The 57671-nt window shown below is 46.5% G+C and carries 44 protein-coding genes, 1 tRNA gene and 1 other RNA gene (2 of these 46 running past the window's edge); 26 read left to right on the forward strand and 20 right to left on the reverse strand.

Going from position 1 to position 57671, the window contains the following annotated elements; all coding sequences use genetic code 11:
* From ZMTM_RS05340 to ZMTM_RS05375, 8 genes are all read left to right on the forward strand, one after another.
* Positions 1-647: the end of a formate dehydrogenase beta subunit gene (locus ZMTM_RS05340; protein WP_221765269.1), read on the forward strand. The gene continues 907 nt to the left of window position 1, outside the view; the window shows 647 of its 1554 coding nt (coding positions 908-1554); the start codon falls outside the window, past its left edge; the stop codon is at positions 645-647.
* Positions 648-697: 50 nt separating this feature from the next.
* Complete coding sequence (gene fdhF / locus ZMTM_RS05345) at positions 698-3544, forward strand: formate dehydrogenase subunit alpha (RefSeq protein WP_221765270.1); 2847 nt, start codon at positions 698-700, stop codon at positions 3542-3544.
* Positions 3545-3606: 62 nt separating this feature from the next.
* Positions 3607-4410 (forward strand): formate dehydrogenase accessory sulfurtransferase FdhD, encoded by an 804-nt coding sequence (gene fdhD, locus ZMTM_RS05350; RefSeq protein WP_221765595.1) that lies wholly within the window; start codon positions 3607-3609, stop codon positions 4408-4410.
* 21 nt (positions 4411-4431) lie between these two features.
* Complete coding sequence (locus ZMTM_RS05355) at positions 4432-4656, forward strand: formate dehydrogenase subunit delta (protein WP_221765271.1); 225 nt, start codon at positions 4432-4434, stop codon at positions 4654-4656.
* A 130-nt stretch (positions 4657-4786) separates the two neighbouring features.
* Positions 4787-5581, forward strand: a complete 795-nt coding sequence (locus tag ZMTM_RS05360) for a TIGR01458 family HAD-type hydrolase (RefSeq protein WP_221765272.1) — start codon at positions 4787-4789, stop codon at positions 5579-5581.
* A 36-nt stretch (positions 5582-5617) separates the two neighbouring features.
* Complete coding sequence (gene ispD, locus ZMTM_RS05365; protein WP_221765273.1) at positions 5618-6337, forward strand: 2-C-methyl-D-erythritol 4-phosphate cytidylyltransferase; 720 nt, start codon at positions 5618-5620, stop codon at positions 6335-6337.
* 28 nt (positions 6338-6365) lie between these two features.
* Complete coding sequence (gene ispF / locus ZMTM_RS05370; RefSeq protein ID WP_221765274.1) at positions 6366-6839, forward strand: 2-C-methyl-D-erythritol 2,4-cyclodiphosphate synthase; 474 nt, start codon at positions 6366-6368, stop codon at positions 6837-6839.
* A 42-nt stretch (positions 6840-6881) separates the two neighbouring features.
* Entirely contained in the window at positions 6882-7532 is a 651-nt protein-coding gene (locus tag ZMTM_RS05375) for an MOSC domain-containing protein (protein ID WP_221765275.1), read from the forward strand.
* A gap of 85 nt (positions 7533-7617) precedes the next feature.
* On the opposite strand, the gene ZMTM_RS05380 is transcribed toward ZMTM_RS05375, so the two are convergent.
* From ZMTM_RS05380 to ZMTM_RS05410, 7 genes are all read right to left on the reverse strand, one after another.
* Complete coding sequence (locus ZMTM_RS05380; RefSeq protein WP_221765276.1) at positions 7618-10725, reverse strand: efflux RND transporter permease subunit; 3108 nt, start codon at positions 10723-10725, stop codon at positions 7618-7620.
* Positions 10726-10727: 2 nt separating this feature from the next.
* On the reverse strand, positions 10728-11870 hold the full coding sequence (locus ZMTM_RS05385; protein ID WP_221765277.1) for an efflux RND transporter periplasmic adaptor subunit: 1143 nt from the start codon (positions 11868-11870) through the stop codon (positions 10728-10730).
* On the reverse strand, positions 11867-13210 hold the full coding sequence (locus ZMTM_RS05390; RefSeq protein ID WP_221765278.1) for a TolC family protein: 1344 nt from the start codon (positions 13208-13210) through the stop codon (positions 11867-11869). The genes ZMTM_RS05385 and ZMTM_RS05390 overlap by 4 nt, the downstream gene beginning before the upstream one ends.
* Before the next feature lie 181 nt (positions 13211-13391).
* Positions 13392-13964: a Smr/MutS family protein gene (locus ZMTM_RS05395; RefSeq protein ID WP_221765279.1), complete on the reverse strand. Its 573-nt coding sequence runs from the start codon at positions 13962-13964 to the stop codon at positions 13392-13394.
* A gap of 112 nt (positions 13965-14076) precedes the next feature.
* Positions 14077-15042: a thioredoxin-disulfide reductase gene (gene trxB / locus ZMTM_RS05400; RefSeq protein WP_221765280.1), complete on the reverse strand. Its 966-nt coding sequence runs from the start codon at positions 15040-15042 to the stop codon at positions 14077-14079.
* A gap of 76 nt (positions 15043-15118) precedes the next feature.
* Positions 15119-15583 carry a Dps family protein gene (locus ZMTM_RS05405; RefSeq protein WP_221765281.1) on the reverse strand — a complete coding sequence of 155 codons (465 nt, stop codon included), beginning with the start codon at positions 15581-15583 and terminating at the stop codon, positions 15119-15121.
* Between the two features lie 125 nt (positions 15584-15708).
* A complete protein-coding gene (locus ZMTM_RS05410) occupies positions 15709-16659 on the reverse strand; it encodes a LysR substrate-binding domain-containing protein (protein WP_221765282.1) in 951 nt (316 codons plus the stop codon).
* A gap of 145 nt (positions 16660-16804) precedes the next feature.
* On the opposite strand from ZMTM_RS05410, the gene ZMTM_RS05415 reads away from it, so the two are divergent.
* The 7 genes from ZMTM_RS05415 to serS all read left to right on the forward strand — a co-directional run bounded on the left by ZMTM_RS05415 (position 16805) and on the right by serS (position 27783).
* Positions 16805-19114, forward strand: coding sequence for a DNA translocase FtsK (locus ZMTM_RS05415; RefSeq protein ID WP_221765283.1), 2310 nt, complete (start codon positions 16805-16807; stop codon positions 19112-19114).
* Positions 19115-19138: 24 nt separating this feature from the next.
* Positions 19139-19771, forward strand: coding sequence for an outer membrane lipoprotein chaperone LolA (gene lolA / locus ZMTM_RS05420; RefSeq protein ID WP_221765284.1), 633 nt, complete (start codon positions 19139-19141; stop codon positions 19769-19771).
* Positions 19772-19956: 185 nt separating this feature from the next.
* On the forward strand, positions 19957-21294 hold the full coding sequence (locus ZMTM_RS05425) for a tetratricopeptide repeat protein (RefSeq protein WP_221765285.1): 1338 nt from the start codon (positions 19957-19959) through the stop codon (positions 21292-21294).
* A 65-nt stretch (positions 21295-21359) separates the two neighbouring features.
* On the forward strand, positions 21360-22946 hold the full coding sequence (locus tag ZMTM_RS05430) for a FecR family protein (RefSeq protein ID WP_221765286.1): 1587 nt from the start codon (positions 21360-21362) through the stop codon (positions 22944-22946).
* Positions 22947-23045: 99 nt separating this feature from the next.
* Positions 23046-25133 carry an O-linked N-acetylglucosamine transferase, SPINDLY family protein gene (locus tag ZMTM_RS05435; protein WP_221765287.1) on the forward strand — a complete coding sequence of 696 codons (2088 nt, stop codon included), beginning with the start codon at positions 23046-23048 and terminating at the stop codon, positions 25131-25133.
* A gap of 25 nt (positions 25134-25158) precedes the next feature.
* On the forward strand, positions 25159-26484 hold the full coding sequence (locus tag ZMTM_RS05440; RefSeq protein ID WP_221765288.1) for a replication-associated recombination protein A: 1326 nt from the start codon (positions 25159-25161) through the stop codon (positions 26482-26484).
* A 21-nt stretch (positions 26485-26505) separates the two neighbouring features.
* Positions 26506-27783, forward strand: coding sequence for a serine--tRNA ligase (gene serS, locus ZMTM_RS05445; protein ID WP_221765289.1), 1278 nt, complete (start codon positions 26506-26508; stop codon positions 27781-27783).
* Positions 27784-27795: 12 nt separating this feature from the next.
* Here serS and mltF read toward each other — a convergent pair whose 3' ends face one another.
* Positions 27796-29259: a membrane-bound lytic murein transglycosylase MltF gene (gene mltF / locus ZMTM_RS05450; protein ID WP_221765290.1), complete on the reverse strand. Its 1464-nt coding sequence runs from the start codon at positions 29257-29259 to the stop codon at positions 27796-27798.
* 116 nt (positions 29260-29375) lie between these two features.
* Here mltF and ZMTM_RS05455 point away from each other — a divergent pair.
* From ZMTM_RS05455 to ZMTM_RS05470, 4 genes are all read left to right on the forward strand, one after another.
* A tRNA-Ser gene (locus ZMTM_RS05455) sits at positions 29376-29465 on the forward strand.
* 187 nt (positions 29466-29652) lie between these two features.
* Positions 29653-30273, forward strand: a complete 621-nt coding sequence (locus tag ZMTM_RS05460) for a BON domain-containing protein (RefSeq protein ID WP_221765291.1) — start codon at positions 29653-29655, stop codon at positions 30271-30273.
* Positions 30274-30448: 175 nt separating this feature from the next.
* The gene (locus ZMTM_RS05465; RefSeq protein ID WP_221765292.1) at positions 30449-31912 is read left to right on the forward strand and encodes a phospholipase D-like domain-containing protein; all 1464 of its coding nucleotides are present in this window, start codon (positions 30449-30451) and stop codon (positions 31910-31912) included.
* Between the two features lie 127 nt (positions 31913-32039).
* On the forward strand, positions 32040-33308 hold the full coding sequence (locus ZMTM_RS05470) for an NRAMP family divalent metal transporter (protein ID WP_221765293.1): 1269 nt from the start codon (positions 32040-32042) through the stop codon (positions 33306-33308).
* A 15-nt stretch (positions 33309-33323) separates the two neighbouring features.
* Here the strand turns inward: ZMTM_RS05470 and ZMTM_RS05475 are convergent, their stop codons facing one another.
* The 6 genes from ZMTM_RS05475 to guaB all read right to left on the reverse strand — a co-directional run bounded on the left by ZMTM_RS05475 (position 33324) and on the right by guaB (position 43015).
* A complete protein-coding gene (locus ZMTM_RS05475) occupies positions 33324-36920 on the reverse strand; it encodes an EAL domain-containing protein (RefSeq protein WP_221765294.1) in 3597 nt (1198 codons plus the stop codon).
* A gap of 180 nt (positions 36921-37100) precedes the next feature.
* Positions 37101-38696: an ABC-F family ATPase gene (locus ZMTM_RS05480; protein ID WP_221765295.1), complete on the reverse strand. Its 1596-nt coding sequence runs from the start codon at positions 38694-38696 to the stop codon at positions 37101-37103.
* Between the two features lie 54 nt (positions 38697-38750).
* Positions 38751-39356, reverse strand: a complete 606-nt coding sequence (locus ZMTM_RS05485) for a nitroreductase family protein (protein ID WP_221765296.1) — start codon at positions 39354-39356, stop codon at positions 38751-38753.
* 16 nt (positions 39357-39372) lie between these two features.
* On the reverse strand, positions 39373-39867 hold the full coding sequence (locus ZMTM_RS05490) for a GreA/GreB family elongation factor (protein WP_221765297.1): 495 nt from the start codon (positions 39865-39867) through the stop codon (positions 39373-39375).
* 12 nt (positions 39868-39879) lie between these two features.
* The gene (gene guaA / locus ZMTM_RS05495) at positions 39880-41463 is read right to left on the reverse strand and encodes a glutamine-hydrolyzing GMP synthase (RefSeq protein ID WP_221765298.1); all 1584 of its coding nucleotides are present in this window, start codon (positions 41461-41463) and stop codon (positions 39880-39882) included.
* A 91-nt stretch (positions 41464-41554) separates the two neighbouring features.
* Complete coding sequence (gene guaB, locus ZMTM_RS05500) at positions 41555-43015, reverse strand: IMP dehydrogenase (RefSeq protein ID WP_221765299.1); 1461 nt, start codon at positions 43013-43015, stop codon at positions 41555-41557.
* A 160-nt stretch (positions 43016-43175) separates the two neighbouring features.
* On the opposite strand from guaB, the gene ZMTM_RS05505 reads away from it, so the two are divergent.
* Complete coding sequence (locus ZMTM_RS05505; RefSeq protein WP_221765300.1) at positions 43176-43634, forward strand: DUF4124 domain-containing protein; 459 nt, start codon at positions 43176-43178, stop codon at positions 43632-43634.
* Positions 43635-43647: 13 nt separating this feature from the next.
* Here ZMTM_RS05505 and ZMTM_RS05510 read toward each other — a convergent pair whose 3' ends face one another.
* Positions 43648-43956 (reverse strand): RnfH family protein, encoded by a 309-nt coding sequence (locus tag ZMTM_RS05510; protein ID WP_221765301.1) that lies wholly within the window; start codon positions 43954-43956, stop codon positions 43648-43650.
* A gap of 6 nt (positions 43957-43962) precedes the next feature.
* Entirely contained in the window at positions 43963-44391 is a 429-nt protein-coding gene (locus ZMTM_RS05515; protein ID WP_221765302.1) for a type II toxin-antitoxin system RatA family toxin, read from the reverse strand.
* Between the two features lie 66 nt (positions 44392-44457).
* Between ZMTM_RS05515 and smpB the strand changes: the two genes are divergently transcribed.
* Positions 44458-44907: an SsrA-binding protein SmpB gene (gene smpB, locus ZMTM_RS05520; protein ID WP_221765303.1), complete on the forward strand. Its 450-nt coding sequence runs from the start codon at positions 44458-44460 to the stop codon at positions 44905-44907.
* 62 nt (positions 44908-44969) lie between these two features.
* Positions 44970-45331, forward strand: a transfer-messenger RNA (tmRNA) gene (ssrA, locus tag ZMTM_RS05525).
* 132 nt (positions 45332-45463) lie between these two features.
* Here the strand turns inward: ssrA and ZMTM_RS05530 are convergent.
* A complete protein-coding gene (locus tag ZMTM_RS05530; protein WP_221765304.1) occupies positions 45464-45673 on the reverse strand; it encodes a (2Fe-2S)-binding protein in 210 nt (69 codons plus the stop codon).
* 223 nt (positions 45674-45896) lie between these two features.
* On the opposite strand from ZMTM_RS05530, the gene ZMTM_RS05535 reads away from it, so the two are divergent.
* Positions 45897-46130, forward strand: coding sequence for a hypothetical protein (locus tag ZMTM_RS05535; protein WP_221765305.1), 234 nt, complete (start codon positions 45897-45899; stop codon positions 46128-46130).
* Between the two features lie 12 nt (positions 46131-46142).
* Here ZMTM_RS05535 and ZMTM_RS05540 read toward each other — a convergent pair whose 3' ends face one another.
* From ZMTM_RS05540 to ZMTM_RS05550, 3 genes are read right to left on the reverse strand one after another with little or no spacing between them, the layout of a single operon-like run.
* Positions 46143-47627, reverse strand: coding sequence for a transglycosylase SLT domain-containing protein (locus ZMTM_RS05540; RefSeq protein ID WP_221765306.1), 1485 nt, complete (start codon positions 47625-47627; stop codon positions 46143-46145).
* Positions 47628-48077, reverse strand: a complete 450-nt coding sequence (locus ZMTM_RS05545; protein ID WP_221765307.1) for a Crp/Fnr family transcriptional regulator — start codon at positions 48075-48077, stop codon at positions 47628-47630. It abuts the gene before it with no gap.
* 52 nt (positions 48078-48129) lie between these two features.
* A complete protein-coding gene (locus ZMTM_RS05550; protein WP_221765308.1) occupies positions 48130-48573 on the reverse strand; it encodes a Crp/Fnr family transcriptional regulator in 444 nt (147 codons plus the stop codon).
* A 184-nt stretch (positions 48574-48757) separates the two neighbouring features.
* Here ZMTM_RS05550 and ZMTM_RS05555 point away from each other — a divergent pair, with 184 nt between their 5' ends.
* From ZMTM_RS05555 to ZMTM_RS05565, 3 genes are all read left to right on the forward strand, one after another.
* On the forward strand, positions 48758-49561 hold the full coding sequence (locus ZMTM_RS05555; RefSeq protein WP_221765309.1) for a tetratricopeptide repeat protein: 804 nt from the start codon (positions 48758-48760) through the stop codon (positions 49559-49561).
* The gene (locus ZMTM_RS05560) at positions 49561-51240 is read left to right on the forward strand and encodes a ShlB/FhaC/HecB family hemolysin secretion/activation protein (RefSeq protein WP_221765310.1); all 1680 of its coding nucleotides are present in this window, start codon (positions 49561-49563) and stop codon (positions 51238-51240) included. The genes ZMTM_RS05555 and ZMTM_RS05560 overlap by 1 nt, the downstream gene beginning before the upstream one ends.
* Positions 51241-51336: 96 nt before the next feature.
* A protein-coding gene (locus ZMTM_RS05565) for a hypothetical protein (protein WP_221765311.1) crosses the window boundary here: on the forward strand, positions 51337-57671 show its 5' portion. 196 nt of this gene lie beyond the right edge of the window; 6335 of the gene's 6531 nt are visible here — the first part of the coding sequence; it begins with the start codon at positions 51337-51339; its stop codon lies off the right edge, out of view.

Raw genomic sequence — 57671 nt, forward strand, 5'->3', positions numbered from 1 at the left:
CTACCGTGGTGAACAATGTCATTTCATTCGCCACCGTGCCTATGATCATGGACAAAGGCAGTGTTTTTTATCGTGACTACGGCATGGGGCGATCACGCGGCACCTTGCCGATTCAGCTTGCTGGCAATATCAAACAGGGTGGACTGGTTGAGAAAGCGTTCGGTATTACCTTGCGTGAATTGCTTTACGACTATGGCGGTGGCTCTGCAACTGGCAAGCCAATCCGTGCTGTGCAAGTGGGTGGGCCGCTGGGCGCATTCTTGCCTGAATCACAATTCGATACACCGCTGGATTATGAGAAATTTGCCGAAATATGGGCTGTACTAGGCCATGGCGGCATTGTTGCATTTGACGACACCGTCGATATGGCAAAAATGGCGCGTTATGCCTTTGAGTTTTGCGCGATTGAATCTTGTGGGAAATGCACACCTTGCCGCATAGGTTCAACGCGAGGTGTTGAGGTGATTGATAAGATCATTGCAGGTAAAGACCACGCCAAGAATATCGCATTGGTACGCGATCTGAGCGACACCATGTTGCATGGTTCACTTTGCGCACTTGGCGGCATGACGCCTTACCCAGTGTTAAGCGCGATTAATCATTTCCCTGAAGATTTTGGGCTGCAACAAAAAGAACATGCAGCGTAACCCTATTTAATACCTAACTATTAGAAAATAAGCAGTACGAGGAGAACGACATGGACAAGCAAAAAGATTACGCGACACCCGCCCGAAAATCTGACAAACAGGTGACGCTGGAGATTGATGGCCAGCAAGTCACTGTGCCATCGGGCACCTCCCTCATCCATGCGGCGATGGTGGCTGGAATTACTATTCCGAAACTGTGCGCTACTGATAGCCTGGAGCCTTTTGGTTCATGTCGTTTGTGCCTCGTTGAAGTTGAGGGCAGGCGTGGTTTCCCTGCATCTTGTACTACGCCCGTGGATGAAGGCCTGAAAGTACATACACAAAGCAAAAAATTAGCTGATGTGCGCCGTGGTGTGATGGAGTTGTATATCTCAGACCATCCGCTAGATTGCCTAACTTGCGCTACTAATGGTGATTGCGAATTGCAAGACATGGCAGGTGCAGTAGGCCTGCGCGAAGTGCGCTATGGCTATGAAGGTGAAAATCACCTCAAGGCTGAAAAAGATGAATCTAACCCATATTTCACGTTTGACCCTTCTAAGTGCATTGTCTGCTCACGTTGTGTGCGTGCTTGCGAAGAAACACAAGGTACGTTTGCACTGACGATTGAAGGCCGTGGATTTGAATCAAAAGTAGCTGCTGGTATTAACGATTTCATGGATTCGGAATGCGTTTCCTGCGGCGCTTGTGTCGCTGCCTGCCCAACGGCTACGCTGATGGAAAAATCCGTGATTGAACAGGGTTTGCCTGAACACAGCGTGACAACTACCTGTGCCTATTGTGGCGTGGGTTGTTCGTTCAATGCCGAAATGCGTGGTGAAGAAGTCGTCCGCATGGTGCCAAACAAGGACGGTGGGGCCAATCATGGTCATTCTTGCGTAAAAGGGCGTTTTGCTTGGGGTTACACCACGCACAAAGACCGCATCACCAAACCGATGATCCGCAAGAGCATTCACGACCCATGGCAAGAAGTGTCATGGGATGAAGCGATTAATTACGCAGCCAGCGAAATCACACGCATCCAAGCTAAATACGGCAAGCATTCAGCAGGTGCAATCACGTCATCACGCTGCACCAACGAAGAAGTCTATGTAGTGCAAAAACTGGTACGTGCTGTATTTGGCACTAACAACGTAGATACCTGTGCCCGCGTTTGCCACTCTCCCACAGGATATGGCCTCAAACAAACCCTGGGTGAATCCGCTGGTACGCAGACCTTTGATTCGGTGATGAAATCTGATGTCATCATGGTGATAGGTGCTAACCCAACGGATGGTCACCCAGTATTCGGCTCACAAATGAAGCGGCGTCTGCGTGAAGGTGCGAAGCTGATTGTTGCTGATCCACGTGCGATTGACCTAGTTTCTTCACCGCATGTAAAAGCGAATTATCACCTCAAATTGCGTCCTGGTACCAACGTGGCGTTGATTTCAGCCATGGCTCATGTAGTGGTCACTGAAGGACTTGTTGACGAAGACTTTGTTAAAGCGCGTTGCGAGTGGGATTCTTTTGTGATTTGGCGCGATTTCGTTGCCAAGCCACAAAACTCTCCAGAAGCTTTGTCAGAGGAATTAGGGATTAAAGCAGAAGAAATTCGTGCAGCTGCCAGATTGTTTGCTACAGGCGGCAATGGCGCGATTTATTACGGATTGGGCGTGACCGAACACAGCCAAGGCTCTACCATGGTGATGGGCATTGCTAACCTTGCTATGGCAACAGGAAATCTTGGGCGTGAAGGCGTGGGTGTTAACCCGCTGCGTGGGCAAAATAACGTACAGGGTTCGTGCGATATGGGCTCCATGCCACATGAATTTACAGGTTATCGCCATGTTTCGGATGATGCCGCACGTGCCTTGTTTGAAAAGGCATGGGGCAGGCCACTTTCTAATGAGCCTGGTTTGCGTATCCCTAATATGCTGGATTTAGCAGGTGAGGGCGGCTTTAAGGCACTTTATTGCAATGGCGAAGACATTGCGCAATCTGACCCTAATACCCAGCATGTGACGCATGCGCTAGAGTCTATGGAATGCGTGATTGTGCAGGATCTATTCCTCAATGAAACCGCGATGTACGCTCATGTATTCTTGCCAGGTGCATCATTCCTTGAGAAGAGCGGCACCTTTACCAATGCCGAGCGCCGTATTTCACCTGTTCGCCGTGTGATGACACCGAAAAATGGCGGCAAGGAAGATTGGGAAATCACCGCCATGCTATCCAACGCATTGGGTTACCCCATGAACTACAAGAGCGCCTGGGACATTCTGGATGAAATCGCTGAACTAACCCCAACATTCAAGGGCGTGAGCCAGCAGAAACTGGATGAACTCGGCAGCGTGCAATGGCCTTGCAACGATGAGCATCCAAGTGGCACGCCGACTATGCACATTGATGAATTCGTACGCGGCAAAGGCAAGTTCTTTATCACCGAATACGTGCCGACTACCGAGAAGGTCAATGCCAAATACCCATTGATTCTGACTACAGGCCGCATACTTTCACAATACAACGTGGGCGCCCAGACTCGTCGCACCAACAATGTGGCGTGGCATACAGAAGATCGCGTGGAGATACACCCACATGATGCTGAAGACCGTGGTATTAAAGAGAATGATTGGGTCGGTATCAATAGCCGTGCAGGGCAAACGGTATTGCGCGCCAAGATTACCGAGCGGGTGCAGCCTGGCGTGATTTATACTACCTTCCATCACCCTGAGTCTGGGGCGAATGTGATTACGACCGATAATTCAGATTGGGCAACCAATTGCCCTGAATTCAAGGTCACTGCGGTGCAGGTCACTCGTGTTTCACAGCTTTCCGATTGGCAACGTAATTACCAGGAGTTCAGCGAGGAGCAGATTGGTTTTGCGCAAGTGGCCTCTGAACAAGCTGCGCAATAGCTTATTTTCTACGGGTATCTGGATTTAAAAAAGTGAACGATTTGGCTATTAAAAAAACGGTCATGGTGGATGCAACTACCAGTATTTACCCTGTGCAAAAATCGCATCAAGGTCAGCTTGAGGCGCTTGATGATTGCGTTGCAGAAGAAGTGCCGATTGCGCTCATTTACAACGGCATTTCACACGCGGTCATGCTGGCAACACCGCAAGACTTAAAAGAGTTTGCGCTTGGATTTTCTTTATCCGAAGGTATTTTGACCTCAGCAAAAGAGCTCTATGACATTGAAATCGTGCATCAGGAAAAAGGCATAGAGCTTCATCTTGATGTCGCTACCGAGCGATTCCAACAGCTAAAAGAACGTCGTCGCAGCATGGCTGGCCGCACAGGTTGTGGTTTATGTGGTTCCGAAAGTCTTGATCAGGCGCTGCGTATTCCAGAGACTTTGATCGAAAGCAATCTGCAGTTTGATAGCGCAGCCATCTATAAAGCCCATCAGGCAATTCAGGCGAAACAGGAACTACAAGCACTGACAGGAGCTACTCACGCCAGCGCATGGGTAAAACCCGATGGTGAGGTTGTGATGGTGCGCGAAGATGTAGGCCGCCATAACGCGCTGGACAAACTGATTGGTGCAATGGCGTTGGCTGGCACATCTAAAGAGGGGTTTGTGCTTACGACGAGCCGTGCCAGCTATGAAATGGTGCAAAAAGTAATCACAGCGGGCATCCCCATGCTAGTGGCTATATCAGCCCCTACAGGCCTTGCGATCAGGATTGCGCAAGGTTGTGGACTCACGCTGGTTGGTTTTGCCCGCAGCCATCAGCACGTGATTTACAGCCGTGCGGATAGAGTTTTGTATAAATAACAACAATGAAGATAGCTCAATATGAAGATTGAAACCTTAGTGACCATGGCCAACCAGATTGGCGATTTTTTCCGTTCCTATCCCGATGTAGAGCAAGCAAAACACGATATCGCAAGTCACCTTAAACGCTTTTGGGCACTCGGCATGCGCCAGCAGATAGTGGCCCATGTTAAAGACAATAATGCTGAAGGCCTGCATGCATTGGTGAGTGATGCTATCCGCGAAAATAGTGCTTTACTTGCATAACTTCCAATAGGCCATGCTGTTTAGGCAGTGCGGAGAATATTAACCCTCCTCAAAACACCCTCGTCGTATTGCAGTCATATCTGGCATAAAATCTGCGTATATCTTGTGGATATATCACGGAGTGATTGCCATGAACCATTCACCAACAGCCCAGATTTCTTCAATCAAGGGCATTCTGTTTGACCTTGATGGCGTACTTTATGTAGGTAAAAGCCAGATTGATGGGGCAATGGACGCGGTTGCAAGCATCCGTGCAAAAGGCATCGCCTGCCGTTTCGTGACCAACACCAGCACTTTGTCGCTTGATTCCTTACAAAAGAAGATCAGCGCGTTTGGGCTTGATGTTGAGAGAGAAGAAATCATTAGTGCACCACAGGCGGCTTTGCTTTATTTACGCAAACAATCCAAACCTATTTGCCGTTTTCTACTGGCTGATGATGTCAAAAAAGACTTCGCTGAATTTCGGCAATCGAATACAGAAGCCGAGTTCATCGTTGTTGGCGATATTGGCGATGCATGGTCTTACAAACTGTTGAACGAATTATTTAATTGCCTGATGGATGATGCCAAGCTAATCGCCATTCATAAAAACAAGTTTTGGGAAACCGAATATGGTTTGCAAATGGATATCGGCAGCTTTATTGCCGGGCTGGAGTATGCAAGTGGTAGCACCTCGATGATCATCGGCAAACCGTCTGCAGATTTCTTCCAGATCGCATTAGATGATATGGGCTTGAAACCGTCGGAGGTCATCATGGTTGGAGATGATATTGATTCCGACATCGGCGGTGCGCAAGCTGCTGGGATTAAGGGGGTATTAGTTAGAACTGGTAAATTCAGACAAGGCTATTTTGAGGCATCTACTATCAAGCCCGATTGGGTGATTGATTCAGTGCGTGATCTACCTGCACTTTTAGGGCTCTAATACCAGAATCTAAATGACCGCATGCTAAAATAAGGCATGCCTATATTTCACGTCATTATTCCCGCAGCTGGCGCTGGTAGCCGCATGGGATCACAAGTACCTAAACAATATTTGCCACTTTCAGGGCGCCCCATGATTGAGCAGACCTTGCGCGTATTTTCATCAAGCAACCGCATCAGTTCAGTGGCTGTATTACTGAGTGCAGATGATTTGGAATGGGATGCAGCCAAGATTCAAATCAGTGACAAAACCCGGATTTATCGTTGCGGAGGTATTATCCGTTCGCAAACGGTATTGAACGGCCTTGGCGAATTGAGCGGCCACATAGACCCAGATGACTGGGTTCTGGTGCATGATGCAGCTAGGCCCGGTTTGACTGATGGCTTGCTGAATCGCTTGCTTGATAAATTGGAAAATGATGCGGTTGGTGGTTTGCTGGCGATACCTTTGGCTGACACCCTCAAGCGTGCTGACGACGAGCAGCGTGTCGCGCATACTGAGCCAAGAGACCATCTCTGGCAGGCACAAACGCCGCAGATGTTCCGTTATGGCATGTTGGTTGAAGCACTGAAGCTTGCGGCAGAAAAATCTAGTGTGGCGACTGATGAAGCACAAGCGATTGAGGCGCTTGGCCATCACCCCAAATTAGTCCTAGGTGAGCTGCGTAATCTTAAAGTCACTTACCCAGAAGATTTGGCATTGATAGAAGCTATTTTGCAGGCAGATGTGTCCAGATTAGCCGTAAAAACTAATTAGCCAGCAAAACCAAGTAAAGGAAAAGCAATTGAGAATAGGCCACGGCTTTGATGTACATCAGCTAGTAGAAGGGCGGCGCTGCATTATCGGCGGTGTTGATATTCCCTATGAAAAAGGCTTGAAAGGCCATTCTGATGCGGATGTATTGCTGCATGCTATTTGTGATGCCCTATTAGGTGCGGCAGCGCTTGGCGATATCGGCAAGCATTTCCCTGATACTGATGAGCGTTATAAAGGCATCGATTCACGCCAGTTGCTGAAGCATGTGGTGGCGCTGGTCAATGACAAAGGCTATGTCGTTGTTAATATCGACGCCACAGTGATCGCCGAAGCACCCAAGCTCGCCCCTTACATCACCACGATGCGTGAACATATTGCTGAAGATATTGGTATAGCGCTTGATGCAGTGAATGTAAAAGCAACAACGACAGAAAAACTCGGCTTTACTGGACGGGGTGAGGGGATTGCCGCTGAAGCAGTATGCTTGATCAATCAACAGTAGTTAAGCTTGTGTATGGTTTTATTCCATAAGGAGTGACGCATTATGAAGCTCATCTCAGTAAACGTGGCCATGCCAGAAGCAGTCAGTATGCATGGCACACTGATATCAACAGGCATATATAAGTTGCCTCAGCCTGGTCGGGTCTGGTTGGGATTCAACAATCTAATAGGGGATGGCCAGGCAGATTTGACGGTACATGGCGGTGAATATCAGGCCGCTTATAGTTACCCACTTGAGCATTATCAATATTGGCAACAATTTCTTGGCATAGAACACTTACCTTACGGCACCTTTGGTGAGAATTTCACTATTAGCGGCTTACTTGAAGATGACGCCTACATAGGCGATATATTGTCCATCGGCGAGGCGGTTATTCAGGTAACCATGCCGCGTAATCCATGTTTCAAGTTTGGTCACAAAATTGGCAAGCCTGGAGTGGTCCGCGAGTTTTTGGTGAGTGGCCGCAGCGGTTTTTATCACAAGGTGTTAACCGAAGGCGAAGTTGGGGCGGGAGATGAAATACAGCTGTTAGAACGTGACCCACAAAGTATCAGCATACGTGCAGCATTAGGCATGCAAAAACTAGAAGAGGGCAACGCAGAAACCTTGCGCCATGCTTTGACGATTAAATCGTTACCCCCTGTCTTAAGAGAAAACTTTGCTGATCATTTGGAGCAAATTACCAGCGCGTAGGCATTTACTAAGAACTGGCGCTGTTAGCCCGTGGACATGAATAAGGCGCAATGGCTTAACAGCATTGCGCCTTATTCATTAGCTACTATTGCCCGCCTTTCCAGGCACGGCTTTTCTTTTCATCAGAGAAGAATGGGAATAGCAGCGGTAGCAGTAAGAGTGTGAAGAACGTCGCGGTGATCAAGCCGCCAACAATCACCACTGCAAATGGGCGTTGAGTTTCTGAACCTATGCTGTGCGAGAGTGCGGCAGGCATCAAGCCCAAGCCCGCCATCAGGGCGGTCATCAATATAGGGCGTAATCTGGCAACGGCACCTTCTAGCACGGCTTCGCTAACTGCCATACCTTCGCGAATCAAGTGCTTGATCTGTTCCACCATAATCACGCCGTTTTGCACGGAAATGCCGGCGAGGGCAATAAAGCCAACGGCAGCCGATACTGATAGATGCAAGCCTGCAAAACCTAAGCCAGCAAGACCGCCAATCAGTGTGAATGGAATCATCAGCAATACTAGAAGTGCATTACGTATGGAGCGGAAAGCAGTGAATAGAAGCACAAAAATCAGCAATATGGATAGCGGTACGATGACTTCAAGTCGCTTCATGGCGCGTTGCTGGTTTTCAAACTGGCCACCCCATGTCATGGTGTAGCCAGGGGGTAGATTGACCTGCGCTTTTACTTTTTCCATCGCCTCTTTAACAAAGCTGCCTTGGTCGCGATCAATCAGGTTGGCCTTGATGGCGACAATCCGTGATACGCCTTCACGGCTGACACGTGATGCACCCTGTTTCACTTCTATAGTGGCTACTTCACTTAACGGGATGGTGCCCGAACCATCAGGCAGGGCAATTGGCAGTTCCGCAATGTCGTCTACCGCATCACGATAAGGTAAGTCCAGGCGCAGGGTAATATCAAAGCTGCGTTCGCCTTCATAGAATGTATTGGCGGCATTGCCAGCCAGTGCGGTTTGCACGGTTGTATTCACATCGCTGACATTCATGCCATAGCGTGCCAGCTTGCCGCGATCCAGCGTGATATCTAGCTCGGAGTTGCCTGAGATTCGGATGGCGGCAACATCGGTTGCGCCTTTTACCGTATTTAATACATCAACGACTTCATCGGCTTTCGCTTCAAGAATCCCTAGATCAGGGCCAAATATCTTGACTGAGATTTCGCCTTTAACACCAGATAATGCTTCTTCGACGTTATCCTGAATCACTTGCGAGAAGTTGGTGGGGATGCCAGGAATCTGATGGATTTTTTCCGACATGCTGGTAATCAGTTCATCCTTGGTGGCAAAGCTCCACGTGTCGCGTGGTTTCAGGTCTGCCAGTATTTCGATATTATTCGGACCTTTAGGGTCGGTACCATCATCAGGCCGTCCCATGTGGCTAACGACCAGATTCACCTCTTTATAGCTCAATAGAATCTGGCGCACATGTTTTTCTACCTCTTTGGTTTTCTCAAGTGCAGTAGAAGGCGGTAGGCTTATGGTGAGCCAGATATTGCCTTCATCCAGCTTAGGTAAGAACTCTGATCCCAGTCTCGGGGCAAGCAGTAGTGAAACCACAAGCAGGCCTATGGAAACAGCGAGTACCGGTATTTTGAATTCGCCAGCACGCAACAGCATCTTGCGATAATTTTGCTGAATCTTATCCATCCATTTGCTATGTTTCTCTGCCATGTCCGAACGGCGCATGGTGAAAGAAAGCAGAGCAGGGACCAGCGTCAGCGTGAGTGTGATTGCGCCAAGCAGGGCGAAACTTAGGGTAAATGCCATGGGTGAGAAGATTTTGCCCTCAACTCGCTGAAAGGTGAATATGGGCAAGAATGCCAAGATGATAATGGCTTTTGAGAAGAGGATAGGGCGCCCCATTTCAATCGCGGTTTGTTTGAGGGTGTTGATGCGCCAGCCGTAATTTCCCTGCTGTGGATATTTATCAGTCTGTGCCATCGCTAGCCGCACCATCAGTGCTTCTACCAGTACCACCGCACTATCGATGATAATCCCGAAGTCGACTGCACCTAGTGAAATCAGGTTGGCCGAAACGCCACGGATATCCATGATGATGAAGGCAAATAATAACGAAAGTGGAATGACTGAGGCCACGATCAAGGCGGCACGCCAGTTACGTAAAAATACTATCAATATCGCAACCACTAACACCGCACCCACAATCAGGTTTTCAGTGACGGTGTGTACCGTGTGGTGAATCAAGTTAGTGCGGTCATAAAACGGTACCAGTTTCACGCCAGGTGGTAGTTTTTCGTTGATCTCTTTTACTTTGTCCTGCAGGGCAGCTATGACGTGGGCGGGGTTCTGGCCCTTGCTCATAATAACAATACCTTCAATCACATCATCTTTGTCGTTGAACGAAACAATGCCTGAACGTGGTCGGTCACCAATTTCCACTTTACCAATATCACTCACCAGGATTGGTTTTCCATCATGGGAGGTAATCACTGTTTGGGCAATGTCATCCAGACTTTTGTATAGCCCAATGCCACGTACTACCAATGCCTCATCGCCACGGTGCAGGTTACCACCGCCAACATTGGTGCTGTTGTTCGCTAGCGCCTTGTTGACCTGGTCGATGCTGATGTCGAATTTCTTTAGTAAGTATGGATCAAGTTTTACTTGATATTCTTTTACTGAACCACCAAAGCTGGTGATATCAGCTACTCCTGGCACGGTACGCAGAGTGGGGCGAATCTGCCAGTCTTGAATCGCACGAATCTCGCGTTGCGGGGTATCTTTAGGCGCTTCAACCAGGTAGCGGAAGATCTCCCCTACTGCCGTGGTCAATGGTGCGAGCGTTGGTTGATAAGCGGCGGGTAGACCAACTCCTTGCAAACGTTCAAGCACTTGTTGGCGCGCAAAATAATCATCGGTTTTTTCAGAGAATGTGAGCGTGATGACTGAAAGCCCGACGATGGATACAGAGCGCATTTGGGTGAGATGTGGCACGCCACTCATCTCATGCTCAATAGGCAGCGTGACTACCCGTTCAACTTCTTCAGGGGCCAAGCCACTGGCTTGCGTGACGATACCGACGTGCACATCTTCTACATCAGGGAAGGCTTCGATGGGTAGGTTGGTCACTGCAAACCAGCCAGCAATAGCAAGTATGACGGCGCTGAGCAGCACAAAGGCGCGCTGCTGCAGTGAAAACGTAATGATTTTACCCAACATGCCTATTTACCCGATGCCAGCTCAGAGTTTAAAAGAATCGCGCCAGACGTTACCAGGCGGTCGCCGACACTCAAGCCTTCTTTCACGGTCGCAAAGTCTCGTCCTTGTGAATTTAGCGTGACTTGGCGTTTTACGATACGACCAGGAGATACCTCAACGAATACGTAGTTATACAATCCTTCGGTAATCATCGCTGTATTGGGGAGGCGTATCACCTTGGTGTTGGCGGTACTCAGTGGTGTAATGCGGGCATACATCTCTGGCTTCAGCTTACCCTTGCCCTCTACAGCGCAACGCACAGAAATACGTCGCGTGCTAGGGTCAACCATCGCGCCTATTGAGAGCACACGCCCCTTAAATACTTCATCAGGGTAGGCATCTACTTCTATGCTCAATGGCTGGTTTTCACCGACTTTAGATAAGTCACGCTCTGGCAGATCAATGGTTGCCCACAGAAAGTTAGGGTCGGTAATCGTGAATAAAGGCGCTGCTGCATCAGGCCTGATTTCGCTACCTGGATTGGCTTGTCTATCGACTACCACGCCAGAAATGGGGGAACGCAAGGTATAGCTTTCACTGGAGTTGCCACCACCAGCGCCAAGATTTGTGAGGCGCGCGCGTGCCCGTTGCGATTCAGCCGCTGATTGCGCCAAATCAGCTTGCGTTCCTTCAAACTCTTTCTGCGCTATGACACCACCTTCAAGCAGCATTTTGCTGCGATCATGTGCCTGTTTTTTAAGGGCGAGATCAGCATCTGCCTTGCGTGCATCGGCGAGTGCGCTACCAAGGTCAGGTGAATCCATCACTAGCAATACTTGGCCTGCTTTTACTTTGTCGCCAATTTGCACGTTGATTTTGATGGCGCGACCCAACACAGATGAACTGATGCGCGAAGTGTGATTTTCATCAAAAATAATCTTGCCGTTCAATGGGTCAGTCACTGGTGCCGTGACTTCAATCACAGGCTCAATTTTCAGGCTGGTGAGTTGAGGGGAATTCGGCGGCAGCACGATTTCATTAGTGATGGTCTTGGCTGTTTTGGTCGTATCCGCATGCGCTTGATGCACGGTTGCCAAGTTGAAAGCCAGTGTGCCTAAAAATACTGCATTGATGGCTATATTAATAGCTGAAATCGGGTATTTCATGGTGCTTCCTCAGGATTAATAGCGGCTTGCCATGTGGCAAGCGATTTTGCATAGTCTGCACGCACAACGGCGGCATCAAGTTCAAGTGCGCGCAGTACGCGCCTTGCATCTAATAAATCAGTGACATTCATAGCTCCATGCTGATAAGCGAATTCGGCGGCATCAGCTGCTTTTTTAGCTTCGCTAAGCATTTCACCATCTACGCGCTGTACTTTTTCAGTCGCTGCATTGAGGTCGGCACGGGCTCGGGTGATTTCACCGAGTGCTGCTGCACGTGTTTGTTCTTTGGCTTCAAGTGCAGAGGTGAAATCAACTTCTGCCCGAGCGATCTCGCCTTGATATTGATAGCTGGTGAAGAGGGGAATGCTGACTGAAGCCCCTACGGTATCTTCACCCACCCCTGGGTTTTGGCCAGGGAAGTGATCGTATTGCACGCCGACTGTCACATCCCTAGTTTTTAACGATTGCGCCAAGCGACGGTTATCTTCAGCTTGTTGGGCGCGGGCATCAGCTGCTTGAATATCGGCGCGCTGGCTTAATATGGTTTCGTCGGTGGCAGTATCGTGATCAATCACTTCTGATGCGCCTAAATTAAGGCTTGGCCATGTGTCAGTGGCCACAATGCTGCTAGCTACTTTCTCTTGCCCAATCAGGTAGGCTAGGTTCGCTTGGGCTTTCTCACGATCAGCAACAGATTGTCGTTGATCATTTTTTGCCCGCAATGCATCTACCCGAATACGCGCAACATCAGTGGCTGATATGTCACCTGCTTTCAAGCGCAAGTCGGCGGCTTGCAGGCTTTTTTCATAGAGTGCTACATTGTTTTTTTGTATTTGCTCAGATTCTTGAGCCAACAGTAGATCGTAATAAGCACCTTTTAACACGAGCTTTTGTTGACGAAACGTATCCTTGAAATCCAGCTTGGAGGCTTTGACTGCATTCTCGGCTGATGCCAAACGCAATTCACGCTTATTGCCGCGTTCAAATAGCTGGTTAAGCTGCAGGCCGCTATCCAGCGTTTTATTCTCTAGTGAATTGCTGCCATTAGGATTGGTGTTGCCCTGTTTGCGATTCAGGTTGAAGCTGGAAACACCCATAGACAATACTGGGTTAGGTTTTTGTCCAGCGGTTAAAGTATCTGCCTCAGAACCTTCAACAGCACGTTTTGCGGCAAGCACTTCCTTATTATTCTTGCTGAATAGCTGCTCGGCTTGCGTCAGGCTTAAATGGCTTAAGTCAGCGTTGATTAAATCGTCATCTGCGTGAAGTATGCCTTGAAAACCAACGATTAAAACCAAGCTGCTGAATAGATGGATAATGCTATTGAGTGGATGCTTCATGGAATGCTCTTGAAATACATATCAGTATTGAGAATAGATCAATTGATAATGTTTGGATTTATTTACTGGTTGATTCTAAATCTATGTTGATTCTAATCTGTCATTTTTAAGTTAATCAGCTTGTAGGCATTAACGCCAGCTTATCCATCGCGTTGACCTGAAAATTATTTAAATATTTTTTTCAATTCGCTTTAAGCAATACCAACACTGCGCCACTACCACCATCATTCGCTTTTGCCTGTGCATAAGCAATCACTTCATCTTTTTGCATCAACCAGTTACGCAGTTTGTGTTTAAGGATAGGTTCTTTATTGCGCGAGCCTAGCCCCTTACCATGCACAATACGTACACAGCGTACGCCACGTTTTTTACATTCAGATAAAAACTCGGCAACATACAGACGTGCTTCATCGACAATTAGGCCATGCAGGTCAATACTGGCTTGTACTACCCAATGGCCGCGTCGTAACTTGCTCAATATGTCAGGTGAATGGCCGTCACGCAGATACAAAAGTTCTTCACCACTTTCAAGCTCATGCGCGGGAATATAGCCGTCACTCAGTGAGTCAATGAGCGCTTGTCTTTCGTCACGAATAAATTGTTGGGGAATGGGTTTGGGGCGAGGGATATGTGGTTCGATGCGCTTGGCTTTAAGTGGCCGCGCATCTTTAACGGCCTCTTTAAAAAGTAGCCGCTCTGTTTCATCAATCGTTTGATCGGGTGCTTGGTCTTTATTCGGACGTTTGTCTGACATAGCGGTAAGCAACCTAAGAGGTATGAGTCAGCTAATTATAGGCGCGCTGGCCAAAATAAAAAACGCAGGTCAGGGTTTATCCTGTGCCTGCGTTTTTGTTTTGCTACTTAAATTACTCTACAACTGCTTCGGATAACCCATCAAGGTAACGCTCTGCATCAAGCGCTGCCATACAACCTGTACCAGCGCTGGTCACGGCTTGACGATATACATGATCTTGCACATCTCCCGCAGCAAATACGCCTGGTACGCTGGTGGCAGTGAAGTTACCTTTGCGGCCCGCTTGGGTGACGATGTAACCGCCTTCCATTTCAAGCTGGCCTTCAAAGATGTCTGTGTTTGGCTTATGACCAATCGCGATAAACACGCCTTTGAGCGGGATGTCTTTGCTGCTGCCATCCTGCACATTTTTAAGGCGCATGCCAGTCACACCCGTTTGGTCGCCGAGCACTTCATCTAGCGTAGAAAAGAGTTGCAGTTCAATCTTGCCTTCTTTTACGCGCTCATTCACTTTATCTACCAAGATTGCTTCAGCCTTGAATTTGTCACGTCTATGCACCAGCGTGACTTTGCTGGAAATATTAGACAGATACAGAGCCTCTTCCACTGCAGTGTTACCGCCACCGACTACAGCGACTTCCTGGTTGCGATAGAAGAAACCATCGCAAGTCGCACAGGCAGAAACGCCTTTGCCTGCGAAAGCTTCTTCAGATGGCAAACCTAAATATTGCGCAGAAGCACCAGTCGCAATAATCAAGGCATCACAAGTGTATTCACCAGCATCACCAATCAACCGAATCGGTTTTTCGGTGAGTTTGGCAGTATGGATATGATCAAAAATCATTTCCGTATTGAAGCGTTCCGCATGTTTTTGAAAACGCGCCATTAACTCTGGGCCTTGCACGCCATCGGCATCCGCTGGCCAATTGTCGACTTCTGTCGTCGTCATCAATTGACCGCCTTGGGCGATACCAGTGATCAACACTGGTTTAAGGTTTGCGCGCGCAGCATATACCGCGGCTGAATAGCCCGCTGGGCCTGAGCCCAGTATGAGTAAATGAATGTGTCTTGTCGCCATGCTTAAAGCTCCTGAATACCTGTTAAATGCTTGTTATATTGCTGAATGCTTATGTTGGTAGTTATTCGATCAATAATTACTTAGCCAACAAACTGCGCAACATCCATGCGGTTTTTTCATGCACTTGCAGACGCTGTGTTGCCAAATCAGTGGTGACTTCATCGGTAGCTGCATCAGCAATCGGGATTAATTTTCTCGCTGTCCGTACAACGGTTTCATGGCCATCAATCAATTCCTTGATCATGTCATGTGCATCAGGTACGCCATCGGTTTCTTTAATAGAAGTCAGCTTGCTGAAATCTTTGTAGGTGCCAGGTGCAACAAAATCAAGTGAGCGGATGCGTTCAGCAATGAGGTCTGTTGCCAACCAGAGTTCGTTGTATTGCTCTTCAAACATCAGGTGCAATGTACGGAACTGTGGGCCTGTTACATTCCAGTGGAAGTAATGAGTTTTCAGGTACAAAGTATAAGTGTCGGCCAAAAAGCCTGATAAGCCTTCAGCGATTTTTTTGCGGTCTTTTTGTGAAATGCCAATATCCATGATTAATTCTCCATATCAAAAATCTGGTTAGTAAGGAGATGACAAAGATTGCCATCTTAGGTTCTACTTCTTAATAGTACAAATTGATTATATATATCAGTTCAATGTGCTTAGGCTATCGGTATTTATCCTACCCAATTGTCAGATGCAGGCAAATCAAGCGGTATTACGCCATTCAATTTTGCGTTCAGAATCGCGGCTCTAACGATAGCGATTGCTTCAGGCCTAGGGAAGCTCTTACGCCATGCCAATGCCATTCTACGCATAGGTGCGGGCGGATCGAAAGATTTAAAGATCAGCATGCGATTTTCTTCACGCGTTGGTATGCAGGCAGTGCAAGGCAGTATGGTCATGCCCACACCAGAGGCCACCATATAACGTATGGTTTCCAGGGAGCTGCCTTCCAACGTTTGCTGAATACCATTCTCATTTTGGCTATTCGCGAGTTTTGGGCACATTTTAATGACCTGGTCACGGAAGCAATGCCCAGCGCCTAGCAATAGAACGGTTTCTTCACCTAATGATTCTGCGCTGATGGTTTTTCGCTTATTCCATGCATGGTCTGAGGGTAATGCTAGTTGAAAAGGCTCATCATAAAGTGCTTGTGTGACAATTCCGGGCTCTGAGAATGGGAGCGAGATAATAATCACATCAACTTTGCCAGCTTTGAGTTGCTCTCGTAAGTTACCTGTGTAACTTTCTTGAATAATGAGCTGCATTGCGGGCGCATGCTGTTTTAAATAAGGCAACATCTGTGGCAGCAAGTAAGGTCCTGCCGTGTAGATGGCGCCTATACGTAATGGATGCGCCAATGGGTCGCCACTTTGTTGGGCGATGCTTTTAATGCCCGCGGCTTCTTCCAGTATGCGCGCAGCTTGGGCGACAATCAGTTCGCCTACCGCTGTTAGCGTAATTTCATTTGAACCACGCTCAAAGATCGAAATGCCAAGTTCTTCCTCAAGCTTTTTGATGCCTACGCTGAGTGTGGGTTGGCTAACAAAGCAAGCTTCTGCTGCGCGGCCAAAATGACGTTCACGTGATACGGCAACGACATAACGAAGTTCAGTCAGGGTCATAATTTACAATTATTTTTAGAATTTCAAATGTGAAGTTTAATGGCAAATTGTGCAATGTTTCTACTATAAATATGTGCTTTCGCGCGACTGACTTGATACTGCTATAATCTTTTCAATATTAACCTCGTTCAGGTACGAAAACACCTTGTTTTTCAAGAATAAGAAACGCGCCCTTAATAGCCGCCGTGAAACTCTACCGCTCACGGATAGTAGTGCCGGCAATGGTTTGATTAAAGAAGCTTGGTGGCTGGCTTTAGTCGTCATTGGTATTTATCTCACAGTTATCCTCGCCACTTATCATCCACAAGACTCTTCCTGGTCACACAGCGCTAGTGATAGTGCCTCTATTAAAAATGCAGGCGGCGCAGCAGGTGCATGGATATCCGATATTCTGCTTTATCTGTTTGGGCTATCTGCTTGGTGGCTGGTCGTGTTTGCTTTTTATGCCATGTGGCTGGTGTATCTGAGGCTTGAGATTGTCGCTGCTAACGAGCGCCCCTTACTTTTGTTCAATATTGTGGGGTTTTTCATGCTGTTGATTGCATCATCAGCATTGGAAGTCGGTCACATTATTTCACTACCTGCACATTTACCTTTAAATCCAGGTGGCATGCTAGGTTCAGTGGTTGATCATATGCTTGAGTCCATGCTTGGTTTTACTGGCTCGACCATGTTGTTATTACTCTTACTTGCAACGGGATTCAGTCTATTTACAGGATGGTCATGGATCATGATCGCCGAGAAGCTGGGCGGTGCGATCATCAATACCAGCCAGTTTATTAGCGATAAATTGCAAGACAGGCAAGACCGAAAGCTCGGTAAAGTGGCTGAGCAATTACGTACCGAGTTTGTGGACAGCGAACGCAAGCGTGTTGAAGATCACGCGCCCGTCAAGATAGAAGTGCCTGTGCTTGAAATCGCCAAGAGTGACCGGGTTGAAAAAGAGCGTCAATCGCCGCTTTTCGAAACCATGCCTGATTCACCATTGCCGCCATTACATTTGCTTGACCAACCGCATGGCGAAGTCGAGTTACAATCAGCAGAAACGCTGGATTTTACCTCTCGCCTGATTGAACGCAAGCTCATGGATTTTGGTATTGAAGTTAAAGTCATTACCGCATTGCCAGGCCCGGTGATTACGCGTTATGAGCTTGAGCCAGCTGCGGGAGTAAAGGGTAGCCAAGTTGCCAATCTTTCCAAAGACTTGGCGCGTGCACTTTCAGTAGTGAGTATCCGTGTGGTTGAGACTATTCCAGGCAAAACATACATGGGTCTGGAAATTCCTAACCCGAAACGACAAATCGTATTCCTGTCAGAGATCATGGGCTCGCAAGTCTATGCAGATGTGAATTCGCCATTGGCCATGGCTATGGGTAAAGATATTGCGGGCAAGCCTGTAGTTGCTGATCTGGCAAAAATGCCCCACGTGCTGGTTGCGGGTACCACTGGCTCAGGTAAGTCAGTCGCCATCAATGCCATGATTCTGAGCCTGCTATATAAAGCAGAGCCGAGCAAAGTCAGACTGATACTGGTTGACCCTAAAATGCTTGAGCTTTCAGTTTATGAAGGTATTCCACATTTGCTTGCTCCAGTGGTAACCGATATGCGCCAAGCTGCTAACGCACTTAACTGGTGTGTAGCCGAGATGGAGCGCCGTTACAAGCTGATGTCTGTGCTTGGCGTGCGTAACCTTGCGGGCTTTAACCAGAAGATTCGTGAAGCAATCAAAGACGGTAAGCCAATCACCCATCCATTTACCTTGACACCAGACAGCCCTGAACCGCTGGAAGAGCTGCCCTTGATTGTGGTGGTGATTGATGAATTGGCTGACATGATGATGGTCGTTGGGAAAAAAGTAGAGGAGCTGATTGCGCGCTTGGCACAAAAAGCTCGTGCATCTGGCATTCATCTTATTTTGGCAACGCAGCGTCCATCGGTAGATGTGATTACTGGCTTGATTAAAGCCAATATTCCAACCCGTGTAGCATTTCAGGTTTCCAGCAAAATTGATTCACGCACGATTCTTGATCAAATGGGTGCAGAGGCTTTGTTAGGGCAGGGTGATATGCTTTACCAACCACCCGGCACCAGCTATCCGCAACGTATCCATGGTGCCTTTGTTTCAGACCAGGAAGTGCATCGTGTTGTTGACCATATCAAATCGTTAGGTGAGCCAAACTATATCGAAGGCATCCTCAATAATGTAGCAGAAGAGGGCGGCGAAGCAGGCGAGCTGAGTGAAGGTGGCGGCGAAGCTGACCCACTGTATGACGAAGCCGTTGCCATTGTGCTCAAAACCCGCCGAGCTTCGATTTCAGGCGTGCAACGCCAATTGCGTATTGGCTATAACCGTGCCGCTCGCCTCATCGAGGAAATGGAGCGCGCGGGCCTAGTCACAGCGATGCAAAGCAATGGCAATCGCGAAGTGATTGCACCTAATACCAATCAAGATTAATACTCAACTTAGTACAAGACAAAAATGCCAACCAAGAACAGATTCGCAAAGATTTCAGTAATTTTAATTTTTTCTACGTTATTGCCACTAGAAGCTTTTGCCGATGGCATCGACAGCCTTAAATCCTTTTATCAAAATACCAACGCGATCCGTGCGCAGTTTCACCAGACGGTGGTTGATGGTCAAGGCCGTAAGTTGCAGGAGGTTGATGGCAGCATGCAGTTACAGCGTCCAGGAAAATTTCGTTGGGATTACAACAAACCCTATGTGCAACAAATCGTGGGTGATGGTGAAAAGGTATGGCTATACGACCCAGACCTTAATCAGGTGACAGTGCGCACCATTAGTAAGGCGCTAGGCTCAAGCCCCGCAGCACTACTGGCTGGTGGCAAAGATATGGATAAAGCCTTCGAACTAAAGAATGAAGGTCGTCAGGATAATCTTGACTGGGTGCAAGCTATTCCAAAAGATAAAGAAAGTGGCTTTGACACTATTTATCTTGGGTTTAAGGCCGATGTGTTAAATCAAATGGAGCTGCATGACAGCTTTGGTCACGTTACGCTAATCGAGTTTAATAAGTTGGAGCGCAACCCAAAACTTAACTCGCAGGTGTTCAAGTTCAGCCCGCCTTCTGGCGCTGATCTGGTGGGCGACTAAGCAGTTAATTCAGCTAGCTTTGTTAGTTACAAATAGAAAATGTTGTAAACTCACAACAAATGGACTTTATATGGATATTTTTTGAACGATATGTTTAAAAAAACTGAATCTATATGTATAGTTAAAGTTAAATTCTAATAACTTAAACTGAAATATTTAAACAAATTTACGGGGACGTTCTAAATATGCAGAAAACACACCTTTGTAGCTTAATTGCAGCTACTTTCTTAATCTCCTACTCATTTATTGGTTTTGCTGGTGATGCTAATACCGAAAAAGCTGCCGAACTTCTCAAAGCGCGTGATTATAAAGCTGCTTATCAGTTGCTTGAACCCTTAGAGTCTGACAAAGCTGGTAATGTGGATTATGACTATCTATTTGGTGTTTCCGCAGTTGAAACAGGCAATGCTTCACGTGCAATTTTTGCTTTTGAACGTGTATTAGCAGTTCAACCAAACAATGCTGATGCCCGTGCAATGTTGGCAAGAGCTTATTTCATTGCTGGTGAGCCAGAAAATGCAAAAGCCGAATTCAATAATATACAGTCAGACAAGCTTGATCCTGCTATCTCTAAATTAGTGAAAGACAACATTTTAGCGATCGATAAAGCGACTGGTCAGGCAACAACTTTTGCTGCATACATTGATCTTGGTTTGGGATACGACACTAATATTAATAGTGCAACATCAAATGGCTCTATTATTGCAGCGGGTATTAACCCAACAATTCCACTACCGCTTTCCAATACGTCAATAGAAACAGGCAGTGCATATGGTGTATTAAGTGGCGGTGTATCTTTCAAGGCTCCCGTAGCTAAAGATTTCACTGTATTTGGCGGTGTTCAAGGTAGCGCACGTAGCAACAGAGACACTGATGCTTTTAATCCTAGCTATATTGATACAAATGTTGGTGTCAGCTACAAAAAATATATCGATACGTTTACAGCAAGCGTCAGCCGTAATGACTTTGATGTCAACAGTGTTCAGTTTTTGAAATCTACTAGCTACACTGGTCAATGGCAGCGCGACGTTGATGATGTCAACCAAGTCAGTATATTTGCTCAACTGATTAATCTTGAATATGCAACCCAAAGCGTACGTGACTCACGTCGTAAACTGCTTGGCGCAGGTTGGGGTCATGCGTTTGCGGGCGATAAAGCGCCTGTTATATTCTTAAGCGCATACGGCGGTAAAGAAGAGGCAGATAACTCGTCTGCTGATTACTTGGCATCCGATGACATCTATGGAATACGCGCTGGTGGTCAGTTTGCAGTGAATTACAAAACCGTAGCTTATGCGAATTCTAGTTATGAAAATAGAAGTTATGATGGACAAGACCCGAACTTTTTGGCCGAGCGTCATGATAAGCAATACGATTTTTCAGTAGGTGTGCGCTATGCCCCATTCCCAGGCTTAACGGTCAAACCACAGTTCAGTTATCTGAATAACGATTCAAATATCAGTCTGTTTGGCTATGAGCGCACAGTAATTTCAATCAATATACGTAAAGACTTCAACTGGTAAGTCAAGTTTAGAGAAATTCTTGCAATTTAATACACCTGATGAATCAAGCGCTAAAGGGATAGAAAATGAAAACAATTAGCAGCAATAACAAACTATTTAATTTAAATCGCACCGCCATTATGGCTGGCATTATATCTGCTACTTTTTCTTTGCATGCGATAGCATCAGCAGGGCGCGTGGAGTTCGCATTGGGCGGAGCCACTATTTTGCGTGGCGATGGAAGCGCATCACAAGCGATTAAAGGTGATGATATCAATCCTGGGGATACTATCAAAACTACCGATGGACGTGTGCAAGTGCGCTTTACAGATGGTGGCTATATGTCATTTCAACCTAATACTGAATTCAAGGTTGAAGATTACAGCTATACCGGTAAAACAGATGGTACAGAAAAAGCATTCTTCCGCCTGATTGAAGGTGGTTTGCGCGCAATTACTGGTGTTGTAGGTCATGCTAACAAGCCTAATTACAAGGTTTCTACGCCTGTAGCTACTATCGGTATCCGTGGTTCTGAATATCTTGCTGAATATCGTGGCAAGCTCATGGCGCATTGTAATCATGGCTCTATTTTTGTTTTTAATGACAAAGGAAATTTGATTTTATTCCGTGGTCAAACGGCCGTTGTAGGTAGTGGCGCGCCAAGCTATGGTGATAACACTGAAGGTGTTGGTGCAAGAGGCCCAAGTAATACAAACACTGCCTATAACGAGCAAAATAAGGGGCAAGATCAAAACAATACCTACCGCGGGGGCGAAATCAGAAATGAGGATGGAAGTTTAGCGTCTATTGTTACCGTTAAGAATGCTGATGGCGCTGCCTTTGCCTACGCAGGTGATGGTGGTGAAGGAGTATTCACGCCTCTCTCATATGATTTTGGTTATGAGAATCAGACGGAGACATCATCCTTTAACTTTGATAGTGCTGGTAACTTCGTAAAGGCAGAACTCAAATATACCTATAATGAACCAAGTAATAATTATACAGCGATCGGAACAGACACTGTCACTGCATCTGCAGGTGCGCAAACCTTAGATAAGGGCAGTGTTGGTGCTTTGTCTTGGTTTAGAGTCAGTGGCACTGTAACCGAGCAAGAAAGTTATGATTACACATATAATGGTAGCGGGCCATATCATGTTGATGGCTCTTCTAGCACTTACAATAATCCTCACTTTATCTACGGCACCCCAACGTCACTTTCTGATTTGGCTTCTCTCAATTCTGATGTTGCATCGATCAGTGGATATAACGCGACCTATAATCTTGTGGGGGGCACTAGCCCAGTGGACACACAGGGTAACACTGGTAAATTAAATAGCGGTTCCCTGAATGTGGATTTTGGCCAGCAACACTTGACTGGTAATCTTAACTTAACCATGAATGGGGGCGCAGCTGCTGGCACATATGATGCGAATTTTAATGGTAGCTTAGGGAGTATTAGTGGTGGAACTTTAACTGGTACTTTTAGTGCTGGTGGCTCTGCAAACGGAGGGCCTTCAGGCGGATATATAAACCTTTCAGGTTTCTTTGCGGGTTCTCGAGCTGCACAGGCGGGTCTTAGCTACAATTTAGATGCGTATGGCACTGGCACTCAGATTAATGGTACAGCCGCTTTTACAAAAACTTCTCAATCGGCTAATCTACCTCCTCAATAATTTATTTAAGCTCAAAAGCGTCCTAAATAGGGCGCTTTTTTTATGTATTTAGTATGAATAACCTTCTGACAAAAATTCCATCACTGTGGTATTAAAAGCGTGAGCTCAACAGAAAAAACACTTCAATACTGGTTCAATCTAGGGAGTACATTACACCAGCAACACCGACTTAATGAAGCTTTAATTGCTTTTCAAAGTGCGCTGGAGCTATCCCGAACCCCCACTACACTCAGTGCTGTGGCAACTCTTTATTCTGAACGCATGCGATTTGAAGAAGCACTCCCATATGCCTTAGAGGCATTATCGTTGTTGCCATGCCATCCCCAACTGATTGGTAATCTTGCTGTGCTGGAAGCGCATCTGGATAAATATGAAGATGCACTCGAACACTACAATCAGGCGCTAGAACTTGCCCCTAACTTGGCGATTGCTTTAATAAATCGAGGTGCTGTATTAACTAAACTAGGTAAAAGAAAAGAGGCGCTTGCACACAATAAAAATGCCTTAGAACGCCTGCCAGAAATCTTTCAGACATATTTCAATTACGCAGATAATTTGATTACTATTTTTAAATACCACGAAGCTTTAAATATATGTGAGGCAGGCTTAAAAATCGAGCCTAAACAGGCACAGTTAAATCTACAGCGTGGTATTTGTTTAGCAGCTTTACAACGACTGGATGAAGCGAATCAGGCAATAGCGCTTGCAAGGGAATATGATCCAGCAGTGTTGATGGACTATTTAACGCAACTTAAAACAACTCAGGAAGCAAAGGCCATAAGAGTTGATGCGCGCCATTTATATCTCGAATCCAAGTATCGTGAGAAAAAAGTTTGCTATTGGGAGAACTTGGATGCATATGAGAGCTTTATGGAAAAACAGCTTGCCCCAGAGAACTTGGGTGATTCGCCATTCAAATCGGCAGGTTACGCATTTGAAATATTATCCTCGCGATTAAACAATACATACCGACTAATGATAGGTCACCTGATATCAACTAATCATAAAATAGGAATACAAAAATCTGGTTTAAAACCAATTGAACATGTTAGGAAAACAAAACCAAAAATAAGGATAGCGTACATCTCCCCAGATTTCCGCCAGCATGCAACTTCGATCTTAACTTGTCAGATTTATGGTTTACACGATAGAAATCAGTTCGAAGTATATGCCTATTCTTTATATAACAATAAAAAAACAGACCATTATCGTATAGATATAGAGCAATCATGCGATGTTTTTCTTGATGTTGCATCAATGAGTGTGCCCGAAATTGCCGCAAAAATTGCTGAAGATGAAATAGATATATTGATAGACCTAGCGGGTTACACAACACATTCTAGGCCAGAGCTTTTTGCATTAAAACCTGCGCCGCTGCAAATGCAGTATCTTGGATATCAAGCAACTACAGGTGCTGATTTTATTGATTATACGATGGTCGATGATGTGCTTTGCACAAATGGAACAGATCATTATTGGCAAGAGAAGTTGGTTCGTCTGCCTGGTTCATTGTGGCCTTATGATATTGCCATTAGCAATTCAGCTACATTATTTAAGCGCGATCAATATGGGTTGCCGGATGACGGTTTTGTATTTTGCAGTTTGAATAATAGCTACAAAATAGAACCTCTGGTCTTTAATGTCTGGATGAATCTATTAAAAGCGATGCCCCAAAGTGTGCTCTGGTTGTTGACTGACAATTTGGAGACAGAAGAGAATTTAATGCAAGAAGCTGAGACCAGTGGTGTAAGTAAAAGCAGATTGGTCTTCGCGCACCGTACATCATTGGCAGAACATGTGGGGAGACTTCAACTCGCTGACTTGTTTTTGGATAGCCGTTGGCATAATGCCCACACCACAGGTGCAGAAGCGCTCTGGCAGGGTTTGCCGATGATTACCTGTATGAGCGAGCAAACGTCATCACGTGGGGCTGGTTCTTTGTTGTATGCACTTGAAATGCCTGAGCTAGTTGTGGATTCGTTTAAAGCCTATGAAGAGTTGGCAATTTTTTATGCAACGCACCCTCCAGAATATCTGGCGATGCGCGAGAAATTGAAAGCTAAACGCTATACAGCGCCCTTGTTTGACATCAAGCTAAAGGTCAAGCATCTGGAGTGTGCTTATAATATGGCTTGGGAGCGATATCAGGCCGGTTTGCCACCTGAGGCAATCCATGTTCCAATATAGGCTCGTTTCTTTATAGCCTGCTCAATTGAATTCATTCTTTAAACCGAATGCGCCACAAGCCCCGCTTGCAGAACGACTACGCCCGCAGACGATAGACGAAGTGGTCGGGCAGTCGCATTTGCTGGCTGAGGGTAAGCCGCTGCAGCTGGCTTTTACCTCAGGCAAGTTGCCATCGATGATACTCTGGGGCCCACCTGGAGTAGGCAAGACCACGCTTGCACGGCTGATTGCCAATGCTTCAGATGCTGAGTTTATTCCATTGTCAGCTGTGCTAGCTGGCGTGAAGGATATTCGTGCCGCTGTCGAGCAGGCCGAATATAGTCTGCAGCAGTCTGGTCGCCGTACCATCATGTTTGTTGATGAAGTCCACCGATTCAATAAGTCGCAGCAGGATGCATTTCTCCCGTTTGTTGAAAGTGGTTTGCTGACTTTTATAGGCGCGACCACTGAGAATCCGTCGTTTGAAGTGAATAGTGCGTTATTAAGTCGTGCACAGGTCTTCGTGCTCAAGGCTTTATCTGAAGAAGAGCTAGGGCTTTTATTCCAGCGTGCACAACAGGCTGTGGGTGAAGGCGTGACGGTAGAAGAGGGCGTTAAGTCCGAAATACTGGCTTATGCCGATGGTGATGCGCGCCGCTTGCTTAATTTTCTGGAAGGCCTGTTTAATGCAGCGCAGTCCGCCAATATTACGCATATTGATGAGACCTTTCTGCAAAGTACGATGGCCAGCAAGCTGCGTATCTTTGATAAAGGTGGCGAAGCCTTTTACGACCAGATATCTGCGCTACACAAATCGGTGCGTGGCTCTAACCCTGATGCCGCCCTCTATTGGTTTCTTCGCATGATTGATGGTGGGGCAGATCCTTTGTATCTGGGTCGCCGCATTATGCGTATGGCGATTGAAGACATTGGTATTGCCGACCCACGCGCCCAGACTATGGCGCTCGAAGCTTGCCAGATATATGAACGGCTTGGTTCGCCAGAAGGCGAATTAGCATTATCCAATGCCGTAATCTACTGTGCAGTCGCACCTAAGAGCAATGCTGCTTATATGGCCTACAACCAGGCTAAGGCATTTATCTCACAGGATAAATCGCGCAACGTACCCCTACATTTACGCAATGCGCCGACCAAGCTGATGAAAGAGTTGGATTACGGCAAAGAGTATCGTTATGCGCACAATGAGCCTGATGCTTTTGCCGCAGGTGTAGATTATTTCCCTGATGATCTACAGGTGATTGAGTTTTATATGCCCACGCCACGCGGCCTAGAGGGTAAAATTGGCGAAAAGCTGCAGCGCCTCAAACAGCTTGATCATGAAGCCAAGCAAAAGCATTCAAAAAAGAAATAGTAAAAATAATTAGGAAATAGCATGTTAGATATTCAGCAGTTGCGTAACGATTTAGATGCAGTAGTCAGCAAACTCGCTGCCCGCGGTTTTAGTTTCGATACAGCAAGTTTCACTGCGCTGGAGCAGGAACGTAAAACCGTACAAACCCGCACACAAGACTTGCAAGCCAAACGCAATGCGACCTCTAAGCAGATTGGCATTGCAAAATCTAAAGGCGAAGATGTTAGCGCGATTTTGGCTGAAGTGGCTGGCCTAGGTCAACAACTAAAGGCTGATGAAACACGTCTTGAGCAGATCCAATCTGAGTTGCAGAACATATTACTCAACGTGCCCAACCTGCCGCATGAGAGCGTGCCAGCTGGAAAAACTGAAGAAAATAATGTAGAAGTACGCAAAGTTGGTACGCCACGCACGTTTGATTTTGAGATCAAAGACCACACTGATGTAGGTACGCCTTTGGGGTTGGATTTTGATACAGGCACCAAACTGGCCGGTACGCGCTTTACCTTGATGCGTGGTCAGATCGCCAAACTACATCGAGCCTTAGCGCAATTCATGCTAGATACGCAGACTGGTAAGCATGGATATGAAGAGTGCTACACGCCTTATCTGGTTAATGCTGAAACGTTGACTGGTACAGGCCAATTGCCGAAGTTTGAAGAAGATTTGTTTTCGCTTTCGCACAATGACAGCAAGCTCTATCTGATCCCAACTTCAGAAGTCACTTTGACCAATACCGTGCGTGATGAAATCGTGCCGCTGGAATCCTTGCCTATCAAGCTCACAGCACATACGCCGTGCTTCCGCTCCGAGGCTGGCTCTTATGGGCGTGATACCCGTGGCATGATACGCCAGCACCAGTTTGATAAAGTGGAAATGGTACAGATCGTCCATCCAGAAAAAAGTTATGAAGCACTGGAAGAGATGGTTGGCCATGCTGAGAATATTCTCAAGGCGTTAGAACTGCCATATCGCGTCGTTTCATTGTGTACTGGTGACATGGGCTTTGGCGCTGCCAAGACTTACGATCTGGAAGTTTGGCTACCTGCACAAAATACTTATCGCGAGATTTCATCTGTCTCTAATTGTGAGGCTTTTCAAGCAAGACGTTTGCAGGCGCGTTTCCGTAATGAAACAGGCAAAACTGAACTAGTACATACCTTGAATGGCTCAGGCTTGGCAGTTGGTCGCACACTGGTGGCTGTGCTTGAAAATTACCAGAATGCTGATGGCAGCGTAACAGTGCCACAGGTGTTACGTGAGTACATGGGTAATATCACAGAGATCAAGCCAGTTTAACTGGGCTGCAGTCTAACGCGGGATAGCAGGTGAGATATTACCAAGGCTTAACTGCTGCTCTATAAAGTTGAGATTGCTAGTATTAAAGCTCGGTAATATCGGCCTGTGTTGTGGCTCGTATTTCTCAAGCACCTTATGGTAGCTGCGTATTGATTCCACAAATACCACTGGCGCGCCGCCACTGGCATAGCCATATTTCAGGGTCGTGTAGTATTCGGCTTTATTCAATAGCGGCAGCACCTTTTTAAGGTCAGCCCAGCTATCTGGATTGAGCGCCAAGCGTTGTGCCAATACTCTTGCATCTTCAAGGTGCGCATAGCCAATGTTGTAAGCGGCCAGTGCGAGCCATGTGCGGTCTGGCTCTTCTATGCGTTTGGGTATCATGTCTTTCAACGACATAATGTAACGCGCGCCGCCCATAATGCTTTGCTTGGCATCGAGCCTATCCGTCACCCCCAGTAAATCGGCAGTATTTTCAGTCAGCATCATCAAGCCACGCACATTGGTGGGCGAGGTATTGAATCTATCCCAATGAGATTCCTGATAGCTAATGGCTGCCAGCAAACGCCAATCAATATCGGTTAACTCCTGTGCCTCTTTAAACAGTGGTACGTATTCAGGTAAAGTCGTGCGCGTACGCCCAAGGAAGGTGGTGATGTCCACGGGATTAAGGCGATCTGAATGCCCGTAGTAGCGGTCTATCAGGCTGCGTAATGTGCCGTCTTTACTGATGCGCGCAAAGAACTTGTTAGCACGCTCACGTAGCCATGAAGGGCCTTTTTTTGGGAATGCCCAGGCGATTTTCTCAGGCTCGCCAATCGCCATCTCATCACCCAGATTAGGGTAGTAATTTTGTAGCATGGAGACAATGTGGCTATCTGCTACGGTGTAATCTAGCTTGCCTTGTGCAACTTGCTCCAGTAGTTCATCAGCCCCTGCATTAGTCAGCAGATCCCACCTGAGCTCAGGCTCTTTCTGTTTTAGAGTTTGCAGGCGCTCTGCGTAACTCGTGCCTGCTGTCACAGCAATTTTCCTACCGATTAAATCTTTGAGTGATCTTGGTTTGCTGTTTTGGGATTTGTTATATACCAGCTTTTCTTGCACGCTTTGGTAAGGCTCGCTGAATACCACCAACTGCTTTCTTACGGGGGTAATGGTAAGGTCAGCCGCTGCGATATTAGCTTGCCCTTTCATCAGTGCTGGGATTACCTGTGAGATATTGTCCACAATCAAGTACCTAACCGTGTATTCAGGCCCCAAATCTTTCATGAATAGACTGACTAAATCATATTCCAGCCCAGCCGATTGATTTTCGCCATCAATGTAATAAGTATTGGGGCCGTTGTGCGTGACAATCACTATTTCTTTATTGTTGTTCTGGGCTTTTGGGCTTGGTAGCGGTGCTGGTTTGTCACATGCAGATAGCATCAGCGAAATACAGATAACGATGGTGACGGGGGAGAAAATGGCTTGCATAAGCCAAGTTTCTACAAGTTTTGCAATCTTGTCCAGTTGGCAAAATATATGGTTAACCTTAATTTACACACAGGCTGTATTTATCAGAGGGACTCAACGCTATAATCTAGGCCATCGGAGAGGTGGCAGAGTGGTTGAATGTACCTGACTCGAAATCAGGCATACGTGAAAGCGTATCGAGGGTTCAAATCCCTCCCTCTCCGCCAGCTTAATCAATCCTGTCCGCGTTATATCAGATAACTCCTACAGCATTATCAGCTAGCGACTATGGTGACTTTTTTCTGAGAAATCATAATAAGCACATCTTCTTCTATTTGATGCTTTGCATTACATCAGTTGAAGAAATGCTGATTTTTCAGTATTAAATCTTTCGTTAATGTTAAGGAGACCACCATGAAATCTTTTAAAAACACTTCTGCAATCTATAAGGCACTATCTGCAACCGCTTTAGTCGCTTGCATGCATTTTTCAGTAGCAAATGCTGCTGATACTCGCATTATGTTGGCAGACGCTTCAGCACCTGAAGCGCATAGTGATGGCGTAGGCGCTACCCTTAGCGATACTGCGATCACTGCGAAAATTAAGGCGAAATTGTTGACAGATGATGGCCTGAAGAAATCAAAAATTGATGTGACCACAACGAATGGCGTAGTGACTTTAGAGGGTTCAGCTACTAGTTCAGCAGCAAAATCACGTGCTGGAAGCATTGCCAAGGCAGTCGATGGTGTTAAGAGTGTAGATAACACTGTCAAAACACCTGATAGCAATAAAACTGCTGATAAAGCTAAGCGTGAAGTTTCTGATAGCTGGATTACCACCAAAGTGAAATCAGCGATCTTGGCTGATAGCGTGACCAAGGGTTTTGACGTTAGCGTAGAAACCACAAAGGGCGTGGTAGTGCTTAAAGGTCAATTAGCTAGTGAAGATGCGCTTGATCACGTAAAAGATATTGCTGCCAAGATTGAAGGAGTGAAGAGTGTTGATACAGCAGGTGTTCGTGTAACTACGATGTAATTTAGTTGTCATGACTATTGTAAAGATGTGGGGCGTAATTGACCAAGTTAGAGTCAATACGCCTCATATCATGTAATTAATTAAGAGATTGAATGGGGTGAGATTTGCAACGATATCTGGATCGGTTTTATGTAAGCTTTGAATACATAAGATTTAAATTAGATAGGGCTCGCATATGAACCACTTAAAGCATGATGCCTTTAAGTGGTTGCAGCCATTTTTCTTGTCTTTACCTTTCTTGTTAGCGGGCTGCGGATCATTACCCACTATCAATCCAGATATGGCACTTCACTCTCCAAAGCCTATACACATGGAGGGTGCGCGGGGCCCATTATCCAATAAGCAAAGTAAAGCGATATTAGCAAAACTGCAAAAAGGTGCAGATGACACCAATATCTTTGACCGCCATCTGGCGATTGAGCAAGAGATTGGCGATAGCCCACTAATGGTCGGTAACCATGTTGATTTGTTGGTAGATGGCCCAGCCACATATGAATCCATGTTTGCTGCAATCGCACAGGCAACTGATACGATTGATATGGAAACTTTCATACTTGAGCCAGACGATATAGGCCAGCGCTTTGTGGATGCCCTGTTACAGAAGCAACTTGAGGGTGTGCAGGTTAACCTGATTTATGACAGTGTCGGTTCTTTGAATACCCCAAAATCTTTCTTTCAACCTTTAGTTGATGCTGGTGCGCACGTCATTGAATACAATCCAATTAACCCCTTGAATACACGAAAGGGCTGGGAGTTGAATGAGCGAGACCATCGCAAGCTGTTGGTGATAGATGGCAAGATTGCCTATGTCGGCGGTATCAATATCAGTAGTGTGTATTCATCAGGTTCTTTCGGTAGCACATTTGCCAGTCTCGGTAGTAGCAAACGCCACAAAGAATCGCTCGAAGATAAGACCGAAGATGGCAAGCAAACTAAAAAGTCAGAGGGACTTGCCTGGCGGGACACCCACATGAGGATGGAGGGCCCAGTCGTAGGCGAATTCCAGAAACTATTTATGACGAGTTGGGAAAAGCAAAAAGGCGAGCCACTTGAAAATCATGACTATTTCCCCGCGCCAGTAAGTGCTGGACGAGACGTTGTACGCGCTATCGGCAGTACACCTGATGATCCATTCAGTTTGATGTATGTGACTTTGATCTCGGCGATTAATAGTGCTGAGAGCCAGATATACATTACCAATGCCTATTTCGTGCCTGACAAGCAAATGCTGGCGGCGCTTAAAGAGGCGGCAGGGCGTGGTGTAGATGTGCGCATATTGTTGCCAAGCACGACTGACTCTAACCTGGTGTTGTACGCATCACACTCTTACTATGATGAATTACTCGAAGCTGGTGTGAAGATCTACGAGCGGCAAGATGCATTCTTACATGCAAAAACTGCAATGATTGATGGCGTGTGGTCCACTGTGGGCTCAAGCAATATGGACTGGCGTAGCTTTTTAAATAATCAGGAAATCAATGCCGTGATTCTAGGGCAAGACTTTGCCGACCGCATGCAAGCACTGTATGAAAAAGACTTGCAAGACTCAAAACAAATCACGCTATCTGAATGGGAGCATCGCTCTTTGCTCAAGCGCCTGAAAGAGACGGGCGCACGTTTGTGGGCACGCTTTCTCTAGCATTCAGATATTATTTATCAAGCCTAGTAATAATTGTCTAAAACGAGACCGCCGTGCGCTACTAAGCTAGGGGCGATTGACGTATAGTCCAGCTTCTACAGCAAGCCCTTGATGGAAGCCATGCCTGATGAAGTTAATCCCAACCCAGCAAGTTAATCGCTTATTGAAAAAACTAGGGCCTGGCCTGATTACTGGGGCGGCAGACGATGACCCAAGTGGCATAGCGACCTATTCCCAGGCTGGGGCGCAGTTTGGCATGAACATGTTGTGGACTGTATTGTTCACATACCCCTTGATGGTAAGCATACAAATCGTCAGCGCAAAAATCGGCAGGGTGACGGGTCGTGGACTCGCTGACAATATCCAGCAACATTTCCCAGCTTGGTTACTTTATGGCGTGTTGAGCTTATTGCTGGTCGCTAACACCATTAATATCGCCGCTGACATCTCTGCCATGGGCGAAGCGTTTAAATTGATTGTGGGCGGCTCTGCGCATCTCTACGCGCTGATATTTGGTTTGGCCTCATTGCTGTTGCAGGTGTTTATTCCTTACCGCCGTTATGTGCGCATTCTCAAGTGGCTTACATTATCGCTTCTGGCTTACGTAGCCACTGCATTTGTGGTGCATATCCCTTGGACGCAGGTGCTCGTCACGTCACTATTCCCACATATCAGCTGGCAAACAGAGTACATAACCACCGTGGTGGCGGTATTTGGTACTACCATCAGCCCGTATCTGTTTTTCTGGCAAGCTTCGCAAGAGGTAGAGGAGCAGCTTGCTGACCCACAATCAAAACCATTGATTGCTGCCCCTGAGCAAGCCGCAGATAGCCTGCGGCGCATTAAGATTGATACGATTATTGGCATGGGGTTTTCTAATCTGGTCGCTTTTTTTATTATTTTGACGACAGCCGTTACGCTCAATTTGCATGGCATCAGCGATATACAAACCTCTGCGCAAGCAGCATTAGCATTGAGACCAATCGCAGGTGAGTTTGCATTCTTGTTATTCAGCGCAGGTATCATTGGAACAGGCCTGCTTGCTATCCCTGTGCTGGCTGGTGCATCTGCTTATGCGATGGCAGGGGCATTTAAGTGGGAGCATAGCTTGGAGCTCTCACCAAAAATGGCAAAACCGTTCTACGCGATTATTGTGTTATCTACCTTGATCGGTGTTGGTTTGAGTTTTAGTGCAATAGACCCGATTAAAGCGTTGTACTGGAGCGCAGTGATTAACGGGGTGATTTCAGTACCGATTATGGCGGTGATGATGCTGATGGCAGTGAAGCCTGAGATTATGGGGCAGTTTGTCATCTCTAGACGCCTTAAATCATTAGGCTGGCTGGCTACATTTATGATGGCGCTTGCTGTGGTGGCCATGTTTGCAACGATTTGAGCGTTGCACTTAGTTCTAGTGATTAATCCGTTTTAATAGCGTAATAAAATCAGCTGCTGGCATGGGTTTTCCCATCAGGTAGCCTTGGTACATATCGCAGCCATGCGCATCGAGAAACTCTAGTTGCTGCTGTGTTTCTACGCCTTCAGCAACTACTTTCAAGCCTAACGTGTGAGCAATCTTGATGATAGTCGCGGTGATCGCACGGTCATCTTCATCTTTTTCAATATCCATTACAAAGCTGCGGTCGATCTTTAGTACATCAAGAGGGAATGTCTTGAGGTAGGCCAGTGATGAATAGCCTGTACCAAAATCATCAATCGAGAGGCTGACGCCTTTGCTACGCAATTGATTCAGCGTTTCAACCATTTCACTCTCACGTTGCATCAATATGCTTTCCGTCAGCTCAAGCTCCAGATATTCCGCGGGGAATTGCGTGATTTCCAGCACATCAGAGAGTGTTCTTACGATGTTTCCGTGGTGAAATTGATGGGCCGAGAGATTCACGGCTAAGTTGAGTGGTAGCAAACCCGCGTCTATCCATTCTTTACCTTGCCTGCAGGTTTCAGCTAATACCCATTCACCTAGCGACTTGATCAGGCCTGTTTCTTCTGCAATGCCGATAAATATAAATGGCATGATCAGGCCGTCTACTGGGTCTTGCCATCTCACCAAGGCTTCAGCGCCGATGATGCGGCCTGAACGTATATCTACCTTAGGCTGGTAATACACGCGTAATTCATTATTGGGGATAGCTTGTCGTAACCTTGATTCAATATGAAAACGATCGCGCGCTGCTTGTGTCAGGCTTTCTGAGAAATATCGTATGCAGCCGCGGCCAGCATTCTTGGCTTGATACAAGGCAGCATCCGCATGTTGTAAAAGCTCCAGTGCTGATTCACCATGCCCAGGGAACATGCTCACCCCGATGCTAGTGCCTATGCGTACTTCAACATTATTGGAAAGCGTCCAGGGCGCTTCTAAAGCCGTAATGATACTGCTGGCGATCTTACTTACATCTTCTTGCGAGTTAATACCTTCAATCAGAATGGTGAATTCATCGCCACCCAGCCGCGTTACCGTATCCACGGCCCTTAGCTTGTTGAGGAGTCGCTTGGCAACTTGCTGCAGCAGCTCATCTCCAGCAAGATGGCCAAAACTATCATTCACGTTTTTAAAGCGGTCCAGGTCAAGCATCAATAAGGCAATCATCTTGCCTTCGCGCCGCGCGACTTCAACCGCGTGATCCAGCCTTGAAAGTAGCATCAAGCGATTAGGCAGGTGAGTGAGCGGGTCGTGATGCGCGAGAAATTCCAACTGGTCTTCGGAGGCTTTGATATTGGATATATCAGCAAATACAGCCACGTAATTAGTAGTGTCGCCCAGCTCGTTTTTAATTGAACTGATGCTCATTAATTGGGGGTAAACCTCACCGTTTTTTCGGCGATTCCACATCTCGCCTTGCCAGTGGCCTGTTTGTATCAGGATATCCCACAAGTCAGAGAAGAACGAGTCATCATGCCGGCCAGAATTAAGCAGTTTGGGCGATAGATTGATGACTTCTTCCGAATCATAGCCAGTGATGTCGGTAAATGCTGAGTTGACCATCATGATGCGGCTATTTTCATCGGTCACCATGATACCTTCACGCGTATTTTCAAATACAGCGCGTGACATGCGGTGCTGTTCTTCATTATTCTTGAGTATGGTGATGTCAGTAATTGTGCCAACAAAGCCCATAAAATGGTGGTGCTCATCGTATTCTGTAGCAGCTTGGCCTTTTACCCAGACAGTTTTGCCATCGGCACGTATAAACCTGAACTCTTGATTAAATGTCTGTTTAGTCGAAAGTGCTTCTTTCCATTTGGCACTGATACGAGGGCGATCTTCTTCATACAAGGCGTTCAGCCAGCGATTGCTAGTCGCTTGTTCCAGTTTGGTCTCGGTAATGTCTGACCAGCTTTTATTCACATAAATGAAATGTCCTTTAGCATTGGTATGGAATATGCCAACTGGGGAAGACTGGGCCAAGGTATGAAATAAGGTTCTGCTTTTTTGTAATGCATCTTCAGCAATTTGTTTTGCCCTGTCTGCCTCCGAGGCAGAGACAGCAAACGATACGTTGTTGGCGAATTGATCAAGCAAATCGACCACTCTTGGCTCAAAAGCGCCTGCTTCACCCATATATAGATTGAGTGTGCCGATCACCTTGCCATTGGTATTCAGCGGCAAGGTGATCATGCTTTTGTATCCATGGCCAAGGGCTACTTCTCGCCAGTAGGTCATCCTTTTGTCTGTGGCGATGTTATCTACTACTACATATTTTGCTGTGCTGATTGCAGTGGCAATTGGGCCATTCTTCAAGTCTTCTATGCTGACCTGGTTGGCCTCTATCTTGTTCAGGTCAATGGTCAGGTTTTCAATATAACTGCCAGTTTCTCCTGCGCTGGAGATGACATTCACCTTATTGGCTTGTTCGTCTATTAAACCTATCCACGCCATTCTGAAGCCGCCATCGTCGACTGCGATATTGCAGGCTTCATGCAATATCTCTAGCAATGGAAGTCTATGCATAATCAGCTTATTCACATTGCTTAACATCAATAACAAACGGTTAGTGGATTGGGTTTCAAGCTCGACTAACTTACGCTTGGTGATGTCATACGCTTGCACCAGTCTTGCAGCATGCTCATTGAATATGATTGGGTGAGAGGTGATTTCTACATCAATCAGGCTGCCATCTTGTTTCCAGTGCAACCATTCACCAAAACTTTTAATGTGATTATTTTCAAAGCTGGGCATAAGCTGAAGCAGCCGCTGCTGCTCTTCTATGGGTCGCATTTCCAACAGCGTCATGGAAAGAAACTCTTGTTTTGACCAGCCATACAGGCTCACAGCGGCTTCGTTCACAGCAAGAAAATCGAGTGTTTTGATGTTGAATACCCACATCGGTATCGGGTTGGCATCGAACATCTCGCGATATATCGCCTCGTTTTGTGCCAATGTGCGAGATTGTTCAAGTTGTGCAGTCATGTCTCGCATGACGATGATGGCGCCTAACTTATTACCAGCATCATCATAAAATGCTGCACCGTTGCAAGAGACAACCCTGGGGGCTTGTCCCTTGGCTCTAATCATAATAAGTACATCTTTGATGATTTCGCCATTGAACGCGCGTATCAGCGGTATTTGCTCAACACTTAACCTGTTTATGCCATCTGCATCGTACAAGTCGTAGTATTGGCTCCACTCGCTAGAGGCGATTTTAAGCGGGTCGAGCCCATGCCATTCTCTCGCAGCGCAGTTAAACCTGAGCAGTTGCATATTGGCATCACAAGCAACCACACCTTCAGTCTGGTTTTCAAGGAGCTGCTGATTAAACTGGCTGTTGAGTCTTTGTTTTTGCAGAACGATAGACAGTACGGCACTGATACAAATGATGGCAATCAGCGCTATCACACTGATCCAGATCAAGAGCTGCATCGTAGGCGTCAGTGAGTCTGCATCCTGTGACTGAAGGATCAGCCCCCAGGCAATGCAAAATATGATGTATATGCCCGCCAGCACGGCAAGCATGAACTTTTTGATGATGGCGCGCAGCTTGGCTTGCATATCGATAGGTAACCTTGTCAGCCCATGTAATGGAGATGCTGAAGGGATTATGCGTAGCTTTGATGTTTTTTACAAACGGCGCTTTGTAACAAAGACAAACATGCGCACTCATGCGCATGTTTTATAGGTGGTGGAACAGTCTAATTTTTAGATTAAACGTATCAGTTTGAACGTGATTGATTAATCTACGCCTTGGCTGGCAAGGTAGTCTTCATAATTGCCACTGAAGTCTATGATTTTATCTGCGCGAATTTCTAATATGCGCGTAGCCAATGAGCTCACAAACTCACGGTCATGACTCACAAACAATAAGGTGCCTTTGTATTTATCCAGCGCCGTATTGAGTGACTCGATAGATTCCATGTCCATATGGTTGGTTGGCTCATCCATCAGCATCACATTAGTTTTATCCAACATCAGTTTGCCAAACATCATGCGGCCTTTTTCACCGCCAGAAAGCACTTTGACTGATTTTTTGAAATCGTCGCCAGAGAACAGTAAACGTCCTAGCATGCTGCGCACGGCTTGGTCATCATCAGTCGCTTTTGTGTATTGCTTCATCCAGTCAAACAGATTGAGATCATCTTCAAAATCTTCTGAATGGTCTTGCGCAAAATAGCTGACGTTGGCTTTTTCTGCCCATTTTACTTTGCCATGTTTAGGCTTTAATTGACCTGCAAGACAGCGTAGCAGGGTGGTCTTACCAATACCGTTTTCGCCGATAATCGCGACTTTCTCACCTGCCTCTATCATCAAATCAAAATCATTAAAGAGCAGATGGTCAAAACCGTGGCTGAGCTTTTCTACTTCTACCGCATTGCGATGTAGTTTTTCGCGTTCATCATATTCAAAGCGAATGAATGGATATTGGCGGCTTGAAGGCTTGATATCTTCAACCTTGATTTTGTCGATTTGCTTGGCGCGGCTGGTGGCTTGTTTAGCTTTAGATGCATTAGCCGAGAAACGACGTACGAAATCTTGTAAATCAGAAATCTGCTGCTTGGCCTTGGCGTTATCTTTGGCTTGCTGCGCGCGTGCCATGGTTGAAGCTTCCATGAAGTCATCATAATTGCCTGGGTACACCGTCAGTTTGGCGTAATCCATGTCAGCTGTATGCGTACACACCTGATTCAAAAAGTGGCGATCATGCGAAATGATGATCATGGTGCAGTTGCGGTTATTCAGAATATCTTCCAGCCAGCGGATGGTGTTGATGTCCAGGTTATTGGTTGGCTCATCCAGCAGCAAAATGTCAGGGTTTGAGAACAGCGCTTGCGCTAGCAAAACACGTAATTTCCAGCCTGGTGCAATCGCGCTCATCAAGCCAGTATGTTGCTCAATTGGGATGCCGACACCCAGTAGCAATTCGCCTGCACGGGCTTCTGCCGTGTAACCATCATATTCAGCAAATACTGCTTCAAGCTCTGCGGCTTTCATGTAGTCGTCTTCAGTGGCTTCCATGTTCATGTAGATGGCGTTTTTCTCTGCACTGGCCTTCCACATTTCCTCATGGCCCATCATGACCACATCCAGCACACGCTGCTCTTCATAGCCAAACTGATCCTGACGTAGCCAGGACATGCGTTCGTGGCTATCCAATGCAATATTGCCAGCTGTAGGTTCTAATACACCAGCCAGAATCTTCATGAATGTGGATTTTCCACAGCCGTTGGCGCCAATCAAGCCATAGCGATTACCTTCGCCAAATTTGACTGATACGTTTTCGAACAAAGGCTTTGCGCCGAACTGCATGGTGATGTTGTTGCTAATGAGCACGTTGGTGTTCCTAAATGATTAAAACGAAAATACTGATTTATCCGAGATGCTGGTTTATTTGAATTGATCGTGAATGACGACGTCACCCAATGGTAGTTGGCCACCGCGCGGCCAAGGCTCTTTAATGCCTTTACCAATGGCGACGAACATTGCCGGTGTGTGATCTGCTGGCAGATTGATCAGTTTTGCTACGGCATCAAAATCAAAGCCATCCATCGGACAGCTGTCATAGCCCATATCTTTGGCTGCCAGCATGAGTGTCATGGCTGCCATTCCGCAAGAGCGCATCGCTTCATCGCGTTGTACTTGTTCGCGTCCACCATAATATTGGCCGATTGCGGGCACTAAAAAGTCTTGCACAGGTTTTGGCGCATCTTTCCAGTAACGTTCTGGCTGTTTTTCCCAAGACTTTAAATCTGCTGTGAGAATGACCAGAATTGAAGCATCTGTTACTTGGGCTTGATCCCAGCTGACTGCACGAATCTGTTTGCGTAGCTCAGGGTTTTGCACCACAACAAAGCGCCAGTTCTGAATATTGAAAGCGGTAGGGGAGAGTATGGCCAGTGAGAAAAGCTGATTGATTTCAGCCTCAGTGAGGCGATGTTCAGTGTCATAGGCCTTGATGGCACGGCGTGTTTCAATGGCGGTTTTTACTTCCATGATTACTTATTCTTTCCTATAATATTTCTATAATTTCGAGCGCGAGATCACCCGCTGGGCGTTTCCAAATAACAGTTTCACCAGTTTTGTGCCCGATAAGTGCTCGTGCCAAAGGTGATACATAACTGACTTTACCAGCGGTAATGTCAGCTTCATCTTCACCTACTATCATGAAGGTTAGCCTATCACCATGTTCATCTTCTACTTTTACCGTTGCACCAAATAACACTTGTTCGGATGGCTGCTCAGCAGGCTCAACCAAAATGACACTTTCCAGCCTTGCCTGAAAATAACGCAAATCCCGTTCCACCATACCAAGGCGTTGGCTGGCGACTGGGTCATCTTTATCTGGAGATAATTGCTGGCGCTCTAGCTCTAGGTTTTCAGACTGGTTTTGTAGCTGAGCCAAGCCAGCTGGTGTTACATAATTGGCATGTGGACTGATTGGCCGTTCCGGCAGATCAGTACCCGCATGCTCAAGATCATCTTCCTTAACAAATCCGCGACTCATGGATAGTTAAGCTTATTCCCACTCAATGGTGGCTGGTGGCTTGCCCGATACGTCATACACCACACGGTTAATGCCTCGCACTTCATTGATGATGCGGTTAGATGCTTTGCCCAATAGTGCATATGGCAACTCAGCCCAGTGCGCTGTCATGAAATCGCTGGTGACTACTGCGCGCAATGCCACTACGTAATCGTAAGTGCGGCCATCCCCCATCACGCCCACAGACTTCACTGGAAGGAACACAGCAAAGGCCTGACTGGTGAGGTCATACCAGCTTTTGCCTGTTTTTTCATCAATCGTATTGCGTAATTCTTCGATGAATATGGCATCAGCCAAGCGCAATAGATCGGCGTACTCTTTTTTAACTGCACCCAAAATACGTACACCTAGACCAGGGCCTGGGAAAGGGTGACGATAAACCATATCGTGTGGCAAACCCAGCGCAACGCCGAGTTCCCGTACTTCATCTTTAAACAGGTCACGTAATGGTTCTAGCAGTTTCAAACCTAGTGTTTCTGGCAGGCCGCCTACGTTATGGTGGCTCTTGATGGTGACCGCTTTTTTAGATTTCGCACCGCCTGATTCAATCACATCGGGGTAAATCGTACCTTGCGCCAGCCATTTGGCATTTTCCAGCTTTTTGGCTTCAACCTGGAAAACCTCTACGAATTCTTTACCTATAATTTTGCGCTTAGCTTCTGGGTCACTGACGCCTTCAAGTTCACCCATGAATTGAGCAGTCGCATCCACATGAATTACTTTTGCATGCAGGCGACCAGCAAACATCTCCATGACCATCTTGCCTTCATTCAGGCGTAGCAAGCCGTGGTCTACAAACACACAAGTGAGTTGGTCACCAATCGCGCGGTGGATCAATGCTGCTGCAACGCTGGAATCAACACCGCCGGACAGGCCCAAAATCACTTCTTCATCACCAACCTGCTGGCGAATTTTCTCGACCGCCTCAGTAATGTAATCGCCCATAATCCAATCTGCACGTGCCTTGCAGATATCCAGCACGAAGCGATTCAACATCGCTTGGCCTTGCTTGGTGTGAGTGACTTCAGGGTGGAACTGTACTGCGTAAAACTTACGGCTTTCGTCTGCCATGGCCGCAATCGGTGTGGTTTCATTGCTGGCGATGACTTTGAATCCTGCTGGTAATTCGGTCACTTTATCGCCGTGGCTCATCCAGACTTCAAGCAAGCCGTGGCCATCAGCGTTGCTGCTATCCTGAATATCCTTGAACAGTTCAGAATGGCCTCTTGCACGTACTTCTGCAAAGCCAAATTCACGCTTGGTGCCAGCCTCTACCTTGCCGCCCAATTGTTGCGCCATGGTTTGCATGCCATAACAGATGCCAAGTACTGGAACACCGAGCTCAAATACCACATTCGGTGCTTTGTCGGTTTCTTCTTCATACACGCTAGCATGACTGCCAGAGAGGATGATGCCATCCGCACCAAAATCACGGACAAAGTCATCTGACACATCGCATGGATGAATCTCGCAATAGACTTTTGCTTCACGCACACGTCTTGCGATTAACTGAGTAACTTGTGAGCCGAAATCAAGAATGAGGATTTTTGAGTGCATGAAAAAACTTGAAGAGGGAAGAGGGCTAAAACCAATTGGTTTATTTGCGCCTCTTTCCCTCTTCACCTTTAGTTAGTTAGTCGATACTGAGTTAGTCGATATGATAGTTAGGAGCTTCTTTGGTGATTTGTACATCATGTACATGAGATTCACGCATGCCAGCAGAAGTGATCTGCACAAACTCAGCCTTGTTGCGCATCTCATCAATGGTGCTGCAACCTACATAGCCCATAGAAGCGCGCAAGCCACCCATCAACTGGTGAATCACCGCAATCACACTGCCTTTGTAAGGTACACGGCCTTCGACGCCTTCAGGCACCAGTTTGTCGGCATTGCCATTGTTGTCCTGAAAGTAACGGTCGCTAGAGCCTTTTTGCATCGCACCAATAGAACCCATACCGCGGTAAGACTTATAAGATCGGCCTTGGAACAGCTCGATCTCACCAGGCGCTTCTTCAGTACCAGCAAACATACCACCTAGCATGACAGAGTAAGCTCCAGCGGCAATTGCCTTGGAGATATCGCCAGAGTAGCGGATGCCACCATCTGCAATAAACGGCACACCAGAACCACGCAAAGCTTCTTCAACATTGCTGACTGCGCTGATTTGCGGAACACCTACACCAGCCACGATACGAGTCGTGCAGATTGAGCCAGGGCCAATACCGACTTTTACACCATCTGCGCCATTATCAACCAACGCCTTGGCAGCAGCAGCGGTAGCAATGTTTCCACCAATCACTTGTACTTGCGGGAAATTCTTTTTAACCCACTTCACGCGATCAAGTACACCTTGTGAATGGCCATGCGCGGTATCAACCACGATGACATCCACACCAGCTTCTGCCAGCGCTGCAACGCGCTCTTCAGTACCTTCACCCACGCCTACTGCTGCGCCAACACGTAAGCGACCTTTGGAGTCTTTACAGGCCAATGGATGGTCACTGGACTTTTGAATATCTTTAACAGTGATTAAGCCTTTAAGCTCGTAGTTTTCATCAATCACCAATACGCGTTCAAGGCGATGTTGATGCAGCAATTGAATCACTTCTTCACGACTGGCGCCTTCACGTACAGTCACCAGACGATCGCGCGGGGTCATGATGTTCTTGATGGATTGATCGAGGTTAGTCTCGAATCGAAGGTCACGATTGGTAACGATACCAACCACTTTGGTGCCTTCTACCACTGGCAAACCTGAAATTTTGTGCTGACGGGTGATGTTCAATACATCACGTACTGTCATGTGCGGCTGAATCGTAAAAGGATCATTCACTACGCCAGATTCAAAACGCTTAACGCGAGAAACATGTGCAGCTTGTTCTTTGGCCGTCATATTCTTGTGGATGATGCCGAGACCACCTTCTTGCGCTAGAGCGATTGCAAGCGGTGCTTCCGTGACGGTATCCATCGCGGCAGAAACCAAAGGGATGTTGAGGCGAATAGAACGAGTGAGCTGGGTGGCTAGGCTTACTTCACGCGGCAGCACGATAGAGTGTGCTGGAACCAGTAAAACATCGTCGAAGGTAAGCGCTGTTTGCAACAAACGCATAAAATATCTTTCTGGCAAAAGCTAATTATACAGATTTGATGCGCGCGGGTAAATCCAGAATGCAGGCAATTAGTAAGTCAATAAGCATTGACTGCTAGTGCTTATGGTTTTAATGTAAAGCATTGATATTAAAAACATAGGATTTAAAGCAATGACTAGAATGTTTACATTGGTGATATTTGTGATTGGCGCGCTAGTGACTATGACTGCCCAAGCCGACATATACAAATGGAAAGACACGAATGGCGTCGTTCGTTACTCAGATACTCCACCCAATGGAAACATACCAACTGAATCAATAAAATCCAGGAAAATTATTGCTGCTGAACCTACAGCATCAACTAAAGATACCCCAGATAGCAAAGAGGCGGCTGCAATGAAGCGCCAAGAGTCTGCGGAAGCGGAGAAGAAGAGTAATGAGGAATTAAAAGCTAAAGAAGAGGAAAAAAAGAATAAGAAGCAGAACTGCTTATTAGCAAAAGATAGCCTCAAAAATTATCAGGATGGCGCACTTGTCTACAAAGTTAATGACAAAGGCGAACGTGAATACCTCGATCAATCTGGCATGGCTAAAGGGATGGCTGAAGCAGAGAAAAACGTAAAGCTTTATTGCAAGTAGTTTAAGTAAAGCTTTATTGCTTTTTTGCTGCGTTTTGTCTGCGTAGTTGTTTGGGGTCAGCAATTAACAGCCGATATATTTCAACCCTGTCATGATGCCGCAACAGTTTTTCTAGTTTGCAAAGCTTCCCAAATATTCCAACCTTATTGATGTTTAAATCAATCTCTGGGAATTTTAATAAGATACCTGAAGTTTCAATTGCATCCTTAACTGTCGCTATTTTCGGCAATTGCAATTGAACGATTAATTGCATATCAGGGTTTGCGTAAGCTACTTCCACAATAATTTCCCCACTATTGCCAGAAGTCAATTTACCTAGCATTGTTGCTCAATAAACCTTTTCGGCACGCACCACAAAAGCATCTACAAATGTATTGGCAATGTGGCTAAAAACGGGAGAGATGAGTTTTTCAAGGAACAGGTTTGAAAACTCATAAGTCAGCTTAAATTCAATCTTACAGGCGGTTTCAGACAGTGCAATAAAACGCCAATTGCCTTCGAGATGGCTAAACGGACCATCTTTCAGAGTAATTTCCATACTGCTTGGGTAGGTTTTAAAGTTTTGAGTGGTAAATTTTTGTTTGATGCCGTGATAGTCAATATGCAACGTAGCGGTCGTGGTGGTTTCATCCCGTTCAATCAAGTCAATACCGCCGCACCAAGGTAAAAACTCTGGGTATTTTTCTACTGTATCTACCAACGCATACATCTGTGCGGCAGAAAAGTTGACCAATACTGTTTTTTCAACATGCGCCATTTGGGTTTTTATCTGGAGTAAAATACTGATTTTAAGCCTAAAGCACAGCTAGAACCAAACTCTGATATGAGCATTGCACAAAACAAAAAAGCCTTTTACGACTACTTTATTGAAGAAAAGTATGAGGCAGGCATCGTGCTCGAAGGCTGGGAAGTCAAGGCTATTCGGGATAATCGAATCAATCTTAAAGAAGCTTACGTGATTATTCAGCGTGGCGAGATTTATCTGATAGGTTGCCATGTCACCCCGCTCGGTTCAGCCTCGACACACGTGCGGCCAGATACTATTCGCACCCGTAAATTGTTGCTACATTCCGAAGAAATTTCTAAGCTAATAGGTAAGGTTCAGATTGCAGGCTACACCCTAGTGCCGCTTGATTTGCACTTCACCCGGGGCAGAATTAAGGCACAGATTGGCCTAGCCAAAGGTAAGAAACAATACGATAAACGTGCAACGGAGAAAGACCGTGACTGGCAACGTGAAAAAGGCCGAATAGTTCGTGAAGCCAATCGATAAGGCGTATAATTCGAGACTTGCTTAAACTTATGGTTAATATTTAATCATAAGCAAAACAAATTGGGGCCGACCAGGTTTCGACGTGGGTTGCAAAGCAGTGCAGGGCATACCGAGGCTCAGCTACCTCGTAAATACAACTGAAACAAGTATAGTCGCAAACGACGAAACTTACGCTCTAGCCGCTTAATCCCGGTTGGACGCTGCACCGAAGGGCCTCTCGGTCGGGTGGGAAACCACAGCAGCGTCATAAAGAGAGGCTCGTGTTGTATAGGGTTACTTTATACACCATTAAATCCAAGGTAACTCGTCTTGTAGTCGCTTGTCGGTTGGTGCATGCAAGATTAAATCAAACAACCAGGCTAAGTATGTAGAACTGTCTGTAGAGTGCTTGCGGACGGGGGTTCGATTCCCCCCGGCTCCACCATTTACTCAAATTAAAAGCATCAAAAACAAAAAGCTCAATGATTTTATGCATTGAGCTTTTTGTTTTTTGCCTGACTGGTTTTCTAAATAAATGGTGCGTCAAAGATTGTTGGTAGCTCGAATTGCAGTGATCTTATGAGTTCTTTTTCTGCTGTTCGATAAGTTCAGCGAGAAACTCTGCAATATCCCACTCGCAACCGCCACAGCCAGACAGAGCGCCTGTCCATCGTGAAATGCCATCGACATCCTTGCCTTGCTCGAAAAGGCTTTGAATAGCTCCTCGGGTGGTTCCGCTGCAGTGGCAGAGAACTTCATCTGCTGGATTGACGTTTTTGCTGCTCATGGGCGGTTACATAATTCCAAATTGATCATAGTGTTAATTATAACGCTCTAGATATACGATGCAGCAGCTATTAAAAGCTTGTTGAATTGTGCTTATTCTTAATACTTTGAGGGTATGGATATATGAAAGTTTAATAGCTCATGTTGTTTTTGTGGACTATTTGTATGAGAAGTCGGAGTATTAAATAAAGCAAAATATATAAGTGTTATTGAGGAGTAATCCCATGAAAATTCAGGCGACAGCTTTACAAATTCAGGCGCATATTCAATCTTGGATTGATGAGGCCAAGTTAGAAGACCCTTGTGATGAGTGCGAAGCGCCTTATCCCGTATTTGCAGACCCTGAGAAAAACGATGGCTGCAACTGGGTGACACAATCAGCGAATTGTGACTCGGAATGTATTACCCATGTTTGGCCTTATGTGCTGCAGGCACAGGAGAAATTTGAATTAATTTAAGGCAGCTGGCGTTTATTTTTTATTGGCAATGTCGATATGAAATGAGGAATATCGACCACTGATTCCTCGGGATTTATTCTGGCTCCCTACCAATTTCAAACGCCCAGGAATCCATCCGCTGTTTTCTATGATGCTAGGGTGGGCTGCGAGCAGCATTTTGTCGCTATTGCTTACATATTGGTTTTGTTTCAACAGCTTTTCTTCACCCACCATTCTGAGTGGAGTTAATGATGATTCATCCCCAGAGAATGCTAGCTCTCCCCCTTTTATTGGAATGAATAAGGTGCCCGAGGCTATTACGCTGAGTGATGCGTGAATGCCGTTGATACTCCTCACTTCTTCCACAGACACATTTTGCCTGATAGCAAAATGCGTTAATGTTTCATTAGGTAATGCTTTGGCTGCTTTCAGGCTAATCAGGCTCAGCATGGGTTTATCTGTTTTACCTAACTCAGTTTTTAACCTTGATAAACCCTCTTGTGAAATCCATATAGGGTTGCTGTTTGCTGTGACTACCTGTCTTAAAATGCCTGCATTGAGTAACTTTAAGTCATTTAGTGGCATGCCGCTGACCGCGGATATTGTGCCTAAATCAACCGGCCCACTGAAGTTGATTTGGGTAATGGCGGCCTTGTTGTTGGCTTGCAGCAGCCTGTTAAGGTCTGTGCCCGCAATGATGTTTCTAACAGCGATAAAACGCGGAACGTAGTTTTGGGTTTCAACGGGTAGCCAGGGTGAGATGCTAATGAAGTCGCTACCACGCCCAGCTTGGCGCGCCTTTGTCTGTGCTTTTGCTACGCAGCCTTCGCCACAGTTGTAACTCGCCAAAGCAAGTTGCCAGTCACCAAATTGGTTATAAAGCGCTTGTAGATAGTCAAGCGCAGCACTGGTGGCGGTGAGTGGGTCTCGGCGCTCGTCACGCAGCCAGGTTTGTTGTAAGCCAAAGCGTTTGCCGGTAGAGGGGATGAATTGCCAGATGCCCGCGGCTGCGGCGCTTGAGGTGGCGCGTGGGTCAAATCCGCTTTCTATAATGGGTAACAATGCCAAATCTGTTGGCATGCCGCGATATTCAAGCTCATCAATGATGTAAGGCAGGTAGGGAGCTGATTTTTGCAGTGCCTGCAAAATAAAATCTGTATGACTGCCATAAAAACGGGTGTAATCAGCCACAGCGTTTGAATTGAGGTTCGCTATGCCAAAGCCAGCTTGTAAACGTGATGATAGCTTGCTAGATTTTCCAGAATTTAGCGGCGGTGGATTTTCTGATGGGTGATTAGGGTCTGACTTACCTGATGACTTGGCACTAGATTTCGCGTCATTATCCTGTGCATTGCTACTAGGTTTATCATTACTATTTTCAACACTGAGATCATTGATCTCACGTAATGTACCAAGTCTATCGTCTTGCGTTGCACAACCTGCTAATCCAACAATAGAGAGTGCAATAACAAATAATGCGAGTAAACGTAGAGGCGGCTTCTGCCTTTTTTGCAGCATTTACAAACGTGCGCGCAAGGCAGCATTTCTAGCAAATACGGCATTAGCGAGTTGGATGGCGATCATGTATTGAAATTGATGGGCGATGCGTGGCGCTTGCTCTCTCAGTGCCGCAAGGTTTTCACGCGGAAACTCAAGGGCAATAGATGGCTCAAGGGCAACGACAGTGGTGGGAACAGTTAAATCTTCAACCAGTGAAAGCACGTTAAAGACTTCGCCAGCGCAGATTTCATTCACGCTCATGGTTTCGTTGACTACATTGTCATGCTGAAAAACACGCACACGCCCTGAAATCAATAAGTAGGTTGATTCACCTGGTTCTTTTTGATCTGAGAACAAATAGTCTTCAGGAAACTCGAATAATCTGGAGTGAGCAATAAAAGCAGTGAGTTCAGTCTCGGTGAATTTTTCAAATGCGGGAAGATCACGCAAAAAAGGTAATAGTGTCATTGCTAATCCCTGATTAATTATTCATTGCTTTGTTTCAGTAGGCTAAATGCTATCAATGCGGTGTGCGTAATCTTGCAGCCAACACTTCTGTTAAAACATTAAGGAGTGCAGGTCCAGTATCTTCAGCAACGAGTAAATCCTCTAATGGCTGATGTCTTAGCTTTAAGGTTCTCATTGGGGTCGCGGCTTCTACGCTGGCACTTGAAACCAATTTGCGGGATAAGATAGATATTTCGCCTAGTATTTGGCCAGGTTTAATGTTGCCAAGTTTGATCGATTGATTGTCATTTTCGATAAACACTCTAGCTTCACCTTCTAATACAAAGTAAATCGCATCAGATGGCATACGGTCTCGCATGATGTTGCGACCAGGGCGGAATTCAGTCAGAGCGCAGCTGTCCAGCAGTTTTTTTAACGCTGCTGGTGATAAGTCTGAGACTAGCTGTGGAAAAACCTGTTTAAATTCATTGATCCCACTTTCATCTACTGTTGCCATGTATTCCCTCAGCCCTAATTCAAATGTCACAATTTAACGTTATTATTTTGTTTGGATTTATATCAATCATAACCGACTAATTCAAACTAAGTTAGTCAGAAATAGTGAAAGTTTCCATTGAATAATTTATAGTGCGTAGCAATACAATTAATTATAAATTTGTTTTTTCGAATCAGGGGCTCACATGAAATTCTTCCACAGGCTATTTTTTGCCGCATTATTCTCTTTAGGGTTTTCAGTCACAAGTCATGCAGGCGTAGAAGAGGGCTTAGCTGCTGCTAAAAGCGGCAATTATGCTGAAGCGCAAAAAATATGGCTGGTAGATGCTAAAAAGGGCAATGCTGATTCACAAAATAACCTGGGTGTTCTATACGAAAAAGGCTTAGGTGTTCCACCTGATTTAACCAAGGCACGTGACTGGTATTTAAAAGCAGCAAATGGCGGTAACCGCAGTGCACCAAACAACTTAGGTGTCTTATTAGAGCGGGGTGCAGGTGGCCCGCAGGATTTAGCTGGTGCAGCAAAATGGTATGAGGCAGGTGCGAAATTTGGTGATCGCAATGCCATGAATAATTACGCTGTATTACTCGAGAATGGTCGTGGAGTCCCCGCCAACCTGCCTGCAGCAATTGATTATTATCGTAAGGCCGCTGATTTGGGCTCTGCACAGGCACAGAATAATCTTGGTGTTCTGTATGAAAAGGGCTTGGGTTTGCCGCAAGATTACGGCATGGCTGCCCAATATTATCGTCAGGCTGGCGCACAAAAACATGCCGCTGCACAAAACAATCTGGGCGTACTGTATGGCACAGGCCGTGGTGTTCCCCTGAATTATGTAGATGCCGCCTACTGGTTTAGCCTAGCCGCCGAAAATGGTGACAAAAACGGTTTGAATAATCGTGATGCCGCAGTTCGTAGGTTGCAGCCTGCAGAGCAAACCGAACTGCAAAATAGACTTGCTTCACGCATAGCTTCACCAGCACAGTAATGAACTGGTTTAATGCCGTCAGGCATTCAGTACCGTTGCTGAAATTCAGTTTTCTGCCAGTTGTTTTTGTGGCGATTTTTGCTTGCTATATGGGGCAAGCACAAGCTGCAACTGCACTACCACCGACTCCCGGTGCCGTGCAGGATTCAGTGCAAGATAGGCGCTCGCCAGAAGTATCATCCCCCGCGCAAATTGTATTTACTTCAGAAGATTCCGCAGAAAACAGCGAAGAAACCACGGACACCACTAAACGCTTTCTGGTGAGTGGTTTTACGTTCACTGGTAACACCGTATTCAAAGAGTTCGAGTTGCGCACCGTGACCGAGCAATACCTCGATTTGCAATTAACACTGGAAGAAATCGATAGAATCGCTGCCAAAATTACCGCGATTTATCGTCGCGAAGGCTATACGGTTGCACGTGCTTTTGTACCTGCACAACGGGTTGAAGATGGTTTGGTGACCATACAAATCATTGAAGGCCAAATTTCCAATACCAGTTTCAAAGGCCAATGGCGCTATCGTAAGAATTTTTTACAGCCTTACTTTGATGATTTCATCCGCAATAAAGATGGCCAGCTAGTAACTGATGCTGGCATGGAACGTCAACTACTTTTACTGAATGATCTGCCAGGATTGAAAGCCCGTGCCACCTTGGTGCCGGGCGAGAAGTTTGGTACCACAGATGTGAATGTAGAATTAAAAGAGAAGTTGTTTGATGCTTTTCTTGGGTTTTCCAACCCAGGCTCTAAAGAGACTGGCGAGAACCGTATAGATGCTGGAGCTTCGGTCAATAATCCTTTTACATTAGGTGACCAGCTTACATTACGCGCGCTGCAATCTACCGATGATTTATTCAAGTACCAGCGTGTAGGTTACTCATTTCCAATTGGCTCTGATGGCATCAGGCTTGCACTCTCGACCCTCATTACCGATTACAAGCTGGGTGGTAATTTTGCAGCGCTGGATATATCAGGCAAGGTACGTAATTCTGACATTACTATTTCATACCCCTATCTGCGCACACGCTCGCAAAATATCATCGGAGCTCTGCAGTTCCGGCGTACAAGCACGCAGCAGAATGTGCTGGGTGTGCCATTTTCAAGTTCTTCGCTGCCATTAGCGGTGGCTTCTGTTTACTCTAACTGGGTGCATGAGGATTCATCAGCTACGTCGCTGAATATGGCTTATTCAACCAATATGTGGCGTAACGGCAGCGTTGCCGAGCAGAATCATGTGGCCTCTAAAGTAGATGCCGAAGTGACTCACTTGACTGGTGCTACGCGCTATTGGGATTTCTATTTCCGTGGCCAGGGTGTGTATTCAGCTTCAGCTTTGCCTGATACCGAGAAATTTTCACTAGGTGGCAGCGAGAGTATTCGCGGCTACCCAACAGCACAGGTGCGTGGCGACGGCGGGTATCTGGTGACGATGGAATTGCGCAGGCAATGGCGGCTAGCAAGTGTTCCCGGCTACATATCCGTATTCGCTGATACTGGTGGTGTTAAAAATAAAGGCTTTACAGGGACAGACCGCTTGTCTTCTATAGGCGCAGGCCTTGTGTTTTATTTGGGGAATTACGGGCGCTTCAAAGCTGAATATGCGATACCAACAGCAGATGATAAAGCTGTGGATGGTAAAAATGGCAGGCTGTGGTTTAACCTGAATTTGTCATACTAACCGTGCATATGATTGGTGTAGTATTGGACTGTAATCCTTGGACTGGGGTCACGATGTGGCAGGTCGCATAACATGAAATGCCATAAGGCTGGCAAATTGAAACAGCATCTCCGAAGTTCGGAACAATTCCGTTCGTCTGTGCTTGTTGCTCGCCATGCCTTCAACTTGAAGCGTGTTGCCTTCTTTGTTGCGACTGCATTTACCAGTTTGACTGCGATATCACAAGATCTACCGACTGCAGGGCAAGTCATCAGCGGCAGTGCTTCAATTAGCCAGACTGGTCAAAATCAGACCATTACCCAAACTACCGATAAAGCCATTATCAATTGGGGTTCATTTTCAATCGGTTCTTCATCCAGCGTTAATTTTGTGCAACCAGGCAGCAATAGCGTGGTGCTTAATCGCGTAACAGGTGGTGACCCTTCGAGCATATTGGGGTCGTTGTCGGCGAATGGTAAGGTTTTTCTAGTCAACCCCAACGGCATATTCTTTGGCTTTGGTTCCAGCGTTGATACTGCAGGTCTAGTGGCGACAACCATGTCGATCTCAGATTCTGATTTCTTATCCAATCATTACAGTTTTGAACGTAATAGCGCCGCATCAATTGAAAACGCGGGCGTAATCACTATTCGTGGTGGTGGCTATGCCTTGCTGGCTGCTGATAAAGTCAGCAATAGCGCGACAGGCCAAATTAACGCAACCAAAGGCAATGTCGGGCTAATATCTGCAGACCGTGTAACGATTGAAACCCAGAGCGATGGCTTGGTGGGTTTCTCAGTAGAAGGTAGTGCATTACGTCAGATCGCCAGTGTAGAGAATGCTGGCTTGATCACTGCTGATGGCGGCAAGATTGTGATGTCAGCCCGCAGTACAAACGAGCTGACAGGCATGGTAGTCAACAACACTGGTGTGCTACGAGCACAAAGCATTGATGAACGAGATGGGGCAGTGATTCTCTCTGCATCCTCTGGGGTGACCAAGTCCACAGGGTCGATTAACACTAGCGGTAAACGCGGCGGCACCATACAAGTCACCAATGATCAGGGCGTTGCCGCTGTATCGGGGCAGTTAGCCGCTACAGGCACAACTGGCGCAGGCGGCAGCATCATAGTTGCAGGTAAACAAACTGGTGTATTTGCCGACTCCACGCTGGATGTTACTGGCGCGACAGGGGGGCAGGTGAGGGTCGGTGGCGATTTTCATGGTGCTACAACTGCTGGTCAGGTTTCAGACAACACCTATGTGGCTGGTAGTGCCAATCTGCTAGCGAATGGCTTAGCCGGTAACGGCGGTTCAGTGGTTGTTTGGGCGAATGACGCCACTCGATTTGATGGCTTTATTTCGGCAAAAGGAACTGGCACAGGTGCAGGTGGCAATGCCGAAGTATCAGGCAAGCAAAATCTTGTATTCAATGGCTTTGCTGATTTAACCGCACTCTCTCAACAATACGGCACTTTATTGCTCGACCCCAGCACCATTACGATCACTGCGGGGGCTGCTGCTTCAGGTTCACTTGATACTGAATTTGGTAATGCACCAGCCAACCAGATTCTGGTGGCGACTGCTGACAACGGCGGCAATACGATTTCAAGAGGTACATTACAAGCAGCAGTCGCTGGCGCAGACGTGGTGTTAGAGGCCACTGGGTTAATTACATTAGCGGATTTGGGCGGCGGGACTTTAAGTATGGCGCAGACCAGTTCAGGCAGCTTACGCTTAACTTCCACCACTACTGGTGGGGTGACCTTTGCCAACAAAGCCGATACGATCTCGACTCAGGGTGCCAATATTACGGTTGAATCGTTGGGTACTGGAGTGATTGATATTGGTAATCTTTCGTCTGGCTCTGGCAGCATTTCTCTGACTGCTAACAGTAATAGTGCCAACGCAATTACCACTGGCAATCTAAGTACCACAGCTACTGGATCAGTTACCTATAACACCTTTGGTGGCATTGCTCAGATCGCTAACACCAAGATAACGGCTGATAGTGTCGTGATTAGCAAGGCTAGTAATGTAGCGTTGACTCAAGCCAATTTAGTTAATAAGTTATCAGCCACCAATATCAGCGGCACAAGTTTCAATTTCAAATCAATGAATGATCTGACCGTCAATCAATTGGCTGCCACGAATGCCAGTTCAAGTGTGGTGGTGGAGTCAGACAAGAAAATAACGCTGGCAAACTTGGGCGGCACTACAAGAGCCGTTGCGGGTGCATTGCGTTTAACCTCAGACACATCTGGCGGGGTGGAGTTTGCAAATACGGCCGATACGATTGCTTCAGGCGGAAGTCTTACCATTGAGGCGCTAGGTACAGCGGGCGGCGCTGGCATCATAAATGTAGGTAATCTTTCTGCAAGCAATGGTGCGGCTATATCTCTTAAATCAAATAGCAACAACGTGCAGGCGATTACAGCTGGTAATCTGAATACCACAGGCACCGTTTTTTACAATACCGCTGGTGGAATTTGGCAGATACCTGTCAGCCATATCACGGCCAATAGTGTGGTTGTCACAAATGCTAACAAGGTTGATCTAGGTCAGGATAATCAGGTTAACCAGTTTGCTGCCAATGTCACGGGAACAGCTAGCAGCCCTAATGGTGTTGATTTTAGGTCAGTCAATGACTTGGTGGTCAATACTGTATCGGTTAGTGGCGCAGCTAATGCCGATATTAAAATTGTATCGACAGGAAACATGACCGTGACTGGTGCAGTGACTGCTCTTGCAAATAATGGCGCAGCCAATGCTACCTCACCCGCTACTGTTGCACTGACTTCGTCAGGCAATATGACCATTAACAATAATGTGCTGGCACAGGGTGGTGGCAGTTTTGGCGTTGAAGCAGCTAAAGTTTCGCTGATATCCACCAATGCTTCTATTACGCAATCAGCCACCAATAATAATCTAATCAAGGCTTATGATACTGCAGTGCAGCAGGCTGACAGTACTCAGCTGGCACACTCTGCAACTGTGTTGATACAGGCAGATAACGGGAGTGTCAGTACCAAGCAGGTGTTGGCAGAATCCACGGGCGGGCGTTCACAAGTCAATATCAATGCTAAAGGCAGCATGACTGCGACGGGGACTATCACCTCAAAAGGTGCATCCCAACCGGGCGTTAACATCAACACTCAATTCAATGGTGGTAATGGCAACATTGATACATCTGCCGCTGTGATTAAAACAGAACAAACGGCAGAGCGAGTTATTCCCTCTACTGGAGTTAATAACCCGATTACTTATGCTGATATTAACAAGCAGGTTAGTAATGTTGCTGGGGCTAGTGATGTTGGTGGGGTAAGTGTTGCTGGCAACACTATGAATTTGGGTGCGATGAGCATGGTGAGTACTGCAGCCAGCGGCCAAGCACTGTATGGAATCTCAACCAATTCAAACGGCAATACTACTTTTAACCAAGCGGTTTCAACTAATTCTGCAGTGGGCATCACTATTTCTACGCCCAACGATACGATTATCAAAACGGCTGGTAGTGGTTCCTTAAATGCAAACTCATTGGGCATTAAAGGTGATCGTGACAAAGCAGTATTTAGTCTGGCAACCAATATTTCTACCTTGACTGCCCTCGGAGGGAAAGCGGTAGATATTGATAACAGCAGTCATGGCAGTGGCGTCTTGACGATCAGCGCACTTGGCCAGATTGCCGATGCTTACACTGAACAAAACACAGGTACGCAGATTGCCGCAACCAATAAGCCGGTTGGTGCTGTGCGTATTAAATCGCAAAACATTAAGTTGTTGAGTATGGATAATCGCTCAACCAATACCTATGCTTTTGACGGTAGCAGCAATGTCGTTGCGCAAAATAGCGGTGGCTCTGCCAGACAGGATTTGATATTCATTGCAAATAACTTGGATTTTGTGCAGGGCACAATCAGTACGGGTGCAAAAACTTATGTGAATCTGAGGCCTTTTACCGATACGCGTAATATCCAGCTCGCCTACAATGCGCCGAGCGTTGCTGATGTGAATACAACATACTATGTCAGTAACCTTGCAAAGAGCGGCTTGCTAGACCAGTTCAACCCTTCAAGTACTATTTTGTTTGGTGGTTCGGGTTATAACGGCAATATCAGCGTGGGCTATGCCACTGACACGTCGGCACAGCAAATATCCCTTGGTGATATGACGCTCTATTTTGAAACATTAGGGCGTTTTTATAATAACTATGCCTTCAATCCTGATTCTCCAGCTACATGGAACAACAGTAGTAACTTGTCTGCACCATATTCACCTTCACCAGCATTTATATGTGGTATTGCAAGCTTGCCTTGCCTGACAAAAATGACTACAACGAATTCCAAGATTTATATTAAGGATTCATTGCAGCAAGGTAATGCGGCAAGCCCTACCAGAAACATCGTGCTTAATGGCGTTAACACAACCAGCGTCGGCGGCACTGTGCCACCTAGCAGCAGTCAAACTGGCAGCGGTACTGGTGGTGGTAACAGCAATAATAATGGTGGCAATAACGGCGGTGGTTCAAGCAGCAATGATAATGATTCAGGCCCAGGCGGTACAAATGCGCCAGAACCCAATAACGGCGGCGGTAATGAAACTGCAAACCCGCCTGGCTCTGGCACAACACAAGCAGCGAATAATCCAGGGCAGGTGACAGGTAATCCAGGTGGTAATAATGGTACGCCTTCTGACCCATCGACTCCTGGCACTCAGGCTGGTAATCCTAACGATACATTAGGTACGCCAGCAGATGGCTTGGCAGGTGGTGGCCAATTCAGTGGTAACGACCCTGGCTACAGTAACCCGATACAAAATGGTGGCCAAACATCTAACCCACCGAGCAACAACAGCAACCCTACTGGTGGCGGTACCCTTACGGATGGCAGTACTCCAGGGAGCACACCGCCAAGCAATCAGAACGGTAATAACCCTGTTGCTGATAACACAAACAATAATAATGGGTTCACTGGTGGTGGCAACAACGGCAACAATAACAGCAACCCAGTAAACAATAACACTGGCGGTGGAACGTTGAGCGATGGCACAAACCCTGCCAATAATAATCCTGGGAATACCCAGACAGCTGATAACGGCAATAATGGATTCAATGGCGGCGGTACTAACAGCAATAATAACAACAGTAATAATTCCGGTACCAACAATACTGGTGGCGCTACCCTAAGTGATGGCACTTTACCGGGCGGTAATCAGTCAGGTAATAACAGTAATGGTAATACGCAGGTTGCTGATAACACGAATAACAATGGCTTTACTGGCGGCGGGAATAACAATAGCAATTCATCTGGTTCGAGCGGAAATACATCAGGTGGGGCGACCTTGAGTGATGGCTCTAATACTGGAACTGGTGGCAATACACAAACCGCGAATAATGGAACGGGTAGTAGCGGCGCTAATAACAATTCAAACAATGGCAGTTCAAATGCTGGGAATTCAAATTCCAGTGGTTCAACGACCCCAGGCAATAATCAAACTGCCAGCAACCAGAATAACAACGGGTTCTCAGGCGGCGGTAGCAGTTCAAATGGTAGCGGCACTAATAATAGTAATTTTGGCGATAATGCTGGCGGCGCAACCTTTAGCGATGGTTCTGGTGTGACCAATACATCAGGCGGTACGCAGTTTGCTGGCAATAGTCAAACTGGCGGTAGCGCTTCGAATAACGGCGGTAGTACTAATACCTCTGGCACCTCAAGTGCTGGCACAACTACCAATACAAGTGGGTCTTCCAGCAACAGTGGCTCCGGTAGCAGCGCTGCCAATACCCAGACTAGCAACAACAATCAGAATAACTCCAATGGATTTAGTGGCGGCGCTAGCAGCGGTAGTAATCTTGCCAATAATAATTTTGGGGATAGCGCTGGCGGTGGAACATTTAGCGATGGTTCGGCCGCGGGTGGCGGTTCAACGCAGTTTGCTGGCAACAATCAAAGTGGCGGTGGTTCAAGTAGTTCTAGCGCTGGTAGCTCAAGTTCTGGCAGTTCAACTTCTGGTTCTGGTACCGTTGCCGGTTCAAACGGCTTTAATGGTGGAGGTAGTAGCACAGCTAGCAACACGTCAAGCGCTGGAAGTAATTCCGCAAATAGTTCAAGCGGGAATGCTAACGGATTTTCGGGAGGGGCTAGTGGCACAAATGGGGGCAGCAGTAATGTAGCCAATAATAGCTTTGGCGACTCTTCTGGTGGAGCTTCCTTTAGTGATGGCTCGAGTGCAAATGGTAGCGGATCAACACAATTTGCAAGTAATAACAAGGGTTCAAGCAATGGCCAGGATGGCAATTCAAATTCTTCGTCATCAAGTAGTACGAATAGCAATAGTGGCAGCGCAAACAATTCGGCTGGAACAGTTGATCAAAACACTAGTGCTGATGCAGATAATCCATTTGCTGGTGGTGCAGGTGGTGGTTCAACCAGTGATGCAAAGCTGGTCGC

Source organism: Methyloradius palustris (assembly GCF_019703875.1).
Lineage (GTDB): Bacteria > Pseudomonadota > Gammaproteobacteria > Burkholderiales > Methylophilaceae > Methyloradius > Methyloradius palustris.

What these genes read in the sequence shown, in the direction of transcription:
- ispD (WP_221765273.1), top strand. Translation starts at nt 5,618, where the DNA reads ATGCCTATATTTCACGTCATTATTCCCGCAGCTGGCGCTGGTAGCCGC.
- ZMTM_RS05550 (WP_221765308.1), bottom strand. Translation starts at nt 48,573, where the DNA reads ATGGCAACAGTAGATGAAAGTGGGATCAATGAATTTAAACAGGTTTTT.
- mltF (WP_221765290.1), bottom strand. Translation starts at nt 29,259, where the DNA reads ATGCAAGCCATTTTCTCCCCCGTCACCATCGTTATCTGTATTTCGCTG.
- smpB (WP_221765303.1), top strand. Translation starts at nt 44,458, where the DNA reads ATGAGCATTGCACAAAACAAAAAAGCCTTTTACGACTACTTTATTGAA.
- ZMTM_RS05405 (WP_221765281.1), bottom strand. Translation starts at nt 15,583, where the DNA reads ATGGATATTGGCATTTCACAAAAAGACCGCAAAAAAATCGCTGAAGGC.
- ZMTM_RS05540 (WP_221765306.1), bottom strand. Translation starts at nt 47,627, where the DNA reads ATGCTGCAAAAAAGGCAGAAGCCGCCTCTACGTTTACTCGCATTATTT.
- fdhF (WP_221765270.1), top strand. Translation starts at nt 698, where the DNA reads ATGGACAAGCAAAAAGATTACGCGACACCCGCCCGAAAATCTGACAAA.
- ZMTM_RS05490 (WP_221765297.1), bottom strand. Translation starts at nt 39,867, where the DNA reads ATGAGTCGCGGATTTGTTAAGGAAGATGATCTTGAGCATGCGGGTACT.
- ZMTM_RS05355 (WP_221765271.1), top strand. Translation starts at nt 4,432, where the DNA reads ATGAAGATTGAAACCTTAGTGACCATGGCCAACCAGATTGGCGATTTT.
- ZMTM_RS05430 (WP_221765286.1), top strand. Translation starts at nt 21,360, where the DNA reads ATGAAAACAATTAGCAGCAATAACAAACTATTTAATTTAAATCGCACC.
- ZMTM_RS05375 (WP_221765275.1), top strand. Translation starts at nt 6,882, where the DNA reads ATGAAGCTCATCTCAGTAAACGTGGCCATGCCAGAAGCAGTCAGTATG.
- ZMTM_RS05510 (WP_221765301.1), bottom strand. Translation starts at nt 43,956, where the DNA reads ATGCTAGGTAAATTGACTTCTGGCAATAGTGGGGAAATTATTGTGGAA.
- ZMTM_RS05545 (WP_221765307.1), bottom strand. Translation starts at nt 48,077, where the DNA reads ATGACACTATTACCTTTTTTGCGTGATCTTCCCGCATTTGAAAAATTC.
- serS (WP_221765289.1), top strand. Translation starts at nt 26,506, where the DNA reads ATGTTAGATATTCAGCAGTTGCGTAACGATTTAGATGCAGTAGTCAGC.
- ZMTM_RS05475 (WP_221765294.1), bottom strand. Translation starts at nt 36,920, where the DNA reads ATGCAAGCCAAGCTGCGCGCCATCATCAAAAAGTTCATGCTTGCCGTG.
- ZMTM_RS05360 (WP_221765272.1), top strand. Translation starts at nt 4,787, where the DNA reads ATGAACCATTCACCAACAGCCCAGATTTCTTCAATCAAGGGCATTCTG.
- ZMTM_RS05485 (WP_221765296.1), bottom strand. Translation starts at nt 39,356, where the DNA reads ATGGAAGTAAAAACCGCCATTGAAACACGCCGTGCCATCAAGGCCTAT.
- ZMTM_RS05395 (WP_221765279.1), bottom strand. Translation starts at nt 13,964, where the DNA reads ATGTCAGACAAACGTCCGAATAAAGACCAAGCACCCGATCAAACGATT.
- ZMTM_RS05515 (WP_221765302.1), bottom strand. Translation starts at nt 44,391, where the DNA reads ATGGCGCATGTTGAAAAAACAGTATTGGTCAACTTTTCTGCCGCACAG.
- ZMTM_RS05380 (WP_221765276.1), bottom strand. Translation starts at nt 10,725, where the DNA reads ATGTTGGGTAAAATCATTACGTTTTCACTGCAGCAGCGCGCCTTTGTG.
- ZMTM_RS05560 (WP_221765310.1), top strand. Translation starts at nt 49,561, where the DNA reads ATGAACTGGTTTAATGCCGTCAGGCATTCAGTACCGTTGCTGAAATTC.
- ZMTM_RS05425 (WP_221765285.1), top strand. Translation starts at nt 19,957, where the DNA reads ATGCAGAAAACACACCTTTGTAGCTTAATTGCAGCTACTTTCTTAATC.
- ZMTM_RS05410 (WP_221765282.1), bottom strand. Translation starts at nt 16,659, where the DNA reads ATGACCCTGACTGAACTTCGTTATGTCGTTGCCGTATCACGTGAACGT.
- guaB (WP_221765299.1), bottom strand. Translation starts at nt 43,015, where the DNA reads ATGCGTTTGTTGCAAACAGCGCTTACCTTCGACGATGTTTTACTGGTT.
- fdhD (WP_221765595.1), top strand. Translation starts at nt 3,607, where the DNA reads ATGGTGGATGCAACTACCAGTATTTACCCTGTGCAAAAATCGCATCAA.
- ZMTM_RS05390 (WP_221765278.1), bottom strand. Translation starts at nt 13,210, where the DNA reads ATGAAGCATCCACTCAATAGCATTATCCATCTATTCAGCAGCTTGGTT.
- lolA (WP_221765284.1), top strand. Translation starts at nt 19,139, where the DNA reads ATGCCAACCAAGAACAGATTCGCAAAGATTTCAGTAATTTTAATTTTT.
- ZMTM_RS05535 (WP_221765305.1), top strand. Translation starts at nt 45,897, where the DNA reads ATGAAAATTCAGGCGACAGCTTTACAAATTCAGGCGCATATTCAATCT.
- guaA (WP_221765298.1), bottom strand. Translation starts at nt 41,463, where the DNA reads ATGCACTCAAAAATCCTCATTCTTGATTTCGGCTCACAAGTTACTCAG.
- ZMTM_RS05465 (WP_221765292.1), top strand. Translation starts at nt 30,449, where the DNA reads ATGAACCACTTAAAGCATGATGCCTTTAAGTGGTTGCAGCCATTTTTC.
- trxB (WP_221765280.1), bottom strand. Translation starts at nt 15,042, where the DNA reads ATGGCGACAAGACACATTCATTTACTCATACTGGGCTCAGGCCCAGCG.
- ZMTM_RS05385 (WP_221765277.1), bottom strand. Translation starts at nt 11,870, where the DNA reads ATGAAATACCCGATTTCAGCTATTAATATAGCCATCAATGCAGTATTT.
- ZMTM_RS05530 (WP_221765304.1), bottom strand. Translation starts at nt 45,673, where the DNA reads ATGAGCAGCAAAAACGTCAATCCAGCAGATGAAGTTCTCTGCCACTGC.
- ZMTM_RS05470 (WP_221765293.1), top strand. Translation starts at nt 32,040, where the DNA reads ATGAAGTTAATCCCAACCCAGCAAGTTAATCGCTTATTGAAAAAACTA.
- ZMTM_RS05555 (WP_221765309.1), top strand. Translation starts at nt 48,758, where the DNA reads ATGAAATTCTTCCACAGGCTATTTTTTGCCGCATTATTCTCTTTAGGG.
- ZMTM_RS05505 (WP_221765300.1), top strand. Translation starts at nt 43,176, where the DNA reads ATGTTTACATTGGTGATATTTGTGATTGGCGCGCTAGTGACTATGACT.
- ZMTM_RS05460 (WP_221765291.1), top strand. Translation starts at nt 29,653, where the DNA reads ATGAAATCTTTTAAAAACACTTCTGCAATCTATAAGGCACTATCTGCA.